Origin of the sequence: Nonomuraea turcica (genome assembly GCF_030718205.1) — a bacterium.
Taxonomy (GTDB): domain Bacteria; phylum Actinomycetota; class Actinomycetes; order Streptosporangiales; family Streptosporangiaceae; genus Nonomuraea.
Genome location: NZ_JAUZQF010000001.1, coordinates 939,956 through 992,420 on the forward strand (window position 1 = coordinate 939,956; position 52,465 = coordinate 992,420).

General features: G+C 70.0%; 61 protein-coding genes, 1 tRNA gene and 1 pseudogene (2 of these 63 cut by a window edge). 33 read left to right on the forward strand and 30 right to left on the reverse strand.

The window, feature by feature from the left end:
• Positions 1-1,346, reverse strand: partial view of a helix-turn-helix domain-containing protein gene (locus Q9G87_RS05025; RefSeq protein WP_305915136.1) — the 5' portion only. The gene continues 130 nt to the left of window position 1, outside the view; 1,346 of the gene's 1,476 nt are visible here — the first part of the coding sequence; its start codon is at positions 1,344-1,346; its stop codon lies beyond the left edge, outside the window.
• An 82-nt stretch (positions 1,347-1,428) separates the two neighbouring features.
• On the opposite strand from Q9G87_RS05025, the gene Q9G87_RS05030 reads away from it, so the two are divergent.
• Genes Q9G87_RS05030 through Q9G87_RS05075 form a run of 10 tightly spaced genes read left to right on the forward strand, consistent with a single transcriptional unit; the run spans position 1,429 to position 14,492 of the window.
• Entirely contained in the window at positions 1,429-2,532 is a 1,104-nt protein-coding gene (locus Q9G87_RS05030; RefSeq protein WP_305914969.1) for a DUF917 domain-containing protein, read from the forward strand.
• Complete coding sequence (locus tag Q9G87_RS05035) at positions 2,519-4,093, forward strand: hydantoinase/oxoprolinase family protein (RefSeq protein ID WP_305914970.1); 1,575 nt, start codon at positions 2,519-2,521, stop codon at positions 4,091-4,093. The genes Q9G87_RS05030 and Q9G87_RS05035 overlap by 14 nt, the downstream gene beginning before the upstream one ends.
• Positions 4,094-4,120: 27 nt before the next feature.
• Positions 4,121-5,773 carry an ABC transporter substrate-binding protein gene (locus Q9G87_RS05040; protein ID WP_305914971.1) on the forward strand — a complete coding sequence of 551 codons (1,653 nt, stop codon included), beginning with the start codon at positions 4,121-4,123 and terminating at the stop codon, positions 5,771-5,773.
• A gap of 1 nt (position 5,774) precedes the next feature.
• Positions 5,775-6,743 (forward strand): ABC transporter permease, encoded by a 969-nt coding sequence (locus Q9G87_RS05045; protein WP_305914972.1) that lies wholly within the window; start codon positions 5,775-5,777, stop codon positions 6,741-6,743.
• Positions 6,740-7,618 carry an ABC transporter permease gene (locus Q9G87_RS05050; protein ID WP_305914973.1) on the forward strand — a complete coding sequence of 293 codons (879 nt, stop codon included), beginning with the start codon at positions 6,740-6,742 and terminating at the stop codon, positions 7,616-7,618. The genes Q9G87_RS05045 and Q9G87_RS05050 overlap by 4 nt, the downstream gene beginning before the upstream one ends.
• On the forward strand, positions 7,618-8,589 hold the full coding sequence (locus tag Q9G87_RS05055) for an ABC transporter ATP-binding protein (protein ID WP_305914974.1): 972 nt from the start codon (positions 7,618-7,620) through the stop codon (positions 8,587-8,589). The genes Q9G87_RS05050 and Q9G87_RS05055 overlap by 1 nt, the downstream gene beginning before the upstream one ends.
• Positions 8,586-9,590, forward strand: a complete 1,005-nt coding sequence (locus tag Q9G87_RS05060; RefSeq protein ID WP_305914975.1) for an ABC transporter ATP-binding protein — start codon at positions 8,586-8,588, stop codon at positions 9,588-9,590. Before Q9G87_RS05055 ends, Q9G87_RS05060 begins: the two co-directional genes overlap by 4 nt.
• Positions 9,587-10,978, forward strand: a complete 1,392-nt coding sequence (locus tag Q9G87_RS05065; RefSeq protein ID WP_305914976.1) for a serine hydrolase domain-containing protein — start codon at positions 9,587-9,589, stop codon at positions 10,976-10,978. The genes Q9G87_RS05060 and Q9G87_RS05065 overlap by 4 nt, the downstream gene beginning before the upstream one ends.
• On the forward strand, positions 10,978-12,918 hold the full coding sequence (locus Q9G87_RS05070) for a S9 family peptidase (protein WP_305914977.1): 1,941 nt from the start codon (positions 10,978-10,980) through the stop codon (positions 12,916-12,918). Before Q9G87_RS05065 ends, Q9G87_RS05070 begins: the two co-directional genes overlap by 1 nt.
• A complete protein-coding gene (locus Q9G87_RS05075) occupies positions 12,915-14,492 on the forward strand; it encodes an N-acyl-D-amino-acid deacylase family protein (protein ID WP_305914978.1) in 1,578 nt (525 codons plus the stop codon). Before Q9G87_RS05070 ends, Q9G87_RS05075 begins: the two co-directional genes overlap by 4 nt.
• Here the strand turns inward: Q9G87_RS05075 and Q9G87_RS05080 are convergent.
• Positions 14,486-14,848, reverse strand: a complete 363-nt coding sequence (locus Q9G87_RS05080; RefSeq protein WP_305914979.1) for a DsrE family protein — start codon at positions 14,846-14,848, stop codon at positions 14,486-14,488. The two genes, Q9G87_RS05075 and Q9G87_RS05080, sit on opposite strands and share 7 nt — an antisense overlap.
• A 104-nt stretch (positions 14,849-14,952) precedes the next feature.
• Here Q9G87_RS05080 and Q9G87_RS05085 point away from each other — a divergent pair, with 104 nt between their 5' ends.
• The 4 genes from Q9G87_RS05085 to ygfZ all read left to right on the forward strand — a co-directional run bounded on the left by Q9G87_RS05085 (position 14,953) and on the right by ygfZ (position 17,464).
• Positions 14,953-15,441 carry an FABP family protein gene (locus Q9G87_RS05085; protein ID WP_305914980.1) on the forward strand — a complete coding sequence of 163 codons (489 nt, stop codon included), beginning with the start codon at positions 14,953-14,955 and terminating at the stop codon, positions 15,439-15,441.
• Entirely contained in the window at positions 15,438-15,734 is a 297-nt protein-coding gene (locus Q9G87_RS05090) for a DUF2470 domain-containing protein (RefSeq protein WP_305914981.1), read from the forward strand. Before Q9G87_RS05085 ends, Q9G87_RS05090 begins: the two co-directional genes overlap by 4 nt.
• Positions 15,735-16,069: 335 nt before the next feature.
• The gene (locus tag Q9G87_RS05095) at positions 16,070-16,483 is read left to right on the forward strand and encodes a Fur family transcriptional regulator (protein WP_305914982.1); all 414 of its coding nucleotides are present in this window, start codon (positions 16,070-16,072) and stop codon (positions 16,481-16,483) included.
• A gap of 42 nt (positions 16,484-16,525) precedes the next feature.
• Entirely contained in the window at positions 16,526-17,464 is a 939-nt protein-coding gene (gene ygfZ, locus Q9G87_RS05100; RefSeq protein WP_305914983.1) for a CAF17-like 4Fe-4S cluster assembly/insertion protein YgfZ, read from the forward strand.
• Between the two features lie 56 nt (positions 17,465-17,520).
• Here ygfZ and dtd read toward each other — a convergent pair whose 3' ends face one another.
• Entirely contained in the window at positions 17,521-17,946 is a 426-nt protein-coding gene (gene dtd / locus Q9G87_RS05105) for a D-aminoacyl-tRNA deacylase (protein WP_305914984.1), read from the reverse strand.
• A 60-nt stretch (positions 17,947-18,006) separates the two neighbouring features.
• Here dtd and Q9G87_RS05110 point away from each other — a divergent pair, with 60 nt between their 5' ends.
• Complete coding sequence (locus Q9G87_RS05110; RefSeq protein ID WP_305914985.1) at positions 18,007-18,915, forward strand: asparaginase; 909 nt, start codon at positions 18,007-18,009, stop codon at positions 18,913-18,915.
• 14 nt (positions 18,916-18,929) lie between these two features.
• Here Q9G87_RS05110 and Q9G87_RS05115 read toward each other — a convergent pair whose 3' ends face one another.
• Together Q9G87_RS05115 and Q9G87_RS05120 are read right to left on the reverse strand one after the other, a co-directional pair.
• Positions 18,930-20,537, reverse strand: a complete 1,608-nt coding sequence (locus Q9G87_RS05115) for a DUF2207 domain-containing protein (protein ID WP_305914986.1) — start codon at positions 20,535-20,537, stop codon at positions 18,930-18,932.
• Between the two features lie 19 nt (positions 20,538-20,556).
• Positions 20,557-21,645, reverse strand: a complete 1,089-nt coding sequence (locus Q9G87_RS05120; RefSeq protein WP_305914987.1) for an FAD-dependent monooxygenase — start codon at positions 21,643-21,645, stop codon at positions 20,557-20,559.
• A 106-nt stretch (positions 21,646-21,751) separates the two neighbouring features.
• Here Q9G87_RS05120 and Q9G87_RS05125 point away from each other — a divergent pair, with 106 nt between their 5' ends.
• Complete coding sequence (locus Q9G87_RS05125; protein ID WP_305914988.1) at positions 21,752-22,660, forward strand: GntR family transcriptional regulator; 909 nt, start codon at positions 21,752-21,754, stop codon at positions 22,658-22,660.
• Between the two features lie 35 nt (positions 22,661-22,695).
• Here Q9G87_RS05125 and Q9G87_RS05130 read toward each other — a convergent pair whose 3' ends face one another.
• The 6 genes from Q9G87_RS05130 to Q9G87_RS05155 all read right to left on the reverse strand — a co-directional run bounded on the left by Q9G87_RS05130 (position 22,696) and on the right by Q9G87_RS05155 (position 26,180).
• Positions 22,696-23,430 carry an alanyl-tRNA editing protein gene (locus tag Q9G87_RS05130; protein WP_305914989.1) on the reverse strand — a complete coding sequence of 245 codons (735 nt, stop codon included), beginning with the start codon at positions 23,428-23,430 and terminating at the stop codon, positions 22,696-22,698.
• Between the two features lie 16 nt (positions 23,431-23,446).
• Entirely contained in the window at positions 23,447-23,809 is a 363-nt protein-coding gene (locus Q9G87_RS05135; RefSeq protein ID WP_305914990.1) for a DUF2516 family protein, read from the reverse strand.
• A 121-nt stretch (positions 23,810-23,930) separates the two neighbouring features.
• Positions 23,931-24,362, reverse strand: coding sequence for a hypothetical protein (locus Q9G87_RS05140; protein WP_305914991.1), 432 nt, complete (start codon positions 24,360-24,362; stop codon positions 23,931-23,933).
• 3 nt (positions 24,363-24,365) lie between these two features.
• Complete coding sequence (locus Q9G87_RS05145) at positions 24,366-24,860, reverse strand: helix-turn-helix domain-containing protein (protein WP_305914992.1); 495 nt, start codon at positions 24,858-24,860, stop codon at positions 24,366-24,368.
• 61 nt (positions 24,861-24,921) lie between these two features.
• Positions 24,922-25,827: a M56 family metallopeptidase gene (locus tag Q9G87_RS05150; protein ID WP_305914993.1), complete on the reverse strand. Its 906-nt coding sequence runs from the start codon at positions 25,825-25,827 to the stop codon at positions 24,922-24,924.
• The gene (locus Q9G87_RS05155; RefSeq protein ID WP_305914994.1) at positions 25,824-26,180 is read right to left on the reverse strand and encodes a BlaI/MecI/CopY family transcriptional regulator; all 357 of its coding nucleotides are present in this window, start codon (positions 26,178-26,180) and stop codon (positions 25,824-25,826) included. Before Q9G87_RS05155 ends, Q9G87_RS05150 begins: the two co-directional genes overlap by 4 nt.
• 54 nt (positions 26,181-26,234) lie before the next feature.
• Here Q9G87_RS05155 and Q9G87_RS05160 point away from each other — a divergent pair, with 54 nt between their 5' ends.
• Positions 26,235-26,738, forward strand: a complete 504-nt coding sequence (locus Q9G87_RS05160) for an O-acetyl-ADP-ribose deacetylase (RefSeq protein ID WP_305914995.1) — start codon at positions 26,235-26,237, stop codon at positions 26,736-26,738.
• Here Q9G87_RS05160 and Q9G87_RS05165 read toward each other — a convergent pair.
• Both Q9G87_RS05165 and Q9G87_RS05170 read right to left on the reverse strand, forming a co-directional pair.
• Entirely contained in the window at positions 26,735-27,529 is a 795-nt protein-coding gene (locus Q9G87_RS05165; protein WP_305914996.1) for a class I SAM-dependent methyltransferase, read from the reverse strand. The two genes, Q9G87_RS05160 and Q9G87_RS05165, sit on opposite strands and share 4 nt — an antisense overlap.
• Entirely contained in the window at positions 27,526-28,266 is a 741-nt protein-coding gene (locus tag Q9G87_RS05170; RefSeq protein ID WP_305914997.1) for an SDR family NAD(P)-dependent oxidoreductase, read from the reverse strand. Before Q9G87_RS05170 ends, Q9G87_RS05165 begins: the two co-directional genes overlap by 4 nt.
• A 173-nt stretch (positions 28,267-28,439) precedes the next feature.
• Here Q9G87_RS05170 and mshA point away from each other — a divergent pair, with 173 nt between their 5' ends.
• The 3 genes from mshA to Q9G87_RS05185 are packed head-to-tail and all read left to right on the forward strand — an operon-like array spanning position 28,440 to position 30,936.
• Positions 28,440-29,678 (forward strand): D-inositol-3-phosphate glycosyltransferase, encoded by a 1,239-nt coding sequence (gene mshA / locus Q9G87_RS05175; protein ID WP_371825735.1) that lies wholly within the window; start codon positions 28,440-28,442, stop codon positions 29,676-29,678.
• An 11-nt stretch (positions 29,679-29,689) separates the two neighbouring features.
• Complete coding sequence (locus tag Q9G87_RS05180; protein WP_305914999.1) at positions 29,690-30,169, forward strand: type III secretion system chaperone family protein; 480 nt, start codon at positions 29,690-29,692, stop codon at positions 30,167-30,169.
• Positions 30,170-30,192: 23 nt separating this feature from the next.
• A complete protein-coding gene (locus Q9G87_RS05185; protein WP_305915000.1) occupies positions 30,193-30,936 on the forward strand; it encodes a phosphoglyceromutase in 744 nt (247 codons plus the stop codon).
• Between the two features lie 57 nt (positions 30,937-30,993).
• Here the strand turns inward: Q9G87_RS05185 and Q9G87_RS05190 are convergent, their stop codons facing one another.
• Entirely contained in the window at positions 30,994-31,800 is an 807-nt protein-coding gene (locus Q9G87_RS05190) for an alpha/beta fold hydrolase (protein WP_305915001.1), read from the reverse strand.
• A gap of 77 nt (positions 31,801-31,877) precedes the next feature.
• On the reverse strand, positions 31,878-32,522 hold the full coding sequence (gene phoU, locus Q9G87_RS05195; protein WP_305915002.1) for a phosphate signaling complex protein PhoU: 645 nt from the start codon (positions 32,520-32,522) through the stop codon (positions 31,878-31,880).
• 125 nt (positions 32,523-32,647) lie between these two features.
• Here phoU and Q9G87_RS05200 point away from each other — a divergent pair, with 125 nt between their 5' ends.
• Positions 32,648-33,829, forward strand: coding sequence for a sensor histidine kinase (locus tag Q9G87_RS05200; RefSeq protein WP_305915003.1), 1,182 nt, complete (start codon positions 32,648-32,650; stop codon positions 33,827-33,829).
• The gene (locus Q9G87_RS05205; RefSeq protein WP_305915004.1) at positions 33,826-34,518 is read left to right on the forward strand and encodes a response regulator transcription factor; all 693 of its coding nucleotides are present in this window, start codon (positions 33,826-33,828) and stop codon (positions 34,516-34,518) included. Before Q9G87_RS05200 ends, Q9G87_RS05205 begins: the two co-directional genes overlap by 4 nt.
• Positions 34,519-34,573: 55 nt before the next feature.
• On the opposite strand, the gene Q9G87_RS05210 is transcribed toward Q9G87_RS05205, so the two are convergent.
• Positions 34,574-35,152: a copper chaperone PCu(A)C gene (locus Q9G87_RS05210; protein WP_305915005.1), complete on the reverse strand. Its 579-nt coding sequence runs from the start codon at positions 35,150-35,152 to the stop codon at positions 34,574-34,576.
• Between the two features lie 240 nt (positions 35,153-35,392).
• Here Q9G87_RS05210 and Q9G87_RS05215 point away from each other — a divergent pair, with 240 nt between their 5' ends.
• The 4 genes from Q9G87_RS05215 to Q9G87_RS05230 all read left to right on the forward strand — a co-directional run bounded on the left by Q9G87_RS05215 (position 35,393) and on the right by Q9G87_RS05230 (position 37,204).
• On the forward strand, positions 35,393-35,875 hold the full coding sequence (locus Q9G87_RS05215) for a CarD family transcriptional regulator (RefSeq protein WP_043624891.1): 483 nt from the start codon (positions 35,393-35,395) through the stop codon (positions 35,873-35,875).
• A gap of 17 nt (positions 35,876-35,892) precedes the next feature.
• Positions 35,893-36,366, forward strand: coding sequence for a 2-C-methyl-D-erythritol 2,4-cyclodiphosphate synthase (ispF, locus tag Q9G87_RS05220; protein ID WP_305915006.1), 474 nt, complete (start codon positions 35,893-35,895; stop codon positions 36,364-36,366).
• Positions 36,367-36,550: 184 nt separating this feature from the next.
• Entirely contained in the window at positions 36,551-36,838 is a 288-nt protein-coding gene (locus tag Q9G87_RS05225) for a GlsB/YeaQ/YmgE family stress response membrane protein (protein ID WP_305915007.1), read from the forward strand.
• A 96-nt stretch (positions 36,839-36,934) separates the two neighbouring features.
• Positions 36,935-37,204, forward strand: a complete 270-nt coding sequence (locus tag Q9G87_RS05230) for a GlsB/YeaQ/YmgE family stress response membrane protein (protein ID WP_305915008.1) — start codon at positions 36,935-36,937, stop codon at positions 37,202-37,204.
• 52 nt (positions 37,205-37,256) lie between these two features.
• Here Q9G87_RS05230 and Q9G87_RS05235 read toward each other — a convergent pair whose 3' ends face one another.
• Positions 37,257-38,495 (reverse strand): DUF2637 domain-containing protein, encoded by a 1,239-nt coding sequence (locus tag Q9G87_RS05235; RefSeq protein WP_305915009.1) that lies wholly within the window; start codon positions 38,493-38,495, stop codon positions 37,257-37,259.
• A 58-nt stretch (positions 38,496-38,553) separates the two neighbouring features.
• Here Q9G87_RS05235 and Q9G87_RS05240 point away from each other — a divergent pair, with 58 nt between their 5' ends.
• On the forward strand, positions 38,554-38,940 hold the full coding sequence (locus Q9G87_RS05240; protein ID WP_305915010.1) for a PPOX class F420-dependent oxidoreductase: 387 nt from the start codon (positions 38,554-38,556) through the stop codon (positions 38,938-38,940).
• A gap of 43 nt (positions 38,941-38,983) precedes the next feature.
• Positions 38,984-40,375, forward strand: a complete 1,392-nt coding sequence (cysS, locus tag Q9G87_RS05245) for a cysteine--tRNA ligase (RefSeq protein WP_305915011.1) — start codon at positions 38,984-38,986, stop codon at positions 40,373-40,375.
• Here cysS and Q9G87_RS05250 read toward each other — a convergent pair.
• The 3 genes from Q9G87_RS05250 to Q9G87_RS05260 form a co-directional block, all read right to left on the reverse strand.
• Entirely contained in the window at positions 40,372-41,283 is a 912-nt protein-coding gene (locus Q9G87_RS05250; RefSeq protein ID WP_305915012.1) for an LLM class flavin-dependent oxidoreductase, read from the reverse strand. The two genes, cysS and Q9G87_RS05250, sit on opposite strands and share 4 nt — an antisense overlap.
• Positions 41,284-41,403: 120 nt before the next feature.
• Positions 41,404-41,682 (reverse strand): hypothetical protein, encoded by a 279-nt coding sequence (locus tag Q9G87_RS05255; protein ID WP_305915013.1) that lies wholly within the window; start codon positions 41,680-41,682, stop codon positions 41,404-41,406.
• Positions 41,683-41,718: 36 nt separating this feature from the next.
• Positions 41,719-42,282, reverse strand: coding sequence for an RNA polymerase sigma factor (locus Q9G87_RS05260; protein WP_305915014.1), 564 nt, complete (start codon positions 42,280-42,282; stop codon positions 41,719-41,721).
• A 333-nt stretch (positions 42,283-42,615) separates the two neighbouring features.
• Here Q9G87_RS05260 and rlmB point away from each other — a divergent pair, with 333 nt between their 5' ends.
• Positions 42,616-43,578 carry a 23S rRNA (guanosine(2251)-2'-O)-methyltransferase RlmB gene (gene rlmB / locus Q9G87_RS05265; RefSeq protein WP_305915015.1) on the forward strand — a complete coding sequence of 321 codons (963 nt, stop codon included), beginning with the start codon at positions 42,616-42,618 and terminating at the stop codon, positions 43,576-43,578.
• 20 nt (positions 43,579-43,598) lie between these two features.
• Positions 43,599-43,671, forward strand: a tRNA-Thr gene (locus Q9G87_RS05270).
• A gap of 62 nt (positions 43,672-43,733) precedes the next feature.
• Here Q9G87_RS05270 and Q9G87_RS05275 read toward each other — a convergent pair.
• Positions 43,734-44,645 (reverse strand): tyrosine-type recombinase/integrase, encoded by a 912-nt coding sequence (locus Q9G87_RS05275; protein ID WP_305915016.1) that lies wholly within the window; start codon positions 44,643-44,645, stop codon positions 43,734-43,736.
• A gap of 152 nt (positions 44,646-44,797) precedes the next feature.
• On the opposite strand from Q9G87_RS05275, the gene Q9G87_RS05280 reads away from it, so the two are divergent.
• Positions 44,798-45,199, forward strand: coding sequence for a hypothetical protein (locus Q9G87_RS05280; protein WP_305915017.1), 402 nt, complete (start codon positions 44,798-44,800; stop codon positions 45,197-45,199).
• A 317-nt stretch (positions 45,200-45,516) separates the two neighbouring features.
• Here Q9G87_RS05280 and Q9G87_RS05285 read toward each other — a convergent pair whose 3' ends face one another.
• Positions 45,517-45,891, reverse strand: a complete 375-nt coding sequence (locus Q9G87_RS05285) for a S26 family signal peptidase (RefSeq protein WP_305915018.1) — start codon at positions 45,889-45,891, stop codon at positions 45,517-45,519.
• Between the two features lie 152 nt (positions 45,892-46,043).
• Between Q9G87_RS05285 and Q9G87_RS05290 the strand changes: the two genes are divergently transcribed.
• A complete protein-coding gene (locus Q9G87_RS05290) occupies positions 46,044-46,427 on the forward strand; it encodes a thiol-disulfide oxidoreductase DCC family protein (protein ID WP_305915019.1) in 384 nt (127 codons plus the stop codon).
• Here the strand turns inward: Q9G87_RS05290 and Q9G87_RS05295 are convergent.
• Together Q9G87_RS05295 and Q9G87_RS05300 are read right to left on the reverse strand one after the other, a co-directional pair.
• On the reverse strand, positions 46,323-47,186 hold the full coding sequence (locus Q9G87_RS05295) for a hypothetical protein (protein WP_305915020.1): 864 nt from the start codon (positions 47,184-47,186) through the stop codon (positions 46,323-46,325). The two genes, Q9G87_RS05290 and Q9G87_RS05295, sit on opposite strands and share 105 nt — an antisense overlap.
• Positions 47,171-47,557 carry a PX domain-containing protein gene (locus Q9G87_RS05300; RefSeq protein WP_305915021.1) on the reverse strand — a complete coding sequence of 129 codons (387 nt, stop codon included), beginning with the start codon at positions 47,555-47,557 and terminating at the stop codon, positions 47,171-47,173. The genes Q9G87_RS05295 and Q9G87_RS05300 overlap by 16 nt, the downstream gene beginning before the upstream one ends.
• Before the next feature lie 349 nt (positions 47,558-47,906).
• On the opposite strand from Q9G87_RS05300, the gene Q9G87_RS05305 reads away from it, so the two are divergent.
• The gene (locus Q9G87_RS05305) at positions 47,907-48,677 is read left to right on the forward strand and encodes a sulfite exporter TauE/SafE family protein (protein WP_305915022.1); all 771 of its coding nucleotides are present in this window, start codon (positions 47,907-47,909) and stop codon (positions 48,675-48,677) included.
• A gap of 111 nt (positions 48,678-48,788) precedes the next feature.
• Here the strand turns inward: Q9G87_RS05305 and Q9G87_RS05310 are convergent.
• The 6 genes and pseudogenes from Q9G87_RS05310 to Q9G87_RS05330 form a co-directional block, all read right to left on the reverse strand.
• Positions 48,789-48,956 (reverse strand): annotated as a pseudogene (locus tag Q9G87_RS05310) (transposase); the annotation flags it as partial.
• 116 nt (positions 48,957-49,072) lie between these two features.
• Positions 49,073-49,558 carry a hypothetical protein gene (locus tag Q9G87_RS05315; protein ID WP_305915023.1) on the reverse strand — a complete coding sequence of 162 codons (486 nt, stop codon included), beginning with the start codon at positions 49,556-49,558 and terminating at the stop codon, positions 49,073-49,075.
• Positions 49,559-49,783: 225 nt separating this feature from the next.
• Positions 49,784-49,957 (reverse strand): DUF4111 domain-containing protein, encoded by a 174-nt coding sequence (locus Q9G87_RS60565; RefSeq protein WP_371825736.1) that lies wholly within the window; start codon positions 49,955-49,957, stop codon positions 49,784-49,786.
• A complete protein-coding gene (locus Q9G87_RS05320; RefSeq protein WP_305915024.1) occupies positions 49,875-50,669 on the reverse strand; it encodes an aminoglycoside adenylyltransferase domain-containing protein in 795 nt (264 codons plus the stop codon). The genes Q9G87_RS60565 and Q9G87_RS05320 overlap by 83 nt, the downstream gene beginning before the upstream one ends.
• A 215-nt stretch (positions 50,670-50,884) precedes the next feature.
• Entirely contained in the window at positions 50,885-51,727 is an 843-nt protein-coding gene (locus Q9G87_RS05325) for an ABC transporter permease (RefSeq protein ID WP_305915025.1), read from the reverse strand.
• Positions 51,724-52,465, reverse strand: partial view of an ATP-binding cassette domain-containing protein gene (locus Q9G87_RS05330; RefSeq protein ID WP_305915026.1) — the 3' portion only. It continues 200 nt past the right edge of the window; only the last 742 of its 942 coding nucleotides appear in the window; the start codon falls outside the window, past its right edge; its stop codon occupies positions 51,724-51,726. The genes Q9G87_RS05325 and Q9G87_RS05330 overlap by 4 nt, the downstream gene beginning before the upstream one ends.

Genomic DNA, 52,465 nt, shown 5'->3' on the forward strand with positions numbered 1-52,465 from the left:
AGGACCTCGGCAGCCCGGGTCGGCGAGCATTGGGCGTCAAGGTACGCGGACAACGTCGTCAGCCCCACCCGGGAGCGTGCCGCGCCGAGAGCGTCCAGCGGGGCCAGCATTTCGCTGAGGAGGTTCCGGCTCAGGGGCGAGGAGTACAGGTCGGCCAGGATCCGGCGCAGGCCGGTGGCGTCGGCCTCGACGAGGGCGCCGCGGCGACCCGTGGCGTGGGCGGAATCGGCCGCTACTCGAGCTTCGGCCGCGGACTGGCGCAACCCGTCCGGGCCGGTCTGTGGCGTGCCGAGACCTCCCGTGATCACGATGTCGCCGCGATCGGTCAGGACGTCGATCAGCCGTCCGACTTCCGTACGTACCTGCCGGTGCAGTTCTGCCCCCGCCGGTCCGGTGCGCACGATGATCAGATCGCCGCCCAGCCGCGCTACGTGCCAGGCGCCCGGCCTGGCGTGGAGGACCTGCAGCGCCGACAACTCGGCCTCCTCCAGCACCTGCCTGGCCCGGACCAGCGAGGACGTCTCGGCGTCTTCGACCTGGAGCCAGGCCACCACGTGGGCCTGCTCCACGGGGAAGTCGAGCTGGAAGGCCTGCTCGACGAGTTGCGGCAACTGCGCCCGATCGCACAGCACGAGCTGCACGATGAGCCCCGCCCGGGTGAGCGCGGGCGCGAAGCGGCGGTTGAGCTCGCGTTGCCGGAGCCGCGAGACGAGCGCGGCGATCGCCGGGAGGGCCACACGGGTGGCGTCGTCGTCGAGGTCCGGCACGAGCCTGGCCACCAGGTGCCGGCCGACGACGACCGCGCCGGGGTCGGCCTGGTCGGTCGGTCTGGTCTCGTCGAGGACGAGCCGGCAGCCCAGCGCCTCGGACACGGCGTCCAGCAGCAAGCGCACCGCGTCCGGGCCTTCCAACTCGGCGGCCTGCTGGGCGGCGCGAATCGCGGCCGCCGCGCGGGCCAGCGCGTCGGAGGCGCCGCCTCGTACGAAACGGTCGATGTCGAGCAGGAGCTCGGCTCCGTCGCGACCGTCGTCGAGCCCCAGCACGGGCAGCCGCGCCCGCTCGGCCAGTCGCGTGGCCGTGATCGGCAGCTCTCGAACGGCCGCGAACACCAAGCCTGCCGCGTCGCGCGCGGCCGCCTGGCGGATCGCGACATCGATCTCGTAACTGGAGATCGGCTCCGATCCGAGGATCACGATGAGGCTCTCGGCGGGCACGCGGTCCAGCGCGGCCAGCGTGTCGGCGGCCGTGACGTGCTGGATGGGCGTGTCGGTTGCAGGGCCCGCGAGCAGCATGAGCCCGAACCGCAGGTGATGCCGCAACAGCTCCGTAACCGTCGCCGAAGTCATTTGTGTCACGAGCACAGTTTGCGCAGAAGTGTTGTGTTCCCGCTATATGGGCTCCCTGCGGGGACGCCTCCACAATCGACGCATGCAGCCAGCTAGTGACAACGACGTGGGCCAGCTGACCGAGAGCGACCTGCCCGCGCTCGCGCGTGGATGCGCGATCCTGGGCACGGGTGGCGGCGGATCGGTGGAGACCGCCATCCCCAGCGCCCTGCAGGCGCTGCGCGACCACGGCCCGGTCCGCATCGTGCGCCTGGCCGAGCTCGACGACGACGCCCTCGTCGTGCCCATGGCCAGCATCGGCGCCCCGACGGTCGGACACGAGATGCTGGCGAGCGTCGACCAGCCGAAGCGGCTGCGCGACGAGATCGAGCGGCTCGCCGGCCGGCCGATCTCAGCGATCATGGCGGGTGAGATCGGCGGCAGCAACGGCGTCGAACCGGTCGGCTGGGCCGCCGAGCTCGGCGTGCCGTTGCTCGACGCCGACGGCATGGGCCGGGCCTTCCCTGAGCTGCAAATGGTGTCGATGCACGTCGCCGGGCTGTCAGCGGACGTGGTGGTCATGGCCGACGTCGTGGGGAACGTCGCGGTGCTCCGGCCGATCGACGCGGTCTGGTCCGAGCGGCAGGCGCGGGCGGTCTGCGTGGCCAGCGGCGCCAGCTCGATGATGGCCAACTACCTCATGACGGCGAGCCAGGCGAGGGGCGCGGTCATCGAGGGCAGCATCTGCGCGGCGCTCGCCATCGGGCGAAGCATCGCTGAGAGCACCGGCGACCCGGTCGCCGGGCTGGCGGGCCGCCTGGACGCCCGGCGGCTCGTCGACGGCAAGATCGTCGAGGTCGAGCGGCACACCGGCGGCGGCTTCGTCCGCGGCTCGGTCGTCGTCGACGGCACCGGCGCGGACGCCGGCCGCATGGTCCGCATCGAGATCCAGAACGAGAACCTGGTCGTCTTCGAGTCCGGCGAGGTACGCGCGAGCGTCCCCGACCTGATCACCGTGGTCGACACGCAGACCGCGGACGCCATCTCCACCGAGATGCTCCGCTACGGCCAGCGCGTCAGCGTGCTGGCCTGGCCGTGCGACCCGCTCTGGCGCACCGAACGCGGGCTGGCGGTCGTGGGACCGCGGGCCTTCGGCTACAACCTCGACTACCGGCCGATTGAGGAGCTCGTCCATGCCGGCATCTGACCTCGGACGCGAGCTGAAGATCGGGATCGACGTCGGCGGCACGAACACCGACGCGGTGGTGCTCGACCGATCCGAGACGATCGTCGCCCGCGCCAAGCGGCCCACCACATCGGACGTCCGGACCGGCATCGGGCAGGCCCTGTCGGCGGTGCTGGGCGCGCTCGGCGAGCGCGAGCGCGAGGTGGGGCGGATCATGCTCGGCACCACCCACGCCACCAACGCTCTGCTGCAGCGGCGCGGGCTCGGCCGGGTGGCGGTGATCAGGCTGGGCGCCCCGGCCGGCACGGCCGTCGCCCCGCTGACGACCTGGCCCGCGGATCTCGCGGAAACCGTCTCGGCCGGCTCCGTCATGGTCGGCGGCGGCCACTTCGTCGACGGCTGGCCGATCGCGCCGCTGGACCGCGACGCCATCCGCCGCTTCCTGGCATCGGTGGCGGACCGTGCCGACGCGGTGGCGGTCACCGGCATCTTCAGCCCCGCCGCCGGCGACCAGGAGCAGGAGGTCGCCGCGCTGGTCCACGACGAGCTCGGCGCCGGTGTCGCAGTTTCCATGAGCCATGAGATCGGCTCGCTCGGCCTGCTGGAGCGGGAGAACGCCACTGTGCTGAACGCGGCGCTCTACCGGGTGGCCGGTGAGGTGACGCAGGCCCTGGACGCCGTGCTCGCCGAGCGCGGGCTGGACGTGGCGGCCTTCTTCGCCCAGAACGACGGCACGCTGATGGCGCTCGACTACGCCTCCCGCTACCCGGTGCTGACGATCGGCTCGGGGCCGGCCAACTCGATCCGCGGCGCCGCGTTCCTGTCCGGTGTGGACGACGCCATCGTCATCGACGTCGGCGGCACCTCCACCGACCTCGGCGTGCTGGTGCGCGGGTTCCCGCGGGAGTCGTCGTTCGCGACGGTCATCGGCGGGGTGCGGACGAACTTCCGGATGCCGGACATCCTCAGCGTGGCGGTCGGCGGCGGCACGATCGTCGGCGGGACCCCCGACGATCCCGCCGTCGGGCCCGTCTCGGTGGGCTTCCGCATCACCTCAGAGAGCCTGGCGTTCGGCGGCGACACGCCCACGCTCACCGACGCGGCCGTGCTCGCCGACCGGGTCGCGCTCGGCACGCCGCACAAGTCGCCGGCCCAGGTCCGCACCCTGCTGAGGTCCGCTCTGGACGCCGCCGACGGCATCATCGCTGACGCGGTGGACCAGATGTCGCTCGGCAGGAAGGACCGGCCCGTCGTCGCGGTCGGCGGCGGCGCGTTCCTGGTGCCCGACAGGCTCGCCGGGGGCGCCAAGGTGCTGCGTCCCGACCACGCCGACGTGGCCAACGCGGTGGGCGCCGCCATCGCGCTGGTCAGCGGCCGGTGGGAGACCCTCGCTCCGGCCGGTGACGGCCGCCGCAAGGCCATCGAGGACGCCGGCGAGAAGGCCGTCCGGCGGGCGGTCCAGGCAGGGGCCGATCCCGACGCGGTGCAGGTGATCGAGATCACCGAGACGCCACTGTCCTACCTGCACGAGCCCGCGGTGCGGATCAACGTCAAAGCCGCGGGCCCCCTCGGCTGGCTGTGAGCCGGCCACCGTAAGAAAGAGGACACCATGATCACCACCTCTCGCCGCAGGCGGACGGCCCTGATGTGCTGCGGCCTCGCCGTCGCGGCCACCGTGGCCACCGGCTGTGGCGCGTCCTCCGGGCCGCCCGCGAGCGAAGCCAAGGGCGGCGGCATCCTCAGCGTCGGCGTCACCGCCTCGCTCGGACGGCTCAAGTCACTCAACCCGCTGGCCGACAACCTGTACGGGTCGTGGATCGCTCGCCAGCTCATCTACCCCGCGCTGGTCCAGCTCGACGGCACTCAGCTCAAGCCCGCCTGGGCGAGCAAGTGGGACGTGTCCGGCGACGGCCGCGTCTACACCTTCCACCTCCAGCCGGGCAGCTGGTCCGACGGCAAGCCCATGACCGCGCACGACGCCGCGTGGACGGCGACGTTCGAGCTGGAGCACGCCGGTGACGCGGCCGGGCTGGTCTCGTTCGCGCTGGAGGGCGTGAAGAGCGTCAAGGCCGCGGACGACCGCACGCTCGTGGTCACGTACGAGGAGCCCGTCGCCGAGAGTGTGCTCACCCTGTTGGCCAACTTCCACGTGCTGCCCAAGCACGTTTACGAGCCGCACGCCGCCGGCGACGGCTCCAAGATGACGGCCTTCCGACCCGAGGACAAGCTGCCTGTCGTAGCCGGCGGGCCCTTCACCGTGACCGAGTTCCAGTCCGACGGCACGACGATCTTCGAGCCCAACAAGGGCTACTACGGGGCGGCCCCACGCGTGCAGGCGGTAGGCCTGAGAGTGTTCCAGAACGACGAGGGCCTGGCCCAGGCGCTGCGGGCAGGCGACGTGGGCTGGGGCTACGGCGGCGGCTCCGCCGTGGCGGCCTCGGTGAAGGGCGCGGCCGGCGTCGAGGTCGTCTCCTCACCCTCACAGGAGGTGGCCCTTCTGAACATCAACTCCAACCCCAAGAAGCGGGATGCCCCCGAGCTCCGGGAGGTGAAGGTCCGCGAGGCCATGTCGCTCGCGATCGACCGCAAGGAGCTGATCGAGGTCGCACTCAACGGGTACGGCGAGCCGGGCCGCAGCGTCCTGGCGCCCTTCCTGGCGACCTGGATCCCGCAGGACCTCCAGCCCGACCCGCATGACACCGCCAAGGCCAACGCCATCCTCGACGAGCTCGGTTACAAGCGCGGCGCCGACGGCGTGCGGGTGACCCCCGGCGGCGACCGGATGGCGTACTCGATGATCGTGTGGGAGGAGATCACCAGGGTCGCCGAGATCCTCCAGAAGAACCTGGCGGAGGTCGGCATCGAGGTGAAGCCGGACATCGCCCCCGACTACACGGCCGCGGTGACCGCGCCCGACGGCAAGTACCTCGACTTCGACATGGCTTTCTCCTACTGGACCGAGAGCCCGGACCCGGGTGGCGTGCTCCGTGTCTACAGCTGTGACAGCTGGGGCAGCGTGAACTTCGCCGGCTACTGCGACAAGACGTTCGACTCCCTCCTCGCCGACCAGCGCGGCATGCTCGACCAGGCGAAACGGCAGGAGGCCGTCGCCACCCTGCAGAGGATGCTGCTGCGCGACAGCAGGGCCGCGCTGCCGCTGTACCACGCCGAGACCGTGCACGTGGTCGCCAAGGGCTGGACCGGCATCGACACCGACAGGTTCGGGCCCGACCTCTGGACCCAGATCCACCGAGGTCAGTGACATGAACCGCGGCGAGTACGTCGTCAGGAGGTCGGCGTCCGCGGCGGCCACCGTCGCGGCGGCCGTGACGATCAACTTCGTCCTCTTCCGCGCCGCGCCGGGCGACGCCTCCACGCAGTACCAGATGTGCCGCACGTGCAGCGCTGAGTTCCGCGACTACCTCCGTGCGGAGCTCGGCCTGGACCGCCCGCTCATGGAGCAGTTCGCCCGCTACGTGACGGCGTTGTTCCGCGGCGACCTGGGCTACTCGTTCCAGACCCGGCGGGCGGTGTGGGACGAGCTGGCCGGACCGCTGGCCAACACTCTTCCCATGGTGGGCGTCGGGCTGGCGCTCGGACTGGGGCTCGGCCTGCTCATCGGCGTGGTCGCGGCGTGGCGGCGCGGCACGGTCGCCGACTGGGGGCCGTTGTCGGCCTCGATGTTCCTCTCCGTGCTGCCGATCCAATGGATCGGCCTGATGCTCCTGCTGCTCTTCAGCGGCACGCTGCCGACCGGCGGGGTCGCCGATCCGTATCTGCGCTTCACCGACCCGTCCTGGTGGGAGGTGCTGGCCGACCGGCTGGAGCACATGGCGCTGCCGTCGCTCGCGATCGGGTTGGCCTGGTGCGGCTCGTGGGCGCTGATCACCCGGTCGGCGCTGCTCGGCGCCCTGGGCGAGGACTACGTCCGCACCGCCCGCGCGAAGGGGCTGTCGAGCTGGCGGATCGTCCGCCGCTACGCCCTGCCCAACTCGATGCTCCCGATCACCACCTTGATCTTCCTGACGTTCGGGTACATCGTCGCCGGTTCGCTGCTGGTGGAGACGGTGTTCTCCTATCCGGGGATCGGGCTGGTGCTCTACCAGGCGGTGCAGAACCGCGACTACGCCGTGCTCCAGGGCGGATTCCTGCTGCTGACCGTCTCCATCGTGCTGGCGAACCTGCTGGCCGACCTGCTCTATCTCCGGCTCGACCCGAGGATCAGGACATGACCGTGCTCCGCGGGCACCCGGGCGGCGCTCTCGGGGCCGGCCTGCTGGCGGCGATCGTCATCGGGGCGGTGCTTGCGCCGCTGATCGCCCCATTCGGCTTGCGGGAGAAGGCCGGCGCGGTTTACCAGCCACCGTCGTGGCCGCACCCGCTGGGCCTCGACGACGCCGGCGTCGACATGGTGACCCTGCTCCTGTGGGGCGCGCGGACGTCGTTGCTCGTCGGGTTCGCCGCCGCGTTGATCGCGGTCGTCGTCGGCGGGGCCGTCGGGCTGATCGCCGGCTATGCCGGTGGCCGGACGGACGCGGTGCTGATGCGCGTCACCGACTACATGCTGGTCATCCCCGACATCCCACTGCTGCTGATCGTCGCGGCCATCTGGGGACGCAGCATGACCGGAGTGATCCTGATCATCGGACTGTTGTCATGGCCCCGGCTGGCCAGGGTCGTGCGTGCCGAGGCCCTGAGCGTGCGGGAACGCGCCTACGTCCAGCGCGCGCTCACCATCGGGGCCGGGAGCCTGCGGATCGTTGGCACCCATGTGCTCCCGCACGTGACGCCGTTGCTCCTGACCCTGGCGATCTTCGCCGTCGGCAATGCCATCCTGGTCGAGACCGCCGTCGCCTTCCTCGGCCTGGGCGACCCATCGGCTGTCTCCTGGGGGCGGCTGATCCAGAACGCCTTCGCCGGCCAGGCCGTCTCGCGGGGCGCCTGGTGGGCGATCGTGCCGCCGGGCCTCGCCGTCGGCTTCCTCATCCTGTCGTGCACGCTGATCGGTCGCGCGCTGGAAGACCACCTCAACCCGCGGCTGCGCAGCGGCTATCTGTCGGTACGCACGTTCCGCGTCGTGACGACGCCGACGAGAGGTGAGCCCTGATGTCCACTGCCCTCCTCGAAGTCCGCGATCTCCACGTATGGTTTGACCTCGACCGGGGCGGCCGGGTGCACGCCCTGCGCGGTCTCGACGTGACCCTCGACGCCGGTGAAGGGCTGGGGCTGGTCGGCGAGTCGGGCTGCGGCAAGACCACCGCGATCATGGCCATGATGGGCCTGCTGCCGCCCTCGGCGACGGTCGCCGGGGAGGTCAGGATCCGCGGTGACAACGTCCTCGCGCGCGGCGAGGCGAGCGTGCGCCCGTACCGGTGGACCGACATCGCCATGGTCTTCCAGGGCGCGATGAACGCCTTCAGCCCCGTCGCGACCATCGGCGAGCAGATCGCGGAGCCGATGCGCGTCCACGGGATCGCCGCGGGCCGGGCGGCCACCCGGCGCGCACGCGAGCTGCTGGAGCTGGTCGGCATCCACCCCGACCGCGCCGACCGCTACCCGCACCAGTTCTCGGGCGGCATGCGGCAGCGGGCGGCCATCGCGATGGCGCTCGCCTGCGAGCCGAAGCTGCTGCTCGCCGACGAGCCCACCACGGCGCTCGACGTGATCGTCCAGGCACAGGTGCTGGACCTGCTCGACCGGCTGCGCCGCGAGCTCGGGCTGGCGGTCGTCCTGGTCACCCACGACCTGCCCGTGGTGAGCCGCGTCTGCCGGCGGGCCGCCGTCATGTACGCCGGCCGCGTGGTCGAGAGCGGCCCGGTCGGCACCCTGCACGACCGGCCCGGCCATCCGTACACCCGTGCCCTGTTCGCCGCCGTCCCCGATCTCCACACGGCCGGGGTGGGCGCGTCGATCCCCGGCGCCCCGCCCCGGCTCGACGAGGACTGGAGCGGATGCTCCTTCGCGCCGCGCTGTGGTGAGGCGGATGCGCGGTGCCGTACCCATGCTCCGCGGCCTGTGGTGCTCGCCGCGGACCGGACCAGCGAGTGCCACCTGGCGGGCATCGGAGGTCGCTCATGACAGCGGGATCCCCCGGAGCTCCGCGCTTGCTCGAGATCGACGGGCTGGTCACGCACTTCCCGCTGCCCCGCGGGACGTTCGGTGCCCGGCGGAAGGTCGTCCGTGCCGTGGACGGGGTTTCCTTCGCCGTCGAGGCAGGCGAAATGGTCGCCCTCGTGGGCGAGTCCGGCTCCGGCAAGACGACCACGGCCCAGTCGGTGCTGCGGATGGTCGAGCCCACCGCCGGGACCATCCGGTTCCGCGGGCAGGACATCACCGCCCTCGGCCGGCGACCCCTGAAGCCGGTACGGCGCCGGATGCAGGTCGTTTACCAGGACCCCTACGAGTCCTTGGACCCGCGCTTCCGCATCGGCCGCTCCGTGGCCGAGCCGTTGGCGGTGCATGGCGTCGGCACCCGTGCCGAGCGGCGGGACGTGGTCCTGCGGGCCCTCGAACGGGCGGGCCTGACTCCCGCCGAGATGTTCGCCGACCGCTACCCGCACGAGCTGTCCGGCGGCCAGCGGCAGCGGGCCGCCATCGCCGCGGCCCTGGTCCTCGGCCCCGACCTGCTCATCGCCGACGAGCCCGTGTCGATGCTCGACGTGTCGGTGCGGGCCGGTGTGCTGGCAGTCTTCGACGAGCTCCGGCGCTCCGGGCTGGGCATCCTGATGATCACCCACGACCTCTCGACCGCGGTGCACCACGCCGACCGGATCGCGGTGATGTATCTCGGCCGCATCGTGGAGGAGGGCCCGGCGGCCGAGGTCGTGCGCAACCCGGCCCACCCCTACACGCGGGCCCTGGTCGCCGCCGTCCCGCGTGTCGGCCACGCCGGCCGGCCGATCGAGATCAGGCCAGGCGAGCCGCCCGACCCGGCCGCGGTGCCGGACGGCTGCCGGTTCCACCCTCGCTGCCCGATCGCGGTCGAGGAGTGCGCCAGGGTGGACCCCGCGCTCCTTCCCGCGGCCGGACCGGCTTCGCATCGCGCCGCTTGCCCGATAACCCGCCAGGAGGACACGTGAACCCGGTCCCGTCCCCGCTGAACCCGCCGCAGATTCTGCCCGTCGACCTCGACGATCTCGTCGTCTCCACGCTCGCCGAGCACCAGGTCCCCGGATGCTCCGTGGCCGTGTCGTACGGCGAACGTCACTGGCACGGCGCGTACGGCTTGGCCCGCGTGGATCCCGAACTGCCCTTTCTTCCGGACACCCGGATCCCCGTGGCCTCGATGACCAAGCCCTTCACGGCCGCGGCCGTCATGGCCCTGGTCGAGGCGGGTGCCGTCGACCTGGACACGCCGATCCGGCACTACCTCCCCGATTTCCGGGTCGCGGACCAGGAGGCCACCGAGAGCGCGACCGTGCGGCACCTGCTCATCCACCGGACGGGCTGGCAGGGGGACGAGCCGGAGCTCGTCGACGATCGCGGCGCCGGCGCCCTGGCGGACCAGGTGGCGGCCCTCGGGTCGCTGGTGCAGTTCCTCCCGCCTGGCACGACGTTCTCGTACTGCAACACCGGCCTGGACGTCGCAGGCCGGCTGGTCGAGGTGATGGGCGGCGGCGGATATGAGTCGATCATCGAGCGGACGATTCTGCGGCCGCTCGGCATGACGCACTCGACGTTCTTCGCCGAGCAGGTCGTCTCCGCCCCCGCGGCCTCGGGCCACGTGCGCGCCGCCGACGGGACGATGCGGCCGGTCCAGGACCCGTGGCTGCTCCCGCGCGGCGTCAACCCCTCGGGCGGGCTGATCTCGTCCGCCCGCGACCAGCTCCTGTGGATGCGCTGGTGGCTGGGCACCCTGGACGCGCCGGGACCGCTCACGCCCGAGACTCGCGAGCGAATGGCCGGCGACCTGGTGCCGATCGGCTCCGGACCCGCCGCCACCGGATTGGGCTGGCATGTCGACCACGTCCACGGCGATGCCGGGAACGTGCGCTCCGTCTACCACGAGGGCAGCCTGCGCGGGACGGCCACGGTCTGCCGGTTCGTCCCCGAGGTGGGCCTGGCCGTCGTGGTGCTCACGAACGCCGATGACGGTCAGCTGGTGCACCGGGCCGTCAGCGATCGGCTGCTCGCTGAGCTGGCCGGGATCCGGCGGCCGGACAGGAAGCTCGATGAGCACGTGGACGAGCGGACGCTCGCCGGCTACGCGGGCGCCTACCGCGCCCCGGACGCGGCCTCGTGCGCGGAGGTCACGGCCGGGCCCGGCACCCTGCGCCTGCACGTCACCGCCGGCCTCCTCGATCACCCCCTCGACATGAGCGCAGGGCGGGTCGAGGACGACGATTTCGCCCTCGTCGACGGACCGATGCGGAGCGAGCCGCTCGTGTTCCTGCGCACCCCGGAAGGGGAGCTGTTCGGGCTCCGCCTCGCGGGCCGGGTCTTCGTCCGCGCGGAGGGTGAGGCGTGATGCGCCGGCTCCGGCTCGACGACCTGTGGTCGTTCGTCATCCCCAGCTCTCCGGCCATCGCCCCGGACGGCTCCCGCGTCGTCTACGTCCTGCGTACGGCGGAACGGGACGCCGACCGCAACCGCAGGGCGCTGTGGGCCGTCGGCACGGAGCCCGGCGCGCCGCCCGTGCCGCTGACCACCGGATGGGCCGACACCTCGCCGGCCTGGTCGCCGGACGGCTCGCGCGTCGCGTTCCTGCGCGGCGGCGACGGGCCGCCGCAGCTGTACGTGGTCCCCGCGGTGGGCGGCGAACCCGAGCGCCTCACCGACCTGCCCCTCGGCGCAGGATCGCCACGATGGAGCCCCGACGGCGGGCGCATCGCCTTCACGGCGCCGGTGGCCGCCACATCGCCGGGCGGTCCCATCGTGATCCGGCGCCTGCGGTACAAGGCCGACGGCGTGGGCCTGCGTGGATCGGCCTGCCGGCAGCTGCACGTCCTCGACCTCGGCACCGGTCAGGTGCGACAGCTCACGGACGGGGAGTGGGACGCGGGCGAGCCGGCGTGGTCGCCTGACGGCACGCGGCTGGCGTACGCGGCCCCGACCGGGGCGGATGCCGACCTCACCCTCACCTCCGCCGCCTACGTGGTCGGCCTCGCCGCCGGGAGCCCACGGCTCGTGGGCGGCGCGAAGGGCTGGGTCGAGAGTGTGGCCTGGTTTCCCGACGGCGGTGCCCTGCTGGCCGTGGGCGCGCCTGCCGTACGGATCGGTCACACCCGGCTGCTGCGCCTGCCGCTGGAGGGCGGCGAGCCCGTCGATCTGACCGCGGAGCTGGACCGCAACGTGATGCCTGGCGGGCCCGAGTGGCCGGGCGGGACACCGCAGTTCACCCGCGACGGGCAGGCCGTGGTGTTCTGCGCGCGCGACCGAGGGAGCACACGGGTGTACCGGGTGAGCGTCCACGGGGGCCGTCCAGAGCCGGTGCCCCTGGCGCCCGAGGTCAGCGTGGCGGGACTGTCGCTGGCGCGTACCACCGACGTCGCCGCCGTCGTCTCCGCCACGGTCGGCTCGCACGGCGAGATCGCCCTGCTCGACCTCGACGGCGGCGGCGTTCGCGACCTCACGGCGCACACCCGTACGGCCCTGCCGGACGTGGAGTTCATCCGGCCGCAGGAGCGGGAGTTCACCATCAGCGACGGTACGGTCGTCCACGGCTGGATCGTCCGTGACCCGACGGCCACCGGCGCCGGGCCGCTCCTCCTGGACGCGCACGGCGGCCCGCACCTGGCCTGGGCACCCCACCTGGAACCGGCGCATCCCTACCACCAGCTGCTGGCGGCCCAGGGATGGACCGTCCTGCTCCTCAACCCCAGGGCCAGCGACGGCTACGGCGAGGACTTCTACGCCGCCAGCGTGGGCCGCTGGGGCATCGGCGACGAGCGCGACTTCCTCGAACCCATCGACCGGCTCGTGGCCGAAGGCGTGGCCGACCAGGACCGGCTGGCCGTGTGCGGCTACAGCTACGGCGGGTTCACCACCTGCCACCTGACCACGCGGACCGGCCGGTTCGCGGCGGCCGTCGCCGGCGGCCCGGTGACCGACCTGCTCAGCATGGCGGGCAGCTCGGACGACGCGGCCGTGTTCGCCGCGCTGGAGTTCGGCGGCGACGTCTACGCCGGTGGCGACCTGCTGCGCGCCCAGTCGCCGATCGAACGGGTGCGGCACGTGAGCACCCCGACCCTGCTGGTGCATGCGGTCAACGACGATCGATGCCCGGTCGGCCAGTCCGAGGAGTGGTTCACCGCGTTGCGCACGCTCGGTGTGCCCACCGAGATGGTCCTTTATCCAGACGAATCGCACCAGTTCCTCGCCGACGGAAGGCCCTCGAACCGCGTCGACTACAGCAGGCAGATCGTGCGATGGGTCACGGCCCACGTGGACGGGGGAGGCGCGGGGTGACCGCACCGGTGGTGCTTCGAGGCGGGACGGTCTTCGACGGGCTCGGGTCGCCGGGCGTGGTGGCCGACGTGCTCGTGGCCGGCGGGCTCGTCCGGCAAGTCGGCACGGTTGACCCGCCGCCTGGTGCGCGGATCCTCGACTGCGACGGGTTGTTCGTCTGCCCGGGTTTCATCGACGCCCACGCCCACAGCGACCTGGCTCCGTTCATGGCCGAGCCTCAGCCGTTCAAGCTGACTCAGGGCGTCACGACCGAGATCAACGGCAACTGCGGCATCAGCTTCGCCCCGACCGACGCGCCGGCGGCAGAACGGCTCGGCGGCGCCCTGCACGACGTGGTCCGCGAGGTCGACGTGCGGCCCATGGGCTTCGGCGAATTCCTCGACGCCGTACGGCGAGCCGGGCCGGTCAACCACGTCGCATACCTCGTCGGGCACGGCACGCTCCGGCTCACGGCCAACGGCCCCGGCGAGGAACTGGCGCCGGGCGCGCTCGACACGATGACCCGGCTCGCGGCCGAGTCCTTCGAAGCCGGGGCGGTCGGCTTCTCCACCGGGCTGATCTACCCTCCTGGCTGCTACGCCGATCTGCCCGAGCTCCAGACACTCGCCCGCGCCGCCGCACCGTACGGCGCGGTGTACGCCACCCACATGCGCGATGAGGGCCGTCGCGTGCTCGATGCCATCGATGAAGCGGTCGCGGTGGCGCGCGCCGGTCGTCTGCGGCTGCAGGTGTCGCACTGCAAGCTCGCCGGCGCCGAGAACCACGGCCGGGCCGGAGAATTGCTCGCGCGCCTCGAGGCCGCGCGCCGCGCCGGCGTGGACGTCCTGGGCGACCAGTATCCCTACACCGCGGCGGCCACCATGCTGGCGGCGCTGCTCCCGAACTCGGCACTCACCGGTGGCGCGGCGGATCTGACATCGCGGCTGCGTGACCCGTTGTTCCGTGCGCGGCTACGCGGACAGGCCGGACGGGGCGAGCCCGGTGACGGCATCTGGGGCGAGGCCCAGCCGGACGGGATCCTCGTCACCGCGCACGCCGACCCCGGCGTGTCCGGCCGGACGCTCGCCGAGCTGGCCGGCGACCGCGACGTGTTCGAGGTGATGTGCGACCTCGTCGCCCGCGATCCCGCCGCCGGGATGGTGATCGCCGCCATGTCCGAGTCCGACGTACGCGAGATCATGGCGAGCCCGCTGATCGGCATCGGCTCGGACAACGCGCTGCCGGGCCGAGGACCGGTCCACCCGCGAACCTACGGCACGTTCCCGCGGCTGCTCGGCCGCTACGTCCGCGAGCTGAACGTCCTCACCTGGCCCGAAGCGATCAGGAAAGCGACCTCGCTCACGGCCGGCCACTTCGGGCTGCACGGCCGCGGGACGCTGCTTCCCGGAAGCGGGGCCGACGCCGTCGTGTTCGATCCGGCCACGATCGGGCACGATGGCACCCCGCTCCATCCCCGCGCTGGGGTGACGGGAGTGCTGACGGTGCTCCTGGACGGCGAGCCGGTCATCCGCGACGGCACCTACATCGGGCAACGCCGAGGACGCCTCCTGCGGCGTCCGGGAGGCCGTCAGTAGACCAGGGCCTGGGCCCCCTCGGCGGTCACTTCCTCCACGAACGCCGGTGCGCCGGCGATGCGGACCCCGTCGATGAGGTCGTCCACGGTGATGTTCCTGCGGGCCGCGCACTGCGTGCAGAGCGTCACCCGGCCGCCGGCCAGGATGGCGTCGAGCAGGTCGGTGAGCGGCGCGGCGTGCGGCAGGCTGAACTCCTTGGCCCGCCCCGGCAGCGCGAACCACGACGATTCGCCGGTCAGCCACAGGGAAACGGGGACACCGCTCGCGAGCGCGGCGGCGGCGACCGTGAACGCCTGGTTGCAGCGCTCCGGGGCATCCGCCCCGGCGGTCACCTTGATCACCAGTGATCGTGCCATATCCGTCAGCCTAACGCGCGCGGAGCGAGCATGCGGATCGAAGCAGAGCTCAAGGCCGTGATGCTATGCCGTACGGGCACGAAGCGCCACTACGCTTGGGGAACATGGAAGAACCTGAGGTGCACCCTGATCTGGAGCCGATCGCCTTCCTGCTCGGCCGCTGGGAAGGCGCGGGCGTGGGCGGCTACCCGACGATCGAGAGCTTCAACTTCGGGCAGGAGATCGAGTTCGGCCACAACGGCAAGCCGTTCCTGACCTACGTGAGCCGCACCTGGCTGCTCGACCAGGACGGCAACCGAGTCAGGCCGCTGGCCACGGAGTCGGGATACTGGCGGCCGCAGCCGGACCGGCAGATCGAGGTGGTGCTGGCGCACCCGACCGGGATCGTCGAGATCTACATCGGCGAGGTGATCTTCCACAAGATCGAGCTGCGTACGGACGTCGTCGCGCGCACCGCCACGGCCAAGGGGTACACGGCGGGACATCGGCTGTACGGACTGGTCAACGGCAACCTCATGTGGGCCTATGAGATGGCCGCCGTCGGGCACCCCCTGACGGACCACATGTCGGCCGAGTTGAAGAAGGTGGCATGAGCACTCCCTTCACCGCTGACGCCGTCGAGGCGATCAAGCGTCACATGAACGACGACCACGCCGCCGACTCCCTGATCATCGTGCGGGGCCTCGGCGGGCGGCCCGACGCGACCACGGCGCTGACGAGCGACGTCGACGCCGAGGCGATCGAGTTCACGATCGACGGCGGGGAGCGGGTCCGGGTGCCCTGGGGCGAGACGCTCACCGAGCGCGCCCAGGTGCGCAAGGCCGTGGTGATGCTCTATCGCGAGGCGTGCGGCCGGCTCGGCCTGCCGGTCAGAGGTGAACATTGAAGAAGGGCCCCAAGCATCACTCCGCCTGCGGTGCAGGCGGGCCGGATGGACCATGGTCGGGATCAGAGTCCCGCCCTCCGGCTGCCAGGGGCCCCGGTGGTTGCCTCGAATTCGCCAACGTCAACGAGACGAGACAAAGTTGTCCGCGACGTTAGCGGACAACCACCTCGCTAGCCCGACTATGAGAAACCATTATTCGGACCACCTCCTTTCTGCGTACTCACGAAGCTATGCGGTCGTCCGCGGACGGGGCAAGTGAATATCCCCGGGTCGTACGGTGGACCGCGTTCAGCGGTCCACCGCAGGCAGCGGACCGTTGCGCCTAGACTCGGGGCATGACCGAGACGCAGTGGCACGAGGAACTTCGCGCGAAGGGCTACCGGGTCACACCACAGCGCCAGCTCGTCCTCGAGGCGGTCAAGGAGCTGGAGCACGCCACGCCCGAGGAGATCTGCGTCAAGGTCCGGGAGACGGCGCGCGGGGTCAACATCTCGACCGTCTACCGCACGCTGGAGCTGCTGGAAGAGCTGGGTCTGGTCACCCACACGCACCTCGGCCACGGGGCGCCGACCTACCATCTCGCGGCCGAGGCCGATCACGTGCACCTGGTGTGCCGGGGGTGCGACGAGGTGTTCGAGGTGCGGCCGGAACTGGCCGAAGGGCTGGTCCAGGGCCTCGACGATGAGTTGGGGTTCGTGGCCGACGTTCATCATCTGACCGTTTTCGGGCGCTGCCGAAACTGCCGGTAGCCGTTGTCGGGCGCCGCCGCCGCTGCGGATAGCCTGGAGTGCATGCGTAGCCCTCTGCTCGATCTCCCCGGCGCCGTAGCGGCAGACGCGCCGGACTCCGACGTAGCCGCGCACTACGGCGATCTTTACGCCGAGCAGCGCGCGCTGGCCAAGGGCGAGGCGGTCGTCGACCGCAGCAACCGCGAGGTGGTCCGGATCTCGGGCGCCGACCGGCTGAAATGGCTCAACGACCTGACCTCCCAGAAGCTCGACACCCTGAAACCGGGCGAGTGGACGCAGACGCTGGACCTCGACCTGCAGGGCCGCGTGCAGCACCACCTGACGCTGGTGGACGACGGCGAGAGCGTGCTGGCCCACGTCGAGCCGGGCACCGCGCAGAGCCTGATCGACTATCTCGACCGGATGCGGTTCATGCTCCGCGTCGAGGTGTCGCGGGCCGATGACCTGGCCGTGCTGTCCACGGCCACGGAGGACTTCCTGGTGCCGCGCGCGGAGCTGGCCGATCACCTGGGCAAGCCGCTGGCGGGGCTGTGGGCGTACGAGGCGCTGCGGATCGAGGCGCACCACCCGCGGATGGGGTTCGAGACCGACCACAAGACCATCCCGCACGAGGTGGGCTGGATCGGCGCGGCCGTGCACCTCAGCAAGGGCTGCTACCGGGGCCAGGAGACGGTGGCCCGGGTGCACAATCTGGGGCATCCGCCGCGCCGCCTGGTGTTCCTGCACCTCGATGGCAGTGTCGACACGTTGCCCCCGCACGGCGCACCGGTGATCTTCGAGAGCCAGGAGGTCGGCGTGGTCGGGTCGGCCGCCCGGCACCACGAGCTCGGGCCCATCGCGCTGGCGGTGATCAAGCGTACGGTGCCGGTGGACGCGCCGCTGCTGGCCGGCGGGGTCGCGGCGGCCCAGGAGGTCGTCGTGCCGCCGGACGCGGGTCGCAACGTCTCCATCGACCCGTCGCTGCGACGTCGCATCCGCTAAAACCGCCGCTGCGACGTTTGCATCCGTTAAATCCGTCGCTGCGACGTTCGCATCCGCTAAATATCGACGACAAGGGTGATCGGGCCGTCGTTGACGAGGGACACCTTCATGTCCGCGCCGAAGACGCCCGTCTCCACGTGCGCGCCCAGGCTGCGCAGCTCGTCTACGACGGCGTCCACCAGCGGTTCGGCGACCGGCCCAGGGGCGGCCGCCTGCCAGGTGGGCCGCCGGCCCTTGCGCGCGTCCCCGTACAGGGTGAACTGGCTGATCACCAGGAGCGGCGCGGACACGTCCGAGCAGGACTTCTCGCCGTGCAGGATGCGCAGGCCCCAGAGTTTGGCGGCGAGCTTGGCGGCCTCGGCCCGCGTGTCCGTGTGCGTGACGCCCACCAGGACGAGCAGGCCGGCCTCGGTTATCGCCCCGACGGTCCGGCCTTCGACCTCGACGGACGCTGCACTCACTCGCTGCACCACTGCTCGCATGGGATCCCATTCTGGCCCAGGTGAAACCCTCCGTAGACTCATGCCGGAAGGGATGGGGAAATGTCGTTGATCGTGGAAGTTGTCCGGTCCGGGTTCGTGGAGTCCACGCATCAGGCTCGCATGCTGACCGTGGACGCGGAAGGCCGCCCGGTCGAGGCGCGAGGTGCGGTGCACGTGCCTGCCTCGCCACGGTCGTCGATGAAGCCGCTCCAGGCACTCGGCATGCTCCGCAGCGGGCTGCGGCTGGAGGACGAGCTGCTCGCGCTGGCCTGCGCCTCGCACTCGGGTGAGCCGTTCCACGTGGACGGCGCCAGGAAGATCCTGGCGGGGGCGGGGCTGGAGGAGTCGGCGCTGCGGTGCCCCGAGGACTACCCGTTCGACCGTACGGTCACCGAACGCGGCCGCGTCTTCATGAACTGCTCCGGCAAGCACTCCGCCATGCTCGCCACCTGCGTGCTCAACGACTGGCCGCTCGAGAGCTATCTGGAGCCCAAGCACCCGCTGCAGCGGGCGATCAGGGAGACCGTCGAGGATCTGACCGGGGAGCGGGTGGCGGCCTCGGGGGTGGACGGGTGCGGGGCGCCGCTGTTCTTCGTGTCGATGCTGGGCGTGACGAAGGCGTTCCGGGCGTTCCCCATGTCGTCGCCGGACTCGTACGAGCGCAAGATCTTCGACGCGATGCGCGCCTACCCGGAGTGGACGTCGGGGACCGGCCGACCCGAGGCCAAGCTCATGCGTGCGCTGCCCGGGCTCATGCTGAAGGCCGGGGCGGAGGCGTTCGACGCGTTCGTGTTCGAGGACGGGCGGGCGGGCACCGTGAAGATCGAGGACGGTTCGGCGCGCGCCCGCGTGCCCGTCACGGTGGCGGCGCTGCGCTCGCTGGGGCTGGACGCCCCCGAGCTGGCCGAGCTGGCCGCTCCGGCGGTGCTCGGCGGGGGCCACCCGGTCGGCGAGGTACGGCTCCGCTAGAGGGTACGGATCCGTTAGAGGGTGCGGAACTGACGGGTCGCGGAGATCGCGCCCGACGTGGTCGTGGTGAACGTCCGCATCGAGCCGGCGAACTTGGACAGGTCCCACTCCGCGGGCCCGTGATACCAGTAGAGGTTGTCGGCCTGGCTGCCGTTGCCGGTGACCGAGGCCACCACGCGCGACCAGTGCTCCACCCCATCGAAGATCACCGCATAGGGCAGGTAGCGGGAGAACAGCTCCACCCGGTGCTGCTCGGGCACGTTGCCCAGCTCGCCGGAGAACAGGTATTCACGGAACTTCATGGTGTGCGCCATCGCCGCCGAGCCCTTGGCGGTCTTGGCCGGCATGTACTGGCCGCCGACCGCCAGCGCACCGCCCGCGATGATCACGGCCAGGCCCAGCAGCCCGTACGTGGTGAACCAGGCCAGCGCCACGGTGGCCAGCAGGCCCACGCCGATCAGCACCACGCCGATCGTGGTCCACCTGGTGCGCTCGGTGTCCGGGCGGCGGGCGAACCAGCCCTGCTTGACCACGTCGGCGTACAGGGCGTCGCGGACCTTGCCCAGATGGGCCGCGAACGAGCCGGACAGCTGCGACAACAGCACCATGTCCCGGCCGTCGAAGATGGCGTCGTAGAGCGCCCGCTCGTACGGCAGGAGCGCGTTGACGGGTGCGCTCGGCAGCCTGACCAGCAACCAGTCGGGCGCGTCGTAGGTCTGGCGGGGCTGCTCGTCGATCCGCAGGTAACCGCGGACGGCGAGGTCGACGATCGTGGCGGTCACGTCGACCACGTCGGCCTGCTCGTCCACGAGCGTGCCGATCTGGCCGGGACGCACCCCGTCGGGCGGGGAGAAGTGCCCGTTTTGCACGGGATTGACGGCGCCCTGCTCGTGGCCGACGACCCGGGCGTCGCGGCCGCGCGTCCAGTAGAGCAGGCCGACGCCGCCGAGCAGCAGCACCAGCAGGCCCGCCAGGGCCCCGCCGGTGACGGCGTCCAGGGTGAACGCGGCGGCCAGCGAGAAACGTTTCTCCAGGATGGGGACGCCGCCGCTGGAGCCCTTCGGGTATCCCACGACGACGGTCAGGGCCTGGCCGGGCGCGATGTTCTCCTGCTCGAAGTCGGCGCGCGTAGCGGCGTGATCCATGGACGCGGCCGTGCACCCGATGGCCGAGGTCAGCTCGCCGGCGAAGCAGGACAGGTTCTGCACCTGGCCCGGGCCGTCGACCTTGACCGTGGCCTTGTCGACCTGCTGGTTCCAGCCGTTCACCGCGAACCAGCGCAGCTCCTCGACGCCGCCCGAGCTCGTCACCGCGCCCTTGACGTCGTACTCGACGGTCTGGCCGGTCACGGTGAGCACGTCGCCGGCGAGCGTGCCGCCCTTGACGTTCGAGATCTGGTAGAGGCGGTCGTAGCTGTCGTCGTACCGCGTCCTGGCGAGGAACGTGCGCTTCAGCCCGCCCGAGCCGCCGCTGATCTTCTCGACCACGTGCAGCGTGCCGTCCTTGCCCAGGGTCATCGTCACGTCGGTCGTGATCCCGGCCGCCGTTGCCATGGCGGGGGCGGCGGTCAACGTCAGAGCGGTGGCCCCGAGGGCGGCCATCGTGAGTCTGATACCCGTCATGGCGGCAAATCGTATCGGTTCAGTCCAAGACGATGCCGTTCGCGGCCAGTTGAACGCTCTCCTGCGCGGCCCCCTGGCCGGGGTTCTCGACGGCGAGCGCCTGGTTCTGCGCGACGAAAGGCCGCATCCGCTGCTCGTAGCGGTCGAACGCGGTGGCCGGGTCCGAGCCGAGCTCCTGCGCCAGCACGTACGCCCCGACCATGGCCAGGCTCGTGCCCTGCCCGGACAGCGGGGTGGCGCAGTAGCCCGCGTCGCCGACCAGCGTCACCCGGCCGGCCGACCAGCGGTCCATCTTCACCTGGGCCATGGCGTCGAAGTAGAAGTCGTCGGCCGCCCACATGGCCGCAAGCAGCTTCGGGACCTCCCAGCGCATCCCGGAGCAGTGCTCCTGGATCAGGCGCTTCTGCTGCTCCGCGTCACGGTGGTCGTAGTCGATCGGGCCCGCGCCGAACCCCAGGTTGACCCGCATCACGCCGGCGTCCCTGTCGCTGAAGACCGCGCCGCCGACGTCGCCCTCGCGAAACCAGGTCTGCCAGTGGTCCAGGCCGAGGAAGTTCGGGGCGGTGAAGATCGAGACGTACATCCCGAGGTGCTCCAGGAACCGCTCCTCCGGGCCGAACGCCAGCCGCCGCACGGTGGAGTGCAGTCCGTCGGCGCCGATCACGTAGTCGTAGCGAGCCTGCCTGCCGCTCTCGAACGTCACGTCCACGCCGTGGGCGTCCTGGGCGAGGGTGGCGATCGAGTCGCCGTACACGTAGTCGGCGTCGGCGGCCGAGATGACGAGCGCGGTCAGGTCGTCGCGCAGGATCTCGATATCGGGGCTGTCGAAGGCGCCGCCGCTGATCGTCCCCTCGGTGCTGCGCATGATCTCGTTGCCGTCGCCGTCCACCATGGACATGCCGCGCATGGTCGTACGGAGCGCTCTGGCCTGCTCCAGGATGCCCATACGGTCGGCCACGGTGAGCGCGGCGCCCCTGATGTCGATGGCCTGGCCGCCCTTGCGCGGCGCCGGGGCACGCTCGACGACCGTCACCTCGGCACCCTGTCGCCGCAGCCAGTAGGCCAGGACGGGACCGCCGACGCTCGCACCGGAAATGAGCACCTTCATGATCTGACTCCTCTTGTGGACGTTGTACGCAGAACTGAATGTACGTCGTACATACAGCAGTCAGCAACGGTATGCTGGGAAGATCTGTACTAGTACAGGAGGTCAGATGGACACTCCGCCCTACGCGCGGATCGCGGGCGACATCAAGCGGCGCGTCGCGGATGGCAGGCTCCGGCCCGGAGACCGGGTGCCGTCCACCAGGCAGCTCGCCAGGGACTGGGGGGTCGCGCTGGCCACCGCCGCCAAGGCGCTGGCGGTGCTGGCGCAGGAGGGCGTCGTGGTCGCCGAGCCCCGGGTGGGGACGGTCGTGGCGGAGCGGCGCGAGGGGCGGGCGGCCCGGCGTCCGGAAATTTCTGGATCTGAGGGGACGCGGGAGCGCATCGTACGGGCGGCCATCGAGCTCGCCGACGCCGAAGGGCTCCCCGACGTGACCATGCGGGCGATCGCCGACCGGCTCGGCATGGCCACCATGTCCCTCTACCGCCATGTCGGCAGCAAGGACGACCTGATCCTGCTGATGGTCGACGCCGCGATCGAAGACTTCCCGCTGCCCGCCGAGCGGCCGCCCGGCTGGTGGGCCGCGTTCGAGACGACCGCGCGCCTGCAGTGGGCCGCCTACCGGGCGCATCCGTGGATGGCCGGGATCACCTCGCTGTTCCGGCCGCTGCCCTCAGCAGGTCTGATCAAGCACACCGAGTGGGTCATGGCGGCGCTGGCGGGCACCCACCTGGACGCCACGACCAAGATGAACCTGCACATCCTGCTCTACAGCCACGTCCAGGGCATCGGCGCCAACCTCGAGCTGGAGCGCCGGGCACGGGCCGCCACTGGCCTCACCGACGAGGAGTGGCTGAGCGGGCAGGACGATCGGATGCGCGCGATCAGCCAGTCAGGCGGCTACCCCGCCTTCACCGAGCTCATGGCCGAGCTGGGTGACTTCGATCTCGACCTCGACCGGCTCTTCGAGTTCGGCCTCGGCCGGCTCCTCGACGGCTTCGCCAAGATGATCGGTTAGCCGCTGTTCGCGGCGGAGGAACGCGGGCGACGGCGCTAGTCGGAGATCTGGATGCGCAAGCGCCGGAAGCCGCGCCCCTTGCTCTCGATCTTGGCCACCTTGATGTGGCCGATCTGCTTGGTCGAGGCCACGTGGGTGCCGCCATCCGCCTGGGTGTCGAGGCCGACGATGTCGACGATGCGCACGTCCTGGACGGTCTCCGGCACCAGGTTGGTGGCCGTGCGGATGATGTCGGGGATGGCGAACGCCTCCGCGCGGGGCAGCACCTTCACGTCGATGCGCCGGTCGGCGACGATCTCGGCGTTGCAGGCGTCCTCCACGGCCTCCTTGAAGCCCGCAGGCACCTCGGGCAGGTTGAAGTCCATCCGGGCGCTGAGCTCGTCCATGTTGCCGCCCGTGACCAGACAGCCGTAGTCCCTGAACACCACCCCGCACAACACGTGCAGTCCGGAGTGCGTGCGCATCAGGGCCGAGCGGCGCGCGTCGGCCACCGCCCCCGTCACCACGGTGCCCACGGGCGGGATCGGGTCGCCCTCAGCTGGGATCAGGCAGAGATCGTCCCCTTTGCGCACCCCGACGACGCGCGTCTCCACGCCCTGCCAGATCAGCACGCCGTGGTCGGCCGGCTGGCCGCCGCCCCCGGGATAGAACGCCGACTTGTTGAGCACGATGCCCTCGGGGGTGGCGTCCAGCACGACGGCCTCGAAGTCCCGGAGGGTCTGGTCCGCCAGTTCCAGCCGGTGCGTACGTCCGTGGAGGTCGTAGGTCATGCAGAAAGCCTAGCCATCACCACGGGCCGTACGGGCCGCTGTTGCCCCGGCCCATGCCCTTGACGGCGGGCTTGACGTCGACGATGTAGACGGTGGCGGCGATGACGGCCAGGATCGAGAACAGCCCGAGGCCGATGCCGATGAACTGGACGGTGCCGACGGCCAGGAAGGCAAGGAGGTAGCTCCACGCACCCGCGCCGGAGAACAGCGTCGCCAGCGCCGTGATGAGCAGCCAAAGCTCCTTCTTCAGCTTGCCCGCCGAGATGAACGCGTTCTTCGGCACCCGCAGCGCGTGCACCAGTGCATAGACCGACATACCGAAGATGACGGCGGCGAGCACCAGGAAGAGAAGGTTGAAGACTCCGTTGATCAGATTCATGTTGTTGGCTCCGCCCAACGCCGCGATGAAATCGGCCCCAGCCTAATAGGCGGCCCGGTCAACCGGGCACCCCGAAGCGAAAAGGCCCGCTTCCACCGGGGATGCGGGCCTTGCCGTCATATCAGGCCTTCGTCGTGCGAGTCGTGCGAGTGGTGCGGGTCGTCGTGCGCGTCTTCTTGGCCGGCTCGGCGACGGGCGGCTGGGCGGCCTCCGACACCTCTTCCAGCTCGAGCGCGGCCTCGCCGGACGCCTTGCTGACGACCTTGCGGCCGCGCGTGGCGAAGTCCTCGTAGACCTCGGTGGCCCTGTGGCCCAGCTGGTCGGCGTATTCGCGGGCCTTCTCGGGCAGGTCTCTGGCGAAGCCCTCGGCCTTGTCGGCGTACGCGCGGGTGCGCTCGGGCAGCTCCGAGACCAGGTCATAGCGGCGGGACTGGAGCTTGCGCAGCTGCTCGGGCAGCTCGCGCAGCTTTTCCACGGCGTAGTCGCCGGCGCCGGCGACCGCGTAGAACGGCTTGGACTCGGTGAGCTTCTTGACCTCAGTGGCGAGCGTCATGGGTTAACCTTCCTTGGTTTCCTGGGTGACATTGCCGTTGCGTGAGGTCGCCGCATAGGGCTCAAGTGCGGCGAGAAACTCCTCGGGCAGCGGCTCATCGTCGTCCGGTCCGGAGTCGTGCCGAGGGTGAGCGTTCTGGGAGGTTTGCTCATCCTCGGCGCGCTTCTCTTTGCGGAACGACTCGTAAATGTCGATCAGCACCTGGCGTTGCCGCTCGGTGAGATTGGTGTCGGCCCTGATGGCAGAGATCACGTCGCTCGGCGGTTCGCGGTCCTCGATGAGGCCCGCCTGCACGTAGAGCGCCTGCGAGGAGATGCGCAGACCCTTGGCGATCTGGTTGAGGATCTCCGCGCTCGGCTTGCGCAGCCCGCGCTCGATCTGGCTGAGGTAGGGATTGGAGACCCCAGCCGCCTCGGCGAGCTGGCGCAGGGAGATCTTCGCCTGCTGCCGCTGCTCGCGGATGTATTCACCGATCGAGCCGACTTTGGGTAGTGCCATGGCTCTAGTCTGCCTCGCGGTGCTTGCAATTGCAAACACGGTGGTTAACAGGAGCAAGCAGTCAGAGCTGGATAATCCACAGGAACGGAGCAGCGGTGACCAATATCACAGAGAGCGTGATGTACCCGTAACGCACCGATACGGCCAGCTCGGGACCCGGCTTGACCAGGCGATCCACTCGCGCCATGACGTTGTGGGCGTGCAGGCCCAGCATGCCGTGCGGGGTCGGCATGGCCCCGGCCGTGCCGAACCTGAGCAGCGCCGTGGCCAGCCGGCGCGGCGAGCAGTAGCGCCGGGCGCGGTCGTCGGCGGCCATCTCGATGAGCAGCTCCACCTGCGCCTGCGCGTCGGCCACGACCTTCGACCAGGGCAGCGCCCTGCGCAGCGCGGCGAACGGCAGCAGCACCAGGTCGTGGCGCTCCCGTACGTGCGCGACCTCGTGCGCCAGCACGGCCGCCAGCTCGTCCTGCGACAGCAGCTTGCGCGCGCCTTCGCTGACCACGACCTGCGAACGCAGCCCCGGCACGCAGTAGGCCGCCGCGCTCGGGTGGTCGAGCACCCGCACCCCCGGCATGGCGGGGTCGTCATGGGCGATCAACGCGAGCAGCATGCGGTGCCGCCGCCGCGCCCGGAGGGCCTGCACCCCGGCCGTGAGCAGCACGGCGACCAGCACCGCGAGCGCGGTGATGCCCGCGATCATGGCCAGCACGTGCAGCGCGTCCCAGGGAGCGAGCGGCCTCTCGCCGCGCGCGAACGCGATGAGCCCGGGCAACACGCCCAGGCCATAGGGCTGGACCGCATACGCCAGCATGGCGCCGGTCGTGGCCAGGCCCCAGGCCACGCCCAGGGACTGCCAGAGAATGATGGCCAGCCGGGGCGCGCGTGAGGTCCACCGGGCCGTCGTGAAACGCCAGGAGCCGACCGCGCACGCCGTGGCGAGCGCTGCCAGCGCCGCTGCCGTGATCACTCTTCCTCCAGCTCCGTGAGGGCTCTGCGCAGGATCTCCGCCTCCGGTCCTGACACGGCCTGGGCGAAGCGGGTGAGGGCGGCCGAGCGGTCGCCCGTCAGGTCCAAGGCTTCCAGCATAAGCTCGGCGACGTATGCGTCACGGCTTTCCGCCGGCTGATATCTCCATGCGCGGCCGTCGCGCGTCCGCTCCAGGAATCCCTTGCGGGTAAGGCGGTCGAGCACGGTCATGACCGTCGTGGGGGCAAGGTCGCGGTCGGCAATGAGCCTGCCGACCTCGCGGGCGGTCAACGCCGTGTGCTCCGCCCAGAGGATGTCCATGATGCTGCGCTCGAGTTCGCCAAGACCCTTCACGCCCTTCAGGGTAGCTCTACAACCTGTCGAGCTGACATCCGGGATGCTGGTGAGATGGATATCACGCTGGTCCAGGGCGACATCACCGAGCAGCGGGTGGACGCCATCGTCAACGCCGCGAACTCCTCGCTCATGGGCGGCGGGGGCGTGGACGGCGCCATCCACCGCCGCGGCGGCCCGGAGATCCTTGAGGAGTGCAGGAAGCTGCGCGCCTCCCACTACGGCAAGGGATTGCCGACGGGGCAGGCCGTGGCGACCACGGCTGGGCGGCTCCCGGCACGGTGGGTGATCCACACGGTCGGTCCTGTCCATGCCAAGTCGGAGGACCGGTCGGAGTTGCTGGCCTCGTGCTACGTCGAGTCGCTGCGCGTGGCCGACGAGCTCGGGGCCAGGTCGGTGGCTTTTCCCGCGATCTCGACCGGCCTCTATGGCTGGCCCATGGACGACGCGGCCCGCATCGCGCTGGACGCGGTGCGGCAGGCGGACACGTCGGTCGAGGATGTCAGGTTCGTGCTGTTCGATCGCTCGGCGTACGACGTGTTCGAGTCGCGGCTCTAGCCGCGGGGGTCCACCGCCGACCAGGGCAGCGTCAGCTCGCCGAGCCGCCACCTGGCCGCACCGCCCAGCGGCGGCCGCGCGGGCACCGGCCAGGAGCCGGCCAGCACCTGCACGGCGGCCAGCCACCGCTGCCGCGCCCCATGCGCGCCATACGGCGCGCTGACCGCCCACGCGCGGTCGAAGTCGCGCAGGAACGTATGGATCCGCTCACCGGGGACGTTTCGGTGAATGAGCGTCTTCGGCAGCCGGTCGGCCAGGTCGGAGGGCCGTTCGAAGGCGTCGAACCGGGCCGAGAACGTGATCGTCTCGGGCCCCCGGGACGACAGTCCCACCCACACCGCCCGCCGCCCGTTCTCCGACGACGTCCCCTCGACCAGCACGCCGTACGGGGCCAGCCGGCCGCGCAGCACGTCCCAGTAGTGCCAGGCCTCCGCCTCGGAGTATTGGCGTAGCACGTTGAACGCCCGGACCAGAACCGGTGGCCGGGACACGGGCAGCTCGAAGCCGCCGAGCCGGAAGCTCAGCCCCTCCCGCTCGTACGGCTTCGCCAGCGCAACCCTGGCAGGGTCGATCTCGATCCCCACCACCTCGACCCCGGGCGAGACCCGGCGCAGCCGGGTGAACAGCTCCAGCGTCGTGGCATGCGAGGCCCCGTAGCCCAGGTCCACCACCAGCGGCCGATCGACCGCTCGCAGCCGCCGCCCGTGCACCACCGCGATCCAGCGATCGCAGCGCCGCAGCCGGTTGTGGGCGGTCGTCCCCCTGGTGACGGCGCCGACGGGCTTGCTCACGTGACGCGGTGCACCCGGTGCTGGGCCGCCTGGGCGCGGGGACGGATGATCAGGCGGTCGATGTTCACGTGGGACGGCCTGGTCACGCACCACGCGATGGCGTCGGCCACGTCGTCCGAGCTCAGCGGGTCCGGCACGCCCTGGTAGACGCGGGCCGCGGCCTCCTCGTCCCCGCGGAACCTGGTGACCGCGAAGCCCTCGCTCTTCACCATGCCCGGCGCGATCTCCACGACCCGCACCGGCTGCCCGACCAGCTCCAGGCGCAGCGTCTCGGTCATCGACGTCTGGGCGTGCTTCGCCGCGCAGTAGCCGCCCCCGCCCTCGTACGACACCAGACCCGCCGTCGAGGTCAGCATCACCAGCACGCCGTCGCCCGACTCGATGAGTTTGGGCACGAAGGCCTGGGTCATGCGCAGCGAGCCGAGCACGTTGACGTCGTACATCTGCTGCCAGTCCTCCAGCCGCCCGCCCGCGACCGGCTCCAGCCCGAGCGCGCCGCCGGCGTTGTTGACCAGCACGTCGCAGCGATCGAGCGAGGCCGCCAGCGCGTCCACCGACTCCTGCGAGGTCACGTCGAGCGTCACCGCCCTGATCAGCGGCTCTTCCCCGGCCAGCTTGTCCAGGCGCTCGCGCCGCCGCGCGCCCGCCACCACCTCATAGCCCTCGGCGGCGAGCCGGCGGGCCGTCGCCTCGCCGATTCCGCTGCTCGCCCCGGTCACCACAGCCGTTTTCCGCATGGACCTCATCCTGCCAGCCCCCGCCCGGCTCGCCCTCGCAGCGGGGCATCTCTCACCACTCGTCGACCCACTATGACCGTCTGTCGGGAATGTCGGAAAAATTTCCATGGTTGTAACGCTCTTGGAGGTGGTGTCGAGTGAGGCGACGGGTCAGCCGGGTCGCGACCATCAGCATGCACACATCGCCCTTGGACCAGCCCGGAACGGGCGACGCCGGGGGCATGAACGTGTACATCGTCGAATCCGCCAAGCTGCTGGCGCAGCTGGGCGTGGAAGTGGAGATCTTCACCCGGGCGACCGCGCGCGACCTGCCACCTGTGGCCGAGCTCGCCCCCGGCGTCCTCGTCAGGCACCTGACCGCCGGGCCGTACGAGGAGATGGACCGCGCCGACCTGCCCGGGCAGCTGTGCGCCTTCCTGTCGGAGGTGCTGCGCACCGAGGCCATGTACGACCCCGGCCGCTACGACGTTATCCACTCCCACTACTGGCTGTCCGGCCAGGTCGGCTGGCTGGCCAAGGAACGCTGGGGCGTGCCGCTCGTGCACACCATGCACACCATGGCCAAGGTCAAGAACCTTCTGCTCGCCGCCGACGACAAGCCGGAGCCGCAGGCCCGCGTGGTCGGCGAGGAACAGGTCGTGGAGATCGCCGACCGCCTCGTGGCCAACACCGCCGACGAGGCCCAGGAGCTGATCGACCTGTACGGGGCCGCGGAGGATCGCGTCGCCGTCGTCAACCCCGGCGTCAACCTCACCGTCTTCCGCCCCGGCTCGCAGGCCGCCGCCAGGGACCGGCTCGGCCTGCCGCTGGGCGCGCACGTGTTGCTGTTCGTGGGCCGCATCCAGCCGCTCAAGGCCCCCGACGTGCTGCTGCGCGCCGCCTCCAGGATGCTCATCGAGGACCCGTCGCTGCGGGAGCGCCTGGTGATCGCCTGCGTCGGCGGCCCGTCGGGCAACGGCCTGGCCCGGCCGTCCATCCTCACCGAGCTGGCCACCGAGCTGGGCATCTCCGACGTCGTACGCCTCGTGCCCCCGGCCGCCCAGCACGAGCTGGCCGACTGGTACCGGGCGGCCTCCGTCACCGTCGTGCCCTCCTACAGCGAGTCGTTCGGCCTCGTCGCGCTGGAGTCCCAGGCCTGCGGCACACCCGTGGCCGCGGCCGCCGTCGGCGGCCTGCGCACCGCCGTCAGGGACGGCGTCTCCGGCCTGCTCGTGGACGGCCACGACCCCGCCGAATGGGCCCAGGCCCTCCGCAGCTTCGTCACCGCCCCGCACTGGCGCGACCAGCTCTCGCGCGGCGCGCGCACCCACGCCGCCGCCTTCGGCTGGCAGGCCACCGCGTCGCGGCTGGTGGAGGTGTACGCGGGCGCCATCGCGAACCTGCACAAGACGCCTGTGGCCGTCAATCTGTAGCGTGCACTTCTATGCGCGATGTCGTCGAAGCCGCGCTCAAGGCCGCGGACGTCTCCTATGACGAGCCGCGGCCGGGGGCGTTCCTCGTCAAACTCCCGGGCCAGCACAAGCTCGCCACCATGACCTGGCTGATCGTGGGGGAGCGGGTGCTCCACGTGGAGGCGTTCTTCTGCCGCCAGCCCGACGAGAACCACGCCGAGTTCTACCGCTGGCTGCTGGAGAAGAACGGCTCCATGTACGGGGTGCACTTCTCGCTCGACCCCGTCGGTGACGTCTACCTCGTGGGCAGGGTGCCGCTGTCCGCCGTCAGCGAGGAGGAGGTGGACCGGCTGCTCGGCTGCGTGCTGACGTACTCCGACGACTGGTTCGACCGGGCGCTGGAGCTGGGTTTCGCCTCCTCGATCAGGCGGGAGTGGGCGTGGCGGGCCAAGCGGGGCGAGTCGCTGGCCAACCTGCAGGCGTTCGCCCGCTTCGCCGACCCCGACCGCTGAGCCGAATCCGTAGGATTGGGCGCATGGCGACTTTGGTGCTGCTACGGCACGGCGAGAGTGACTGGAACGCTAAGGGGCTGTTCACCGGTTGGGTGGATGTGAGCCTCTCGGCCAAGGGCGAGGACGAGGCCCGCCGCGGCGGCAAGCTCCTCCTGGAGGCGGGGCTGCGCCCGGACATCGTCCACACCAGCCTCCTGACCAGGGCGATCCAGACGGCCCAGCTGGCGCAGGCGGAGGCCGACCTGCTCTGGCTGCCGGTCAAGCGCAGCTGGCGGCTCAACGAGCGCCACTACGGTGCGCTGCAGGGCAAGAACAAGGCGCAGACCCGCGAGGAGTTCGGGGACGAGCAGTTCATGTTGTGGCGCCGTTCGTATGACGTGCCGCCGCCCCCGATCGCCGACGACGACGAATACTCCCAGGCCGGCGACCCCCGCTACGCCCTCCTGCCGCCGGAGCTCAGGCCGCGGACGGAGTGCCTGAAGGACGTGGTCGACCGCATGTTGCCGTACTGGTACGACGAGATCGTGCCGGACCTGGCGGCGGGGCGGACCGTCCTGGTGGCGGCGCACGGCAACTCGCTGCGCGCCCTGGTCAAGCACCTGGACGACATCAGCGACGAGGACATCGCCGGGCTCAACATCCCGACGGGGATCCCGCTGCTCTACGAGCTGGACGCCGAGTTCCGGCCGCTGCGGCGCGGCGGCGAATACCTGGACGCGGAGGCCGCCAAGGCCGCCATCGAGGCCGTGGCCAACCAGGGCCGTTGAAGGTAGTCGCGGCTTCGGCGGCGTGCCCGCGGACCGGGCCGCCGCCGAAGCCGTCGCTCAGCCCGCCAGCACCTTCCGCAGCACGTCCGCGCACTCCACCGGCCGCTCCAGGAACCCGCCGTGATCGCTAGGGAACTCCACAGGCGGCGTGCCGAGCAGCTCGGCCAGCGCCACCGACGTCCGGTACGTGACCAGATTGCCGGACTCCACCCCCACCCCGACCACGACCCGAGCCGGGCCGCCCGTCAGCGCCGTGACGTCGGGCACGTAGCGGGTGGTGCCGCGCAGCTCGTGCAGGAAGAAGCGGGCGCTGTTGGCCAGATCCTGCGGCGTCGGCTCCTGCGGCGCGTCGGGCGCCCCCTCGGCCTCCAGGTCGAAGCCCGCGGTGATCATGAACTTCATCCACGCCGCCCCGACCCCCTCCCGCTGGTAGGTCTCGATGATGTCCTCGGTCCCGGCCCGCCGTTCGGCGGCGTCGGGAAGCAGCTCGAGGACGGGAGGCTCGTGCGCGAGCAGCGTCCGCACCCGCCGCGGATGCCGCTCGACCAGCGCGAGCCCGGTCACCGCGCCGCCGCTGCTGCCGAACACGTCGGCGGTCTCCGCCCCGAGCGCGTCCATGATCGCGGCGACGTCGTCGGCCCGCAGCTCCGGCGTGGAGTCCTGCTCGGGGTCGTCGAGCGTGCTGCCCGAGATGCCCCGCGGGTCGAGGGTGACCACGGTGTGGTCGCCCGCGAGCGCGTCGGCGAACGGTGTGAACGCCGCGGCGTCCATCGGTGATCCGATGACGAAGAGCAGCGGGCCCGTGCCGCGCACCTCGTAGTGGAGATGCGCGCCGGGTACGTCGAGGGTGTGCGTGGTGGCCATGGCCGGTCGTCCTTCCCTTCGGGGTCGTCGAAGGTAGGACTCCCGGCACCGGCCCAAATCGTCGCGACTCGCGGAAATCAGGTCGGCCGGGTGCCCGTCACCAGGTAGACGACGTCCTGCGCGACCCGTACCGCGTGATCGGCGTAGCGCTCGTAATAGCGCCCGATCAGCGTGATGTCGATGGCCGGCTCCACGCCGTGCTGCCAGTCCTTCGCCAGCAGGAGCCGGAACAACTTGCTGTGCAGCCGGTCCATCGCGTCGTCGTCCTGCGGCAGCTCCAGCGCCGACTCGACGTCCCGCGCGGCCACGCAACTGCCGGCCTTGGTGACGATGTTCTCCGCGATCTGGCCCATCTCGAGGATCGTGGAGCGCATCTCCAGGGGGACCGCCGATTCGGGGTGGCGCAGCCGGGCCACCTTGGCGACGTGCACGGCCAGGTCGCCCATGCGCTCCAGGTCGGTGCCCATGCGCAGTGCCGTGATCATGGTGCGCAGGTCGACCGCGACCGGTTGCTGCCGAGCCATCAGGTCGAAGATCGTCGACTCGATCTCCGCGAACGTTGCGTTCACCTCGTCGTCCCGCGAAATCACGCTCTCGGCGAGCGGCAGGTCGGGGTCGAGGAGGGCCGTGGTGGCGCGGGAGATGGCCGAGCGGACGAGCCTGGTCATCTCGACCAGCTTGTCCGTCAGCCCATCGAGTTCTTCATGATAGACGTCGCGCATGGGGTTCACCGTATGTGTCGTTCGATGAACGAACCTCTACAGCTAAATGAACTTTCCAGGAAAGGGACGTTCATCCCCTGATGAGGGGGTCTGTCCCTGGGGAAAGGCCACCTACCATCGGAGACATGAGTGAGTTGGCCATGAGCTTCGTAGCCCTGGCCGGGTTCGTCGTGGGCGCCCTGGCGGTCCTGTTCTACCGAAACCAGATCGAGGCTCCGAGCCGTACCACCGAAACCGAGACCGTGGAGACCGGCGCGGCGCTGCCGCAGGGCGTGGCCTCCGTGCTCGCGGTGCTCCCCTCGTCCGCCGTGGTGCTCGACGCGCACGACCGCGTGTTGCGCGCCAGCTCGGCGGCGCGGGCGTTCGGCCTGGTCAAGGGCGATCGGTTGATGGCCGCCGAACTGCTCGCGCTGGCCCGCCAGGTACGCCGGGACGGCGAGATCCGCGAGAGCGAGATCGACGTCGCCGGGCACAAATTCGGCCAGGAAACCACCAACTTCGCGGTACGTGTGGCGCCACTCGGCACCTACGGCCAGGTCCTGGTGCTCGCCGAGGACCAGACCGAGCGGCGCCGGGTCGAGGCGGTGCGCCGCGACTTCGTCGCCAACGTCAGCCACGAGCTCAAGACCCCGGTCGGCGCGCTGAGCCTGCTGGCCGAGACCATCCAGGACGCCGCCGACGACCCCGAGGCGGTCACCCGCTTCGCCGGGCGCATGCAGCACGAGGCGGCCCGGCTCAACTACCTCGTCCAGGACCTGATCACGCTCAGCAGGATCCAGGGGGCCGAGCCCATCCCCACCCCGGGTCAGGTCTCGATCGACGAGGCCGTTCACGACGCCATCGACCACTGCAACACCAAAGCGGTCGCCAAGGACATCACGCTCGTCTCCGGCGGCACCGAGGGACTGCGCATCTGGGGCGACGACGAGCTGCTGGTCACCGCGCTGCGCAACCTCATCGACAACGCCGTCGCCTACAGCCCCGAGCACACGAGAGTCGTGGTCAGCGTCCGCCCCGCGAACGAGTCCGTGGAGATCAGCGTCAGCGATCAGGGCATCGGCATCCCCGAGGAGGCGCTGGAACGCATCTTCGAGCGCTTCTTCCGCGTCGACGCGGCCAGATCCCGGGCCACCGGCGGCACGGGGCTCGGTCTCGCTATCGTCAAGCACGTCGCCGCGGCGCATGCCGGCGAGGTGTCCGTATGGAGCAAGGAAGGGTCCGGCTCCACCTTCACGCTCCGCCTGCCTGCCTTCGGCGGCACGGCGGTGGCCGTACCACCCTCGATTCCCCTGGAGACAGCCAAATGACCCGAGTGCTCGTCGTCGAAGATGAGGAGTCCTTCTCCGACGCCCTGTCCTACATGCTGCGTAAGGAGGGCTTCGAGGTATCGGTCGCGGCGACCGGGCCCGAGGCGCTCGACACGTTCGACCGCAACGGCGCGGATCTGGTGCTGCTCGACCTGATGCTGCCGGGTTTGCCCGGCACGGAGGTCTGCCGTTCCCTCCGGCAGCGCTCCAAGGTGCCGGTCATCATGCTGACGGCCAAGGACAGCGAGATCGACAAGGTTGTGGGTCTCGAGCTGGGCGCCGACGACTACGTCACCAAGCCGTTCTCTTCGCGTGAGCTGGTCGCCCGCATCCGCGCGGTGCTCCGCCGCCAGGGCGACATGCCGGAGGAGCTGGAGACCGCGGTGCTGGCCGTCGGCCCCGTCCGCATGGACGTCGACCGGCACGTCGTGGCCGTGCGCGGGGAGCAGGTGCAGCTGCCGCTGAAGGAGTTCGAGCTGCTGGAGGTCCTGCTGCGCAACGCCGGCCGGGTGCTCACCCGCGGCCAGCTCATCGACCGCGTCTGGGGCGCCGACTATGTGGGCGACACCAAGACGCTGGACGTTCACGTCAAGCGGCTGCGCGCCAAGATCGAGTCCGACCCGTCCAACCCGCGTTGCATCCTGACCGTGCGCGGTCTGGGCTACAAGTTCGACGCAGTCGAGGAATGATCAAACCTTTGTTCCGGTACGCGTTTGTCGTACCGGAACAAAGGTTTTGTCATGTTTAGTGAGATTCTTCGGCGTGCGCTGACGGCGTCGGGCTGGGCGTGGGAGCCGGGGTGGCGCCCGGGGCCGGGGGGTAGGCCGCGAATTCGCGGCTACGCGTGACCACAGGCACGTTCATGGACACCGTGCCGGCGTTGGCGAACTGGAGGTCCAGCTTGATGCTCTCGCCGCCCCTAAGGCTCTTGGGGATTGCTTCGAGCATGAGCTGCGGGCTCGGCTTGCCGGTGTTCACGAGCTGGTTGCTCGGCAGCTGGATCGGGGCCGTGACCTTCACCGTGCCCATGCTCCCCGCGGAGACGGCCTGCAGGGTGTCCGGGGTGCCGGCCGTGTTGAGGATGTTGAGGTAGATCGGGGCGGAGCCGCGCCAGGGAATCTGGGCGCCCGCGTCCGGGCCGAGGATGAACGCCTGCGGGATCTGAATGCCGCGAGTGCCGTAAGCGCCCTTCTCGATCAAGGCCTGGGCCTCGTTGGGGGCGTAGGGCGCGTTGGTGGTGGCGTTGAATCCGGCCCCGCAGCCGGCGAGCACGGGGGCTGCCAAGAACGCGGCGGCTACGGCAATCCAGCGACGGCTGGTCACGGGCGGGTTCTCCTTGGTCTTGCGCGTGCGTGTAGGGCAGCGCCCACCATATCCGCCCGAATCCATGGTCATATCCACACCCCCGCAGGTCATTCGCTATGTCCGGAATGGAGATTCATAGTCTTGACCGTTTGTCAAGCCCTAATATGCGGCCTTGACCTGCAGTTATGAGGATTTCACTGTTCCGGGAGCCTGTGGATGCGTGGTACTGTGGAGTACAGCGGAAGGGGTACTTGTCACATGACTTTCCAGGTCGGCGACACTGTCGTCTACCCCCACCATGGGGCTGCTCGGATCGAAGCAATCACCAAGCGATCCATCAAGGGTGAGGAAAAGACCTACTTGGTGCTCAAGGTCGACAAGGGCGACCTTACCGTCCAGGTGCCAGCTGAAAACGCAGAACTCGTCGGTGTGCGCGATGTTGTCGGCCAGGAAGGCCTTGAGCGGGTTTTCGACGTCCTCAGGATGCCGCACACGGAAGAGCCGACCAACTGGTCTCGTCGTTACAAGGCCAATCTGGAGAAGCTCGCGTCGGGTGATGTGAACAAGGTCGCCGAGGTGGTTCGGGACCTGTGGCGGAGGGATCGCGAGCGCGGTCTTTCCGCGGGCGAGAAGCGTATGCTCGCCAAGGCGCGGCAGATCCTGGTCAGTGAGCTTGCCCTGGCCGAGAAGACCAATGAGGACAAGGCTGAGGCCCTGCTTGACGAGGTTCTCAACTCCTGAGCGCGAAACTTCCACGGGTGGGCGTCGGAGTCGACGTCCACCCGTTCAGTTCAGGCGCTTCGGAGCGAGAGCTCAACCTTGCCGGCCTGCACTGGCCCGGTGAGATCGGGCTGGCCGGCCATTCCGACGGCGACGCCGCCGCGCACGCCGCATGCGATGCGCTGCTGTCTGCCGCCGGGCTGGGCGATCTAGGCCTGCTGTTCGGCACCGCCGACCCGCGCTGGGCCGGTGCCTCGGGCGCTGCGCTGCTCGAGGAGACCGCCCGCCACGTACGCGCCGCGGGCTACGAAATCGGCAACGTGGCCATCCAAGTGATCGGCAACCGGCCCAAGCTGGCGCCGCGCCGCGCGGAGGCCGAGAAGGCGCTCAGCGCCGCCGTGGGGGCGCCTGTGAGCGTCTCCGCCACCACGACCGACGGGCTCGGGCTGACCGGGCGTGGAGAGGGCATCGCGGCCATCGCGACCGCGTTGGTGGTCAACCTTTCCGCCTAGCGGGGCGTCTTCCTGGTGGGATACGTGAGGGTGTCCTGGCGGGTCGTCGCCTAGCCCGCCTCATGCGAAGGCGGCGGTTCGTCACTGGCGCGGTACGGACCGCCGCCTTCCCCTTTGGGTTGTTTGTCCTGTTGGGCGGGTAGGTCTCCCCACGACATGTGAACGTCTTCGGGGGGAGCAACACATGATCGGCGCGATTGTTTCCGCACTGGTCATCGGCGCCATCGTCGGTGCGCTTGCCCGGCTGATAGTGCCCGGCAAGCAAGGCATGTCGATCGGCCTGACTCTGATCGTCGGCATCGTGGCCGCGCTGATCGGCACGCTGATAGCGCACGCGTTCGGCTTGGCCGATACGCGCGGGATCGACTGGATCGAGCACATACTCCAGCTCGCGCTGGCGGTCGTCGGTGTGCTCCTCGTGACCAGAATGGGCATGGGGCGCACCGGACGAACCCGTGGAACACCCACCTAACCTGCTCGTACGCAAAGGCGGCGCATAATCGCCGTAGATCGGGTAGCGCATCCCCGTGAGAGTGAACCGCTCACTCTCACGGGGAGGTTTCATGTCATGACAATCCAGTCCATCCTTGGCGCCATTGTGATTGGCGCCGTGATTGGCGCAATCGGTCGCCTGCTGCTTCCCGGCAGGCAGGCCATCGGGTGGATCCTCACCATCGTCGTCGGCATCGTGGCCGCCCTCGTGGGCACGCTGCTCGCACAGGTGTTGGGCGTGCAGACAACGCCGGGCATCGACTGGATCGAACTGGTGATGCAGGTGGTGCTGGCGGTGGTCGGCGTCGGCCTGGTCGCCGGGCTCCGACGGGGGACCAGCGCCTAGGCGAGATACATCGGCCCGCCCTGAAGATGTGCTTCCGGGCGGGCCTTCTCCGTCAGTCCTCTGGCGGGCGCGGACTGCTGCGTAGGCGGCCTGAAGGGGCCGGGGTGTCGTCGTGGATCACCGGATGCGGCGCGGTGTCCTCTAACTCGTCCTCGCGCCGCGCGGCGGCGTCGGTTTCGTCGACCGCCTGCTGATCGGCGACCTGATCCGCCGTCTGGAGCTCATCGACCTGATCCGCCGTCTGGAGCTCGCCGACCTGGCTCGCGGTCTGGAGCTCGTCGGATTCGGCGAGTTCCGGGCCGTGCCCCAGGTCGGGAACCTCCCCGTCCTCAACGATCAGGTGCGGCTGCGTGTCGGCGTCCCTGTCATCCGGGCGCGGGTGGACGAGGACATCGGCCGGCTTGACGCGGTCACCCCAGCGGACCGGGCGGGTCTCGGGTTCTGGGGCGGGCTCCTCGTCGCCGTCCTGGACGGGCTCGGCGGTCGCCCAGGACAGCTGCTGGCCCTGGACGGGCTCGTGGGCCTGCTCCTGAGCGGGTTCGTGGGCCTGCTCCTGAGCGGGCTCAGGGACGGGCTCGTGGACCTGCTCCTGAGCGGGCTCAGGGATCGGCTCGTGGACCTGCTCCTGGGCGGGCCATTCGGTCACCCGCGCCGAAACCGGCGGCCGCTCCTCAGCCGAGACCGCCGTGCGTTCCTGGGCGGGCGCCGGCGGGCTCTCCGGGGCTGCGGTGGGGCCGACAAGTGGGGTGGGCTCCATCACGGGCGCAGGCGCCTCGGTGACCAGCGGGGGCGGCATCTCGGCCGGTCGGCCGCGGTGGAAGGGCACGATGTCCGATTGCCCCGTGCCGTCGTCCTCCTCGTCCTCTCCAACGCCCCGATGCGCCTGCACGTGCTTGATCATCAACAGCCACAACCACAGGGCGACGGCCAGCATGACCCAGGGAGCCAGGGCCACGCCCACGGCCGCCTGCCGCACGTCGAAAACGAACCTCACCGCCGTGGCGACGTCCGCCGCCGCCGCGGCCACGATGAGCAGGACCAGCACGATCGCCGCCTGCACCCGTACCAGCAGCCGGGCCGAGCGCAGCAGCAACACGCCGATCAGCGCGACCACGAGGAGCGCGTCGAACGCCGCCGGATAGAGGAAGGCGAGATCCTGCGTCGCCTCGCCGGTGACGGCGAGTGTGCGCAGGTCGTCGAAGGAGAGCGCGCAAGCGGCCCCGGTCAGGGCGGCGACTGCGAGCCCCGCCAGGGCGATGCCCAGGCGACGGAGCGTAGAGGGGGGAGTCACGTCCATGGCGCCTTCGAGCCTACAGAAGAATGGGCTCAAGACCGATCAAGGGAGAGACATGGCCCAGCTGCCCGAAGAAGCACGCAAACTCCTGGACGCTCCGAACTACGCGACCGTGACGAGCATCAACCCCGACGGCGGGCCGCAGTCGACGGTCGTGTGGGTGCGGACGGACGGCGACGACGTGATCTTCTCGACCGTCAAGGGGCGCAGGAAGCCGCGTAACTTCGAGCGCGATCCGCGGGCGAGCCTGCTGGTCATCGACCCGGACGACCCGTACAGGTATGTGGAGGTGCGCGGGTCGGTGGCCATGACCCCCGATCCCGAGGGCGCCCTCATCGAGGAGCTCTCGCAGAAGTACCGGGGGCTGTCATGGGAGGACAAGCCGGGCACGGAGCGGTTGATTGTCCGGATCCGGCCGGACAGGGTCACGGTGCGGGGCTGATTTATCGACGTGCTAACGCCGAGGAGGCGTTAGCCTTTCCTTCGTGAGCCTGCACATCTACGACACCAGCACGCGCGCCATCCGTGAATTCGTTCCGGTCGAAGCCGGCCGGGCGTCGATTTACCTGTGTGGTGCGACCGTGCAGGCTCCTCCGCACATCGGGCACATCCGCTCAGGTGTGAATTTCGACGTGCTCCGGCGCTGGATGACGCGTTCCGGTTATGACGTGACGTTCTGCCGAAACGTCACGGACATCGACGACAAGATCATCAGAGTGGCGGCCGAGGAGAGCGTGCCCTGGTTCGTGGTGGCCGAGCGCAACCAGCGGGCCTTCACGTGGGCGTACGACACGCTGGGCTGCCTGCCGCCGACCGTCGAGCCGCGCGCCACGGGGCACGTGCCCGAGATGATCACGCTGATGCAGCGGCTCATCGACCGCGGCCACGCCTACGCCTCAGGCGGTGACGTCTACTTCGGCGTGCAGTCCTACGCCGACCGCTACGGCTCGCTCTCCAACCAGAAACTGGACAACATGCGGGCCGCGGCCGACACCGACGACGAGTCGTGCAAGCGCGACCCGCGCGACTTCGCCCTGTGGAAGGGCGAGAAGCCGGGCGAGCCGACCTGGCCGACCCCCTGGGGTCCCGGGCGCCCTGGCTGGCACCTGGAGTGCTCGGCCATGGCGACGAAATACCTCGGGCCGACGTTCGACATCCACGGGGGCGGGATCGACCTGATCTTCCCGCACCACGAAAACGAGATCGCCCAGTCCCAAGCGGCCGGCGACGGGTTCGCGCGCTATTGGATGCACAACGGCATGCTCAAGATCGGCGCCGAGAAGATGAGCAAGTCGCTCGGCAATTCGCTGCTGATTCCCGAGATGGTGCAGAAAGTGCGCCCCGTGGAGCTTCGCTACTACCTGGCGGCGCCGCATTACCGCTCCTCGATCGATTACTCGGAGGAGGCGCTGCTGGAGGCGGCGGCCGCATACCAGCGCATCGAGGGGTTCGTGACCCGTGCCGCCGAGGTGATCCACGACGTGGACGCGCACGCGCCGCTGCCGCAGGCGTTCGCGGACGCGCTCAACGACGACTTGGGCACGCCCCAGGCGCTCGCGGTCGTGCACGAGGTGGTGCGCGAGGGCAACGTGGCGCTCTCGCGGGGCGACAAGGAGGCCGTGGCCCGGCTGCTGGCCGAGACACAGAACATGCTGGACGTCCTCGGCCTCGACCCGCGCTCGCCGCAGTGGCGGGGAGCCGGGTCGGACCTGGCGCCGGTGGTGGACGCGCTGGTGGCGGTGGCGCTGGAGCAGCGGAAGGCGGCCCGCGCGCGCAAGGACTACGAGGCGGCGGACGCGATCAGGGACCAGCTGGCGGCGGCGGGCATCACGGTGGAGGACACGCCGCACGGGGCCCGCTGGGAACTGTCCCGCTAGCCTGCGCTCTCGCCGCCCTGCGCTGCCAGGGCTCTGGCCTCGGCGAGCAGTTCGGCCTGCCGGGGCCAATCGCCACCGTCGAGGCCGAGCCCGACCGCGTCGGCTCCAGCGTCCCCGTACGCGGCCAGGCGCTCGGCCACCTGCGCGGGATCGCCGGTCACCGGGACGCTCGCCGCCTCATCGGGTGACATCCGGTGCACGTCGACCAGGGAGCGGACGAAGGACTCCACGGCGGCCGCGGAGTCGTTCGCGAGGAAGGCGTGACCGCCCACGGAGATCGAGGGGACCGGCCGCTCGAGCTCCTCGGCGATTTCCCGCAACCGCGCCGCCTTCCCCGCCAGATTCTGCGGGCTGATGAGTGAGGGCGCCCAGCCGTCCCCGTACAGCACGGCGCGGCGCATCGCGGCCTCGGAGTTCCCTCCCACCAGGATGGGTGGGACCGGGGCGGCCGGGGCCAGGACGACCTTCTCGCCTGCCAGCACCTCGGCCGGTTCGCCCCGAATGAGGCGCGGCAGGAGCTCCAGCACGGCATCGGTACGGCGGCCCCGCTCTCCTTGCGGCGCTCCGCCGGCCGCGCGCCAGAACGGCGAGCCGGGGAAGCCGCCGATGCCGACGCCGAGCACGACACGGCCACCGGACAGATGCTGGAGTGTCTGGATCTGCGCCGCGACCCAGGCCGTGGGGCGGAGCGGCAGGGTGAGCACCCCGAATTCCAGCTTGATCCGGCTGGTCGCGGCCGCGACGGCAGCCAGGACGAGGGCGGGGTCGAATCCTGGCGTGCCGTCGCCGATGAGCAGATCCGGCATCCCGACGGCGTCGTACCCGAGGGTTTCCAGGTGGCGAGCCATCGCGATGGCGGGGAGGCCGGAATCGGTCTCAGGCAGGCTGGTGGTGATCCGCATCGTCATCCCTTCCGATGGTGGGCGGGATCGGGATGACACCACGCTAGAACCCCAAGCAGACTTGAGGTCAACTCGTCCCCCCGGTGCCGCGTGCCGGGGGTGCTCGGCCGACGTGCCAGATGACCTTCAGGCCCTCCGCCGGCGACGTTCGGCCACCTTCACCTTGCATCCGTCGTCCGAGCACGTCCGCTGTATTCGCCCTCGTGAGATCGTCTGCGCCAGGCCGATCGCCCAGCAGGTCGGGCACCCGCGAAAGGCGAGCACCCCCACGGGGGCGAGCAGCAAGCCGAGCGGCCCGACCATCGGGATGAGCGCCACCGAGCCGATCAACGCCCCGAAACCGACCGCACCGCGCACCAGATGCCGAGGCAGCGACGAACTCGCGAAGCTCCGGCTGTCAGTCATCGAGACCTCCAGGAGCCGGACCCGACGACAGCGAGATCAGAAGGCGGCATCGAGATCCCCCAGAGCCGGATCGGACAACGTGCGCTGCACCGCCGCACGGGCACGATGCAGCCGCGACTTCATCGCCGCGATGCTGAGCCCCAGCCGCTCGGCGACCATCCGCCCGCTGAGCCCCTGCACATCCCGCATGATCAGCACCTGCCGCTGGTCGGCGGGCAGCGCAGCGATCGCCGCCGCCACCCGCGCGGCCTCCAGCCGCTCGAACACCTCGTCCTCAGCCGACGGCACTGCGGTGACTTCGTTGAACGGCGGCTTAGGGGGGCGCATCATGAGCCGGGTCCGCCGAATGCATTCATTGCGAATGATCCTGAACATCCACGAAACAAGCGCCCCAGAAGCCCGCAAGGTTCCGATCTTGCGATACAGGACGATCAGCGCCTCCTGCGCGGCGTCCTCGGCGTCCTCGGGCGTGGCGCACAACGATCGCGCGAACCGCTGCACGTGCGGGTGCGCGCCCGCCACCAGCGCCGCGATCGACTCGACGTCTCCTCTGCGCGCGGCGGCGACCAGCCGCTCGTCCGACCATGTCGTCTCAGCCACGTTCACGCCTCCTCCGGCGGAGCACGACGACACTACACGTGCAGATGAGCACGGCACCGACGGCGACGGCGATACCTACGACCACGACAACCAACCTCCATGTCCGTTGTCGCCGGCGGGATTGCCGGGACGAGTATGAGAGGGACTCGAGCCCTGGAAGGATTCACCCCGCCGCGGCCGATTTGCCAGATGGCGGAGTTCCCGGGTGGCGGAGTCCTGGATGATCGGGACGGGTGCATGGACCGGCTGGCGTGGGAGACGGACCGGCTCGCATGGGATATGGACCGGCTCGCGTGGGATGAGGTGCCCGGTGGCCCGAGTACCCTTGACTGCATGGCAGCAGGGGGTAGGGCTTCGGGCAGGCCCGCGAAGAAAAAGGGCCCGTCCAAAGGCACCGGAGGGCAGGGGCGCCGTGGCCTCCAGGGCAAGGGCGCGACCCCGCCTGCCGAAATGCGCCATTGGTACAAGGACAAGGCCCGCGCCGAGCGCATCGCCCGCGAGGAGCAGGGCGGCGCACGCCGCGCGGCCCCGACGAGGCAGCGCCGCTCGGAAGACGCTCCTGAATACATCGGCGGCCGCAACCCCGTGCTGGAGGCCCTGCAGGCAGGGGTGCCCTCCAACGCCCTCTACGTCGCCCAGCGCATCGAGGGCGACGACCGCGTACGCGACTCCATCAAGATCGCGACAGAGCGCGGCATCGCCCTGCTCGAGACCACCCGCGAAAAGCTCGACCGCCTGACGGAGGGCGGCGTACACCAGGGAATCGCCCTCCAAATCCCGGCCTACGACTACGCGCACCCGTCGGAGTTGGTGGAGCTCGCGCAAGACGCGGCCGAGACCCCTCTGATCGTCGCCCTGGACTCCGTCACCGACCCCCGCAACCTGGGCGCGATCGCCCGCTCCGCCACCGCCTTCGGCGCCCACGGCCTCCTCATTCCCTCGCGCCGCTCAGCCGGCGTAACGGGAGGCGCATGGAAGACCTCCGCCGGCACCCTGGCCAACCTCCGCGTCGCCCGCGCCGCCAACCTGACGGCGGCCCTGCGGGAATACCGCGACGCGGGACTGTTCGTCATCGGCCTCGACGGCGCCGGCGAAACCGACATCGGCGACGTCCAGCTACTGACCGAGCCGGCGGTGATCATCGTAGGCTCGGAGGGCAAGGGCCTGTCCCGGCTGGTCCGCGAGCAGTGCGACGTCCTGGCCCGCATCCCGATGCGCGCATCGGCGGAGTCCCTCAACGCGGGTGTCGCGGCGGGCGTGGCACTGTACGAAGTCGCTCGTCACAGGCGTCTCTAGCGTCTACACTGATAGGCCGCGCCGACGTAGCTCAATCGGCAGAGCATCTGTCTTGTAAACAGAAGGTCAGGGGTTCGATTCCCCTCGTCGGCTCTGCAATCAGAAGGCCCCTGAACAGGCGTTATGCCGTCAGGGGCCTTCTGGCTTTCCGATCTTCAACCGGTGTCTTCGGCGTCTGTGGGAGCCACCGGGGGCTGTTTCCCCAGGAGAGCGGTGGAGATGGCCTCGGTTGCCGCGCGCCGGTCGCCTTCGAGTAGGTGCCCGTAGACGTCCTTCGTGATGGCGATGCTGGCATGGCCGAGAACCTCGGACACGACGTGGAGCGGGGTGCCTTGGGCGAGCATGAGGGATGCGCCGGAGTGGCGAGGCTCGTGCGGGTGCCAGTGGCCGAGGCCCGCCTTCTTGGCCAGACGGGAGAACAGGTGCGAGAAGGTGTCCGGGTCGGACGGGTTGCCGAAAGCTGTCGGGAACATCAGGCCGTGCTCCGTCCAGTCTCCGCCCGCCTTGAGGCGTTCCTTGTTGTGAGCGGCCTTGTGGCGCTTGATCACCTCGACCAGTTCGGGAGTGAGGCAGAGGGTACGGCGTGATCGCCTGGTCTTGAGTTCGCTGATCACAATGCGCGTTTTGGTGGTGGCGTTCCGGTCGCGGTTCTTGAGGCGCTTGACGGAGTGGGTGACTCGGAGGGTACGAGCCTCCGAGTCGAAGGCGTTCCACATGAGTCCGAGTGCTTCGCCACGGCGCAGGCCGAAGACGAGGGCCAGGAGGACCAGGACGCCCATGCGGTGATCGGCGACAGCGTCGAGGAGCCTTTTGCCCTCTTCCACCGTGAGCGTCCGACCCTCTTCTACGGGGACGCGGGGAGGCATCGACAGCGCTGCGACGTTACGCATGACGAGGCCATCTCGCTCTGCCTGGCCCAGGGCCTTACGGAGCACGGCCCGCATGTTGCGGACGCTGTTCGCCTTGTAGCCAGCCTTGCGCTTGGCCTGCCACAGGGCATCGACCTGGGCAACGGTGAGCTTGGTCAGCTTGTGGCGGCCGAGTCCGGGCTTGAGATGCAGTCGCACTGAAATACCGCATGATCAATCTTCGCACCACTGGTCCATCAGCCGGCTAGGAAGACGTAGTCGCGATCACCAGACGGGGTAGCGACTTGCTGAGGTAGGAGTCTCCTGATTCCGTCTCATCGACAAGCGAGAGCGCCGGGTACCTTTCGCGCATGGAAGCAACCTTCAGGCTGGCTCGTTATGTCAGCGGGTTAGGCCACTGGGCCGAGGTCACCGTTCACGTGACGCTGGCTGATCAGGCCGAGGTGGTCGTGGGAGAAGAGGCATTCGCCTGGCTCTACCGCGTCTACGGACCCGATGCCACCACGCAGGGACCCGCGTTCGACGAGGTGAAGAAGGAAGCGGTCGACGGCGTCCGCCACGCCCTTCAGGCGCTGTCCGCAGGGGCGCAGCCGGTGAGGGTGCTCATCACCGAAATCCACGATACGCCGGTCGATACCAACGAGGGTGACGTGAAGTTCGCCGCAGCGCATGCGGTCTGGCAAGCGCTCGGGCATGAACCCGAACACCGGCCATGGATCAGAGAGGATGGCGTGGTGGTCTTTCCCGAATGACCGCCTCCGGCGGAAGCGCTCCAGCTCCGGGATGACCGCCAAGGATGTTCCTGGTATCACCGGTCTGTCAGTGGTTGAGGCAGGGCAAGGTGCTCGCCGCACGGACGGCATCGACGTCGTCGGCGAGTCCTACCACGAGATCGCCATGAAGTTGGCGTCCGAAGTGACCAGGCGCTCGCCGGCCGGGTCGGCGGGGGGCACCAGCTTGCGCAGCCGCATGAGGTACGGTTCGTTGCTCGGGCGCTGTGATCACAGTCGGCGAGCTGCCGTCATCGACGGGTAGCGGTCCGAGAAGCCGGAACTTCATGTTGCGCCGCCTACAGGGTCGACCCGCCCAACCGTCGCAGCGCGACCCCGAGCAGGCGAGCGGCCTCGAAGAAGCCGCGCTGCCGCGAGTCGACGCTGTCGGAGTTGTCGCCGTAGACCACCAGCGCACCCGCGGGCACGCGGTCCCCATCTGCGTCGATCCCCTGCGGCACCGGGGCTCCCGGCAGGGCGGCGGCTCGCTTGATGTTCCAGTGCCGGCCGTCCGCCCTGGGCGGTCCGGGCAGGATCCGCCCGGCGGGACCCAGCGGCGGCTCGAGCACCACGACATCCCCTCTGGATACCTGGTCGATCTGGCGCCGCCGTACGAGCACCCGGTCGCCATCGTTGAACGCGGCGGCCGCGATGCGTTCGGCCAGCCGCCGCAAGTACGCGATGAGCTCGGGCGACCCCTCGAGGTCGGTGGTCTTCCAGGGCAGGCCACGCGATCTCGTCCACGCACCGGTCTCGCTGACGGCCCGCCACCTGCGTGCGCTCGGCCGTTGATGACGGTGAGGCGGCAGCGCGTACAGTCTGTCCCATGGGACCCGTACTCGTCTTCGACGGAGACTGTGGATTCTGTACGATGTGCGCCCGGTTCATCCAGCGGCGTATGCGGACCCGGGCGCGGATCACGGCCTGGCAGTTCGCCGACCTCGACGGCCTCGGCGTGACGCGTGAGCGCGCCCAGTACGAGCTGCTGTGGATCTCCGAAAGCGGCGTGTACGGCGGAGCCCAGGCGGTAGCCAAGCTGCTGATCGACGCCGGGTTGCCGTGGAGCCCGCTGGGACTGGTCCTGCGGCTGCCGCCGATGCGCTGGCTAGGGCACGGGCTCTACCGGCTCACCGCGAACAACCGGAGCCGCCTGCCCGGCGGCACCCCGGCGTGCGCGCTTCCCAGGGATGGGCAGACGCTCCAGCGGTAGGAACGCGGCCAGGCAGATCACGTGCGGCAGGAAGTGAATCGTGATCACCGCCCACGTCATCAGGTGGAAGCCGAGGAAGAAGGCCACACCCGTGTACAGCGCGCGGCCACGCACGAACAACACGACCGGCGAGACCGTCTCGGCAAGCAGGACGAGCCACTGGCCGATGAGGAGCGCGCCTGGGATTTCCGCCACGAAGTGACCGAAGAACGTGCCGCGGCGGGTGATCGCCCATTGGAAGGTGGCGCCGTTCGGCCACTCCCATCCGCCGTGGCGGATCTTCGCGTACGCGGACAGGAAGTAGGTGGCCACGACCGCGATCTGCACGCAGCGCACCGCCCACCCCGCCGCCTCCTCGCCGGCCCGGCCCACCGTGGGCAGCACGAAGAGGGCCACGATCAGGGCGAGGTGGTCGTGGTCGACCTTGCCGTACGACATGGCGAGCATGGCCCACTGCAGATAGCCGAACGCCGCCACGTACCCCGCCGCGCGGGGCAGCCGGCCGGTCGCCGCGATCAGTGCCGCGACGACGACGATCGCGAACAGGGGGTAGACCAGCGCCTGGGTCGCCCCCGGTAAGTGGAGCAGACGCGCCAGGAGGACCGGCTGATAGACGGACGTGGCCTGCGTGTGCCCCCACACACTCCCGGTGAACAACAGCATGTCCAGGGGCAGGAACAGATAGACGATGACCCGGAGGATGTCGATCCGCCGTAGGGGGATCGGGGGAAACCACCAACGCGTCAGCGCACCGACCATGACACCCTCACAACGTTGCGGGTCCACGCTGGGCGCCGGTCCCTCAGCTTGATGACCTTGGTGATGACATGAAGTTTCGTCAGGCGCGGAGCCTTCGGGTGGAGCCGGGCATACGCCTCGGCCATTTCCTGGAGTAGCGCCGGATTGTTGATATATCGGGTCAGCTGGCCCTCTAGTTCGGCGCGGCGGATCCCGACGTATGACGGCTCGATGGGGATCTCGAACCTCGCGCCCGCCGCGGTCTCCGCCTCCATGAAGAGCGATTTTATCTCCCCATCAGGCGGAACACTGAAGGCATATTGCACCATCGGCCCAAATGGGAACAGATCGTCGTCGCCTGCAACCGTTCCGTAGCCGAGCGCGACGAGCACAGTTCCCGCCGCGATTAACCGCCCCGTCCTACTTCCCCTTGAAAGTGTTGCCCCCATGCGCGGCAAAGCTAGCAGAACGAAAGTCCTGATTGCCGCCAATCCGGATATGTCGCCATAGAGGGGCCTATGAACTATCCCCTCCGCAAGCGGACAAATCGCAATCAAAGAACATTAATCCCAAGAAGGCGCATATTCCACGGCCGCGCCGGCGCCGCTCGGTACACGACCCTTCGCTGAGCGTCGAAGTATTTCCCGTCTAGCGTCGGCCCTAGGGCACTCAGCCCTTGTCGTTCGGGGTGCTGTACAACTTGTCCGGGCACGGGCACCGATTCGGGAAGCAGGGGAGAACGTGACAGCGTGGGAGATGCTGGCCGTCTTCGCGGCGGGCGTCGGCGCGGGCGCCGTCAACACCGTTGTCGGCTCCGGCACCCTCATCACCTTCCCCGTTCTGCTCGCCGTCGGCCTGCCGCCGGTGACCGCCGTGGTCTCCAACGCTCTCGGCGTCATCCCCGGCTCCATCAGCGGCGCCATCGGCTACCGGCGAGAACTTCGCGGCCAGCGCCGGCTCATCCTGAAACTGGGCCTCGCCGCCCTGATCGGCGGCCTCGCGGGCGCCGTGCTCTTGGTGGCGCTGACTGCCGATGCGTTCGACAAGATCGTGCCCGCCCTGGTGGGCCTCGCCCTCGTCCTGGTGCTCCTGCAACCGCTCCTCAGCAGGAAGCTGCGTGACCGCCGCCGCGCCACCCCCAGCGGTCCGACCCGTCGCGACGGCGGCCCCCTGCTCTTTGCCGGCCTCATGCTCGCCAGCGTCTACGGCGGCTACTTCGCCGCCGCTCAAGGGATCATCTACGTGTCCCTGATGGGCCTTCTTCTCGACGAGACCCTGCAACGCCTCAATGCGATCAAGAACGTCCTCGCCGCCGTGGTCAACGCCGTCGCCGCGATCTTCTTCCTGTTTGTCGCGCACTTCGACTGGACCGCCGTCGCGCTCATCGCGGCCGGCTCCGCTCTGGGCGGCCATGCCGGAGCGGCGCTCGGCCGTCGCTTCAGTCCCGCGACCCTACGCGCCCTCATCGTGGCCGTCGGCGGCGTCGCCATCATTCATCTGCTCGTCCGCTGAGCCGACCCACGCCTGGACCGGCAGGTTCCGCCTCCCGGCCACACGAGCGTGCGGTCGGCGCGTAAGGTGCCGGGATGATCGGGATACCAGAGGCGTTCGCGCGGCGCGACCGGGGACGGCCTCAGCGGCGGCGGTCTGGAAGCCGGTGAACCCGTCCATCGCTACGACATCGATCCCATCGCGGAAGGCGCTGCTTTGGGCGTCGAGCCAGGTCTTGAACACTGCCTTGGAGCGGCCTTCGACCATGTCCAGCAGCCGCGCCGGGCCAGTGCCGTGCTTCGTCGATGCGCAGCGACTGACCAGGGAAGTGTCCTCGACGAACATGCCAGGGGCTCGTGCTCGAACGCGGTTTTCCCGTATCGGATCGAAAGGCGATCCATCATGAGGGCCGGGCTTTATCGGTTCGAGCCGGAGACAGGGTTGAAGGGATTCACCTCGAAAATCGTGGCGTCGGCGACATCGGTAATGCAGTCATTTGGCACGTCAAGGCCGGCGGGCGTGGACGCCTTCCAGTTGACGTATCCGCCGCCGATGCTCACCTTCGCGCCCTCCAAAAGGGTGCCTGCGTCACCCGGCAGGCGAACGCCTCGCTTGCCGTTCTTGGCAAGAGGCTTCGTACCCTGTGGCCAGACGACGACGGTGGCGTATGAATCGGCCGTGTTCCGCACTGCTAGGCATGTGCTCGTTGCGTTGTAGGTCAGCGTTCCGGTGAGAAGCGCTTCCATCCCACGGTCGGAGCGATGGTGTACCAGAATCTGTGGATCGCGACCTTCGATGGTCACACCGTCCGGATGCGATTTGCCGGTGCCGCAACCGGCCATTGTGGCCACGATCGCCAGTAACGCCGCCTGGCTCGCCGTCTCCTTGATTTGCTTTCGCACACCACTCCTCAGCGTAGGACTGTGCGCCCGGGCGTCCAAGCCGCGATGTCATAGGTTGTGGAGGCTCGGCCGAAGTTGCTGTATGCGAGGGCACATCGTGGATCGCTTGTCGCCAAGACTATCGCCATACCCCCAGGAGCAATGGAAGCTCAAGCCTCCAGGACGCATGAACCGCGCGGCTTCTCGTAGACGAAAGAGGGGGCTTTCCACGCGGCGGCGCAGCCCTCACTCCGCCCTGTCCGCGTGCTGCAGGGCGTGGGCGGCGAATGCCCGCAGGGCGTCGGCAGACCATGCGTGGCCGTCGGTCTCCCGTTCCTCAAGTGAGACCGGTCGAGCGCTGCGATAGCACGCGAGCGCCTGTTCCACGATCGGCCGATGGCGTTCGGGCAGTTCCTCCAGGGCCCACAGGGCTCCCTCCTCCTTGCTCAGCACGGTTCCCGGGGGGGCTTTCGAGCATCGCGATGCTCAGCACGGTTCCCGGGGGGCTTTCGAGCATCGCGATCACGCGGCACGCGTTGAGCACCCCGTAATAGGGGGATTCCAGCAGGCGATCATCCTTGAGCGCCCACGCCAGGTCCTCGAGAACGGCCGCCTTGTAGTCGGACTCCGGCACCGGCGCGAAGACGTCCTGCGGCGGCTCCCCGATCAGGGTCACGCCCCGGCTACGTGTCACGGTGATGTGCGCGGCCAGGTCCGGATCGGCCTGATGCCGGTCGTCGTAGTCCATCTGGCCGAGCAGGATCCGTTCCGTCCACGCGGCGGAATAGTGCACCTCGTAGGGGCGCGGATGCTCGTGTGCTCGTGCCTGTCGGCGGGTCAGGATGGACAATTCCAGATCGCCAGTGATCGGCCGCCGGTCGCTTCGCGTGGCCAGGGCGAGGGAGGCGTGCTCCCGTTGCCGGTCGTTGAGCGGCTCCTCGACGACCAGGAGCAGGTCCAGGTCGCTTTTGGCGCGGTAAAAGCAGCCCATCGCCAGGGAACCATGCAGATAGGCGCCGACAAGTGGGATGCCGACGGCCGCGGGCGTGCTGGTCACATATTCGCGGACATCGGCGTCGCAGTCGTCCCACGACTGGGCGCGGTCGGCCGGATGAAGGAAATCGCTCAGCACTCCAGGGAACCTATGGCGCGGACATCCGGCGTATCAACCCTTTAATCCCCAGGTTGTGGATGGGGTCCGCCGAACGAGGCGTTGCGCGTATCTAGGCGGACAAGGCATCGAGAGATCTTGGAAGAGAGCCCGCAGGGTTATCGTTGCTCACGTCCGGAGGCAGGCCCATAAGAGTAAACGGTGAAGATCTGATCCGCCCGGAGGGCGTGGAACGGTCAGGGGTCGCGGCGGGAGATGGCGGCGGACGCGGCCGCCAGTGCGAGCGCGATGTATCCGAGCAGCACCAGCGCCGCCCCTGCGGGCGGCAGCCACGCGTCCGGGATGCGGCCGGGCAGCAGGTTGGAGGCCATCGGCAGGGTCAGCGAGCCGATCCGCTCGTTCCACGGGTCCGGCAGCAGCGAGATGAGCGCGGGCACCACGAACAGCAGGGCGAAGATCGCGATGAACCCCCCGGCCGACGAGCGCAGCACGGTCCCCACACCCAGCCCCACCAGTCCCATCACCATGCAACTGAACCCGGCGCCGAGCACGGATGCCAACGCGTACGGCGACGCGAGGGTCACGCCGATGCCCCGGGTGCCGAGCACGGTCTGGCTGACGAAGAAGACGGCGAACGAGCTGAGCTGGCCGGCGATGAGTGAGATCACGCCGACCACCAGCGCCTTCGCCATCAGCAGGGTGCGCCGCTGCGGTACCGCGGTGAGCGTCTGGCGCAGCATGCCTGTGGTGCTCTCCGAGGTGATGGCAAGGATGCCGAAGGCGGCCAGGACCAGGTAGGTGACCTGAAGCGCGGTCCCACCCGCCGCCGACGGGTCGAACCCGGACCGGCCCTGCTCGGACAGCCGCTCCCATGAGCTGGCCGCGCTCAGTGCCAGCCCGCCGCCGAGCACGACCGGCAGCGGCAGCACGGCCAGCAGGTAGTAAGTTGAGCGCAGCGAGCGGATCTTGAGCCACTCCGCCGCGACGAGGTCCCGGACCAGCCGGGTGCGAGAGGGTTGCAGCGTGCGGCCGTCCGGCTCGACGAGGCTGCTCGCGATGTAGGTGTGACCGGTCCTCATGCCTGCCGCCGTTCCGTTCTGTGGTCGGTGCTGCTGTCGGTGAGCTCCATGAACGCCTCTTCCAGCGACGCGCTGCGCGGGGTGATCTCGTACAGCGGGATGCCGTGCGCGGCGGCCAGCTCGGAGATCCACGCGTTGTCCAGCGGGGGAGTGCGGGTGGCGTCGCGCCGGCCGCCGCTGACAGCCATCCCGCCGCCCGGTTCGGGGCGCACCACGGCGCCGTGCGCGAGCAGCAGCCGCTTCAGCTCGTCCTCCCGCGGGGTGCGCACCAGCACGTCCCGGTGGAACCGCGCGACGAGCTCGCCGACGGTCGCCTCGGTGATCAGCCGGCCGCGCCCGATGATGATGACCCGGTCGGCGGTGAGCGCCATCTCGCCCATCACGTGGCTGGAGATGAAGACCGTGCGGCCCTCATCCGCCAGCGTGCGCAGTAGCCCGCGGATCCACCGGATGCCCTCGGGGTCGAGCCGGTTGACCGGCTCGTCGAGGATGAGCACGCCAGGGTCGCCGAGCAGGGCCGCCGCGAGCCCCAGCCGCTGCCGCATGCCGAGTGAGAAGCCGCCCACCCGCCGGTGCGCCGCGTCCGCCAGGCCGACCTGGTCCAGCACCTCGGTCACCCGCCGCCGGCCGATGCCGTTGGTCAGGGCCAGGACGGACAGGTGGTGGTAGGCCGAGCGGCCGGCGTGGGCGGCGTCCGCGTCCAGCAGCGCGCCGACGGAGTAGAGCGGACGGACCAGC

What these genes read in the sequence shown, in the direction of transcription:
- Q9G87_RS05030 (WP_305914969.1), top strand. Translation starts at nt 1,429, where the DNA reads ATGCAGCCAGCTAGTGACAACGACGTGGGCCAGCTGACCGAGAGCGAC.
- Q9G87_RS05035 (WP_305914970.1), top strand. Translation starts at nt 2,519, where the DNA reads ATGCCGGCATCTGACCTCGGACGCGAGCTGAAGATCGGGATCGACGTC.
- Q9G87_RS05040 (WP_305914971.1), top strand. Translation starts at nt 4,121, where the DNA reads ATGATCACCACCTCTCGCCGCAGGCGGACGGCCCTGATGTGCTGCGGC.
- Q9G87_RS05045 (WP_305914972.1), top strand. Translation starts at nt 5,775, where the DNA reads ATGAACCGCGGCGAGTACGTCGTCAGGAGGTCGGCGTCCGCGGCGGCC.
- Q9G87_RS05050 (WP_305914973.1), top strand. Translation starts at nt 6,740, where the DNA reads ATGACCGTGCTCCGCGGGCACCCGGGCGGCGCTCTCGGGGCCGGCCTG.
- Q9G87_RS05055 (WP_305914974.1), top strand. Translation starts at nt 7,618, where the DNA reads ATGTCCACTGCCCTCCTCGAAGTCCGCGATCTCCACGTATGGTTTGAC.
- Q9G87_RS05060 (WP_305914975.1), top strand. Translation starts at nt 8,586, where the DNA reads ATGACAGCGGGATCCCCCGGAGCTCCGCGCTTGCTCGAGATCGACGGG.
- Q9G87_RS05070 (WP_305914977.1), top strand. Translation starts at nt 10,978, where the DNA reads ATGCGCCGGCTCCGGCTCGACGACCTGTGGTCGTTCGTCATCCCCAGC.
- Q9G87_RS05080 (WP_305914979.1), bottom strand. Translation starts at nt 14,848, where the DNA reads ATGGCACGATCACTGGTGATCAAGGTGACCGCCGGGGCGGATGCCCCG.
- Q9G87_RS05085 (WP_305914980.1), top strand. Translation starts at nt 14,953, where the DNA reads ATGGAAGAACCTGAGGTGCACCCTGATCTGGAGCCGATCGCCTTCCTG.
- Q9G87_RS05090 (WP_305914981.1), top strand. Translation starts at nt 15,438, where the DNA reads ATGAGCACTCCCTTCACCGCTGACGCCGTCGAGGCGATCAAGCGTCAC.
- Q9G87_RS05095 (WP_305914982.1), top strand. Translation starts at nt 16,070, where the DNA reads ATGACCGAGACGCAGTGGCACGAGGAACTTCGCGCGAAGGGCTACCGG.
- ygfZ (WP_305914983.1), top strand. Translation starts at nt 16,526, where the DNA reads ATGCGTAGCCCTCTGCTCGATCTCCCCGGCGCCGTAGCGGCAGACGCG.
- dtd (WP_305914984.1), bottom strand. Translation starts at nt 17,946, where the DNA reads ATGCGAGCAGTGGTGCAGCGAGTGAGTGCAGCGTCCGTCGAGGTCGAA.
- Q9G87_RS05110 (WP_305914985.1), top strand. Translation starts at nt 18,007, where the DNA reads ATGTCGTTGATCGTGGAAGTTGTCCGGTCCGGGTTCGTGGAGTCCACG.
- Q9G87_RS05115 (WP_305914986.1), bottom strand. Translation starts at nt 20,537, where the DNA reads ATGACGGGTATCAGACTCACGATGGCCGCCCTCGGGGCCACCGCTCTG.
- Q9G87_RS05120 (WP_305914987.1), bottom strand. Translation starts at nt 21,645, where the DNA reads ATGAAGGTGCTCATTTCCGGTGCGAGCGTCGGCGGTCCCGTCCTGGCC.
- Q9G87_RS05125 (WP_305914988.1), top strand. Translation starts at nt 21,752, where the DNA reads ATGGACACTCCGCCCTACGCGCGGATCGCGGGCGACATCAAGCGGCGC.
- Q9G87_RS05130 (WP_305914989.1), bottom strand. Translation starts at nt 23,430, where the DNA reads ATGACCTACGACCTCCACGGACGTACGCACCGGCTGGAACTGGCGGAC.
- Q9G87_RS05135 (WP_305914990.1), bottom strand. Translation starts at nt 23,809, where the DNA reads ATGAATCTGATCAACGGAGTCTTCAACCTTCTCTTCCTGGTGCTCGCC.
- Q9G87_RS05140 (WP_305914991.1), bottom strand. Translation starts at nt 24,362, where the DNA reads ATGACGCTCGCCACTGAGGTCAAGAAGCTCACCGAGTCCAAGCCGTTC.
- Q9G87_RS05145 (WP_305914992.1), bottom strand. Translation starts at nt 24,860, where the DNA reads ATGGCACTACCCAAAGTCGGCTCGATCGGTGAATACATCCGCGAGCAG.
- Q9G87_RS05160 (WP_305914995.1), top strand. Translation starts at nt 26,235, where the DNA reads ATGGATATCACGCTGGTCCAGGGCGACATCACCGAGCAGCGGGTGGAC.
- Q9G87_RS05170 (WP_305914997.1), bottom strand. Translation starts at nt 28,266, where the DNA reads ATGCGGAAAACGGCTGTGGTGACCGGGGCGAGCAGCGGAATCGGCGAG.
- mshA (WP_371825735.1), top strand. Translation starts at nt 28,440, where the DNA reads ATGCACACATCGCCCTTGGACCAGCCCGGAACGGGCGACGCCGGGGGC.
- Q9G87_RS05180 (WP_305914999.1), top strand. Translation starts at nt 29,690, where the DNA reads ATGCGCGATGTCGTCGAAGCCGCGCTCAAGGCCGCGGACGTCTCCTAT.
- Q9G87_RS05185 (WP_305915000.1), top strand. Translation starts at nt 30,193, where the DNA reads ATGGCGACTTTGGTGCTGCTACGGCACGGCGAGAGTGACTGGAACGCT.
- Q9G87_RS05190 (WP_305915001.1), bottom strand. Translation starts at nt 31,800, where the DNA reads ATGGCCACCACGCACACCCTCGACGTACCCGGCGCGCATCTCCACTAC.
- phoU (WP_305915002.1), bottom strand. Translation starts at nt 32,522, where the DNA reads ATGCGCGACGTCTATCATGAAGAACTCGATGGGCTGACGGACAAGCTG.
- Q9G87_RS05200 (WP_305915003.1), top strand. Translation starts at nt 32,648, where the DNA reads ATGAGTGAGTTGGCCATGAGCTTCGTAGCCCTGGCCGGGTTCGTCGTG.
- Q9G87_RS05205 (WP_305915004.1), top strand. Translation starts at nt 33,826, where the DNA reads ATGACCCGAGTGCTCGTCGTCGAAGATGAGGAGTCCTTCTCCGACGCC.
- Q9G87_RS05215 (WP_043624891.1), top strand. Translation starts at nt 35,393, where the DNA reads ATGACTTTCCAGGTCGGCGACACTGTCGTCTACCCCCACCATGGGGCT.
- Q9G87_RS05225 (WP_305915007.1), top strand. Translation starts at nt 36,551, where the DNA reads ATGATCGGCGCGATTGTTTCCGCACTGGTCATCGGCGCCATCGTCGGT.
- Q9G87_RS05230 (WP_305915008.1), top strand. Translation starts at nt 36,935, where the DNA reads ATGACAATCCAGTCCATCCTTGGCGCCATTGTGATTGGCGCCGTGATT.
- Q9G87_RS05240 (WP_305915010.1), top strand. Translation starts at nt 38,554, where the DNA reads ATGGCCCAGCTGCCCGAAGAAGCACGCAAACTCCTGGACGCTCCGAAC.
- Q9G87_RS05250 (WP_305915012.1), bottom strand. Translation starts at nt 41,283, where the DNA reads ATGACGATGCGGATCACCACCAGCCTGCCTGAGACCGATTCCGGCCTC.
- Q9G87_RS05255 (WP_305915013.1), bottom strand. Translation starts at nt 41,682, where the DNA reads ATGACTGACAGCCGGAGCTTCGCGAGTTCGTCGCTGCCTCGGCATCTG.
- rlmB (WP_305915015.1), top strand. Translation starts at nt 42,616, where the DNA reads ATGGCAGCAGGGGGTAGGGCTTCGGGCAGGCCCGCGAAGAAAAAGGGC.
- Q9G87_RS05280 (WP_305915017.1), top strand. Translation starts at nt 44,798, where the DNA reads ATGGAAGCAACCTTCAGGCTGGCTCGTTATGTCAGCGGGTTAGGCCAC.
- Q9G87_RS05290 (WP_305915019.1), top strand. Translation starts at nt 46,044, where the DNA reads ATGGGACCCGTACTCGTCTTCGACGGAGACTGTGGATTCTGTACGATG.
- Q9G87_RS05295 (WP_305915020.1), bottom strand. Translation starts at nt 47,186, where the DNA reads ATGGTCGGTGCGCTGACGCGTTGGTGGTTTCCCCCGATCCCCCTACGG.
- Q9G87_RS05325 (WP_305915025.1), bottom strand. Translation starts at nt 51,727, where the DNA reads ATGAGGACCGGTCACACCTACATCGCGAGCAGCCTCGTCGAGCCGGAC.